This window comes from Bifidobacterium choerinum (assembly GCF_002761235.1).
Classification (GTDB): Bacteria; Actinomycetota; Actinomycetes; order Actinomycetales; family Bifidobacteriaceae; genus Bifidobacterium; species Bifidobacterium choerinum.
Genome location: NZ_CP018044.1, coordinates 1037776 through 1095446, shown reverse-complemented (window position 1 = coordinate 1095446; position 57671 = coordinate 1037776). Strand labels below are relative to the sequence as shown.

Here is a 57671-nt window from a genome sequence, read left to right as displayed (position 1 = left end):
CGCGCCGAACGTGATCTCCAATGTGCCGATGATCGCGTGGAGCACGCCGCCGTATCCGCCGGCCGCCGTCGGACTGCCGCCGATGACGCCGGTCATGTTGTGGGTGAGGAATCCCAGGTCGAGACGTCGTACGCCATGCGCGATCGTCGTCCACAGCAGCGAGACGAGCGGGATCAGCGCGACGGCGAAGGTCGCCGTGAACAATGCGCGCATCAGACGGTCCTTGCGTCGGCGCGCCTTGGCCGTCGAGCGCGACTGGCGGAAACTGTCGAGGTCGAGGTCGGCGAAGAGCCGTTGCGTGTCCACTCGGGGGTTGCAGTCGAGCGTCGTCATGAGGTGGCCTTTCCGGTGAGTCTGCGGGCGGCGTAGTTGACGGCGAAGGTGATCGCGAACAGCACGAGGCCGGTCGCGATGAGCACCGAGACGCCCAGTCCGTTCGCCTCCGGGTACTGTGCGGCGATGTTCGCGGCGATCGTCTGGCTTTGCGAGGCCTGCAGCAGATGGAATGAATATTTGAGTCCCGGCGACAGGATCATCAGCACGGCCATCGTCTCGCCGAGCGCACGGCCCAGGCCGAGCATCGACGCCGAGATGATGCCGGACCTGCCGAAGGGCAGCACGGCGAGCCTGATCGTCTCCCACTGCGTCGCGCCGAGCGCGAGCGCGGCCTCCTCGGTGAGCCGCGGCGTCTGTTGGAAGACGTCGCGCGTCATCGACGTGATGATCGGCAGGATCATCACGGCCAGGACGAGCGCGACGGTCGCGACGGTGCGTGACGGATTCGCGGCGGGGCCTGCGAACAGCGGGATCCAGCCGAGGTGTTCGGCGACCCAGTCCCAGAACGGGTAGATCGCCGGCACAAGCACGAGGCCGCCCCACAGGCCGTAGACGACCGACGGGATTGCGGCGAGTAGGTCGACGACCGTGTTGAGCACGCCGACGATCCGGCGCGGCGCGTATCGGGCGATGAAGACGGCGATGCCGATCGAGACGAAGAACGCCAGCAGCAGCGCGAGCGCGGCGACGAGCACCGACCCGAACAGCAGCGGCGGCACATACCGCCAGAACGAGTCGAATCGGCCGCCGGTGAATCCGGAGACGACGGCGTCGACGGCGGCGCGAGGGCCGCCGATCGCCGGCCATGCGCGCAGCAGCAGGAAGACGGCGACGGCGGCGAGCACGGCGAGGATCAGCAGGCCGCTGCCATAGGCGAGGGCCGCGAAGACGCGGTCCGCCGTCCGTCCGTCGGCCTTTGCAGCGGCGACGTTCCTCTCCGCCTTGGCCGCGGCGACGCCGTCGGCCGGCGATCTTCGGGCGTCGGCGTCGGGCATGGGTGTCGTATGCGTCGTCGTCATCAATCGGCCTTGATCTGTCCGATCGAGTCGGCGATGCGCCCGGTCAGCGCCTCCGGCAGCGGCGCGACGCCCGCCGCGGACTGCGCGGCCTGCTGTCCTTCCCCGCTGGTGACGTAGCCGAGCCATGCCTTCGCGAACTTCGCGTCCTGCGGATCCTTGTAGGCCGGGCAGGCGATGTCATAGGAGACAAGCACGATCGGGTAGGCGCCGGCCACCTTCGTCGTGTGGTTGATCGTGACGACGATGCGGTGGTCGCCGGTGACGGATTCGTCGACCGGCGAGTCGGCGATGACCTTCGAGCCCGCTTCGGCCGAGATCGGCGTGTAGGCGTCGCCGACCTTGACGGCGACGGTGCCGAGGTCGCCGACCTGCGAGAAGTCGGCGTAGCCGATCGTGCCGTTCGCCTGACCGATCGTCGAGACGACGCCGGAGGTGCCTTTGGCGCCCTGGCCGACCTCGTTCGGCCAGTTCTCGGACAATTCGTAGTCCCACTGCTGCGGCGCGGCGTCCTTGAGATAGCTGACGAAGTTGAGCGTCGTGCCGGATTTGTCGGAGCGGTGCACGACGGTGATCGCGAGGTCGGGCAGCTCGAGGTCGGGGTTCTGCGCGGCGATCCGCTCGTCGTTCCAGCGGGTGATCCTGCCGGCGAACACGTCGGCGATCGTCGCCGCGTCCATGTTGACGTGCTTGCCGGCGTCGGAGACGCCCTTGAGGTTGAAGGCGACGGCGATCGGCGAGATGTACACCGGCACGTCGAAGGCGGTGCCCGAGGCGCAGACGCCCTTCGACTGCGCCACCTCGTCGTCGCTCAACGGCTTGTCGGAGCCGGCCCAAGCGGTCGAACCGCTGAGGAACGCGCTGACGCCGGCGCCGGAGCCGGAGGGGTTGTAGGCGACGGTCGCGTTCGGCGCGACGGCGCGGAACCCTTCGATCCACGCCTCGACGGCGGTCTGCTGCGAGGACGCGCCGGCGCCGGCGTATTCGCCGTTCAACGATGCGACTCCGGCCGGCGATGTACCTTCGGCCATCGCCGTCGACGGACCCGATGCCGTGTTGTCGCCGCAGGCGGCGAGCGATGCCAGCAGCGCGACGCCGCAGACGGCGGCCATGGCACGCAATGACGTGTGATTGTTCATGATGATGTTCACTGTTCCTTCTGCAATGATCATGCGTTGAGGCACGCATTGAATCGTGATTTCCCAGCACGTTCCGGGGCGATGCCCCGGATGATTCCGCGCTGTGCTTCCAGCTTAAAACGGCTTGGTGAAGCCGCTGGACGGTTTCAGTGAACACCGGGTGAACAGTCGACCAACATTGCGTGGGCGGCGCGGACCGTCATGTCGCGCCGCACATTCATAACAGCAATAATCGGCCGATAAAAAACGGTGCCCTTCCCGCACGATTACGGGAAGGGCACCGGCGCAATGGATGCCGCGGCGGTCCAATCAGCCGAAACGGCCGGAGACGTAGCGTTCCGCCTCCTCGTTCTGCGGGTTGTTGAACATCGTCGACGTGTCGGCGAAGTACTCGAGATGCCCCGGCTGGCCGACGGCCTTGAGGTTGAAGAACGCCGTGTAGTCCGCCACGCGCGCCGCCTGCTGCATGTTGTGCGTGACGATGACGATCGTGTAGTCGCTCTTGAGCTCCTCGATGAGGTCCTCGACGGCGAGCGTCGAGATCGGGTCGAGCGCCGAGCACGGCTCGTCCATCAACAGCACCTGCGGATGCACGGCGACGGCGCGCGCGATGCACAGACGCTGCTGCTGACCGCCCGACAGGCCGATGCCGGGGTTGTCGAGGCGGTCCTTGACCTCGTTCCACAGATTCGCGCCGCGCAACGCCCACTCCACCAGATCGTCGGCGTCCGTCTTCGAGATCTTGCGGTTGTTGAGCGAAACACCGGCGAGCACGTTCTGCCGGATCGACATCGTCGGGAACGGGTTCGGCCGCTGGAACACCATGCCCACATCGCGACGCACGGCGACCGGGTCGACGTCCTTCGCATAGAGGTTCTTGCCTTCGAGCAGCACCTCGCCGGTCACATGCGCGCCCGGCGTGATCTCGTGCATGCGGTCGAGCGAACGCAGCACCGTCGACTTGCCGCAGCCCGACGGCCCGATGAACGCCGTGACCTTGTTCGCCGCGATGTGCAGGTTGACGTCCTCGACGGCGAGGAAGCTGCCGTAGTAGATGTTGAGATGGTTGACGTCGATTTGCTGTCCCATGCGTTCCTTCCTTAGCTGTACGTACGTTGCCGAGCGCGCCCGCGGCGCGCGCCGGGTCATTTCTTCTTCGGAGCGAAGACCTTCGCGACGATCCTACCGATGAGATTGAGGATGAGCACGACGATGATGAGCACAAGCGCCGCCGACCACGCGCGCTCCATCGGGATGCCGGTGACGCAGCCGCTGCCGGCGTCGGCCGGACAGTTCGCATGGTACTTCGAGTACTCCTGGTAGACGTACACCGGCAGCGTCGTCATCTCGCCCGAGAATAGGTTCGCGTTCGTCGAGACGATGTAGCCGGCCGTCATCAGCAGCGGCGCCGTCTCACCGATGACGCGCGCGATCGCGAGGATCGACCCCGATACGATGCCGGAGAGCGCCGTGCGCAGTACGACCTTCGTGATCGTGCGCTGCTTCGTGACGCCGAGCGCGAGCGACGCCTCGCGCAGGTCGTTCGGCACGATCTTGAGCATCTCCTCGGTCGTCTTGACGACGGTCGGGATCATCAGCAGCGACAATGCGACCGAGCCTTCGAAGCCGCTGAGCGTGCCGGGTCCGACGAGGATCGCGAACATCGAATAGGCGAACAGGCCGGCGACGATCGACGGGATGCCGCTCATGACGTCGACGAGCAGATGGATCGTGCGCGCGAGCTTCGAACCGCCGGCGTATTCGATCAGATAGACGGCGCACATGATGCCGATCGGAATCGAGATGACCATCGCGCCGAGCGTGATCTCCAACGTGCCGATGATCGCGTGCAGGATGCCGCCGTAGCCGCCCGACGGCGTCGGGTTGCCGCCGATGACGTTCGTCATGTTGTGCGACAGGAAGTCCCAGTTGAGGCGGCGCGCGCCGTGCGCGAGCGTCGTCCACAGCACCGAGATCAGCGGGATCAATGCGACGACGAAGGCGAGGATGATGAGCACGCGCATCGCGATGTCCTTGCGCTTGCGCGCCGCCGTGTACGAACGGGTCGGGCTGAACTTGTCGAAATCGATGGCCGGCGCCTGGTCGGCCTTCGGCGAGGACTGCGGTTGGTCCATCACTTGCTCGCTTTCTCGGTGATGCGGCGCGCCAGCAGGTTCACGAGGAACGTGATGACGAACAGCACGAGGCCGGTGCCGATGAGCACCGAGACGCCGATGCTGTCCGCCTCCGGATACTGTGCGGCGATGTTCGCGGCGATCGTCTGGTTCTGCGACGCCTGCAGCAGGCGGAACGAGTACTTGAGTCCGGGCGACAGGATCATCAGCACGGCCATCGTCTCGCCGAGCGCGCGGCCCAGGCCGAGCATCGACGCCGAGATGATGCCCGAACGCGCGAAGGGCAGCACCGACAGCCTGATCATCTCCCATTTCGTCGCGCCGAGGCCGAACGCGGCCTCCTCGAGCAGCTTCGGCGTCTGCAGGAAGATGTCGCGCGTGATCGACGTGATGATCGGCAGGATCATGATTGCGAGCACGAGCGCGACGGTCGCGACGGTGCGCGGCGGGTTCGCGGCGGGGCCTGCGAACAGCGGGATCCAGCCCAGATGCTCGGCGACCCAGTTCCAGAACGGGTAGATCGCCGGCACGAGCACGAGGCCGCCCCACAGGCCGTAGATGACCGACGGGATCGCGGCGAGAATGTCGACGATGTAGCTGAGCACGGCGGCGAGGCGCTTGGGCGCGTAATGCGAGATGAACAGCGCGATGCCGATCGAGACGAAGAACGCGATGACGAGCGCGAGCGCGGCGACGAGCACGGTGCCGAACAGCAGCGGGCCGACGTAGCTCCAGAAGTTCGTCGCCTTGCCGCCGGTGAAGTTCGCGATGATCGCGTTGTTCGCCTGCTGGTTGCCGCCGATGAGCGGCCATGCGCGGAACAGCAGGAACAGCGCGACGGCGGCGAGGACGACGAGGATCAGGATGCCGCAGGCGTAGGCGACGCCGCGGAAGACGCGGTCGGCCTTCTCGCCGCTGACCGGCTTCGTCAGCGACGAGGCGGAGGTTGAGGAGGGTTTCGATGCCGATGTCATGGGACTCATTTCACTTCCATCGCGTCCACGGAGGCGCGCACGTATGCGGCGATGTTGTCGGGCAGCGGCGCCGAGCCGGTCGCCTTCATCGCCTGGTCCTGGCCCTTCGCGCTCGTGACGTAGCCGAGCCACGACTTCGCGAAGCGAGCCGTGTTCTCGTCGCGGTAGGCGGGGCAGGCGATGTCATAGGAGACGAGCACGATCGGGTACGCCCCTTCGGCGCTCGTCGTGTGGTTGATGTCGAGGACGACGCGGTGCTCGCCGGCGGCGGATTCGTCGAGCGCCGAGTCGGCGACGGCCTTCGAGGCCGCCTCTGCCGAGATCTCGGTGTAGCTGTCGCCGACCTTGATCGCGACGGTGCCCATGCCGCCGGCCTGCGAGAAGTCGGCGTAGCCGATCGTGCCGTTCGCCTGGTCGATCGTCGAGATGACGCCCGACGTGCCCTTGGCGCCCTGGCCGACGTCGTTCGGCCAGTTCTCGGAAAGCTCGTACTTCCAGTCCTTCGGCGCGGCCGCCTTGACGTATTCGAGGAAGTTGAGCGTCGTGCCGGACTTGTCGGAGCGGTGCACGACGGTGATCGGCAGGTCGGGCAGCTCGAGGTCCGGGTTCTGCCGGGCAAGCGCGGCGTCGTTCCAGCGCGTGATCTTCCCGTCGAAGATCCTTGCGACCGTCGCCGCATCCATGTTGATGTGCTTGCCGACGTCGGAGACGCCGTGCAGGTTGAAGACGATCGCCAGCGGCGAGATGTACACCGGCACGTCGAAGGCCGTCTGCCCGGCGCACACCTGCTTCGACTCCTCGATCTGGCGGTCGTCGAGCGGCTTGTCGGAGCCGGCCCAGACGGTCGCGCCGGTCAGGAAGGTGACGACGCCCGCGCCGGAGCCGGACGGGTTGTAGGAGATCTTCGCGTCCGGATTCGTCTTCTGGTAGCCGGCGATCCACGCCTCGACGGCGGTCTGCTGCGAGGACGCGCCGGCGCCGGCGAAGCTGCCCGAGATCGATGCGGCGTTCGTCGACGGACGATGTCCCGGATCGACGTTGTCGCCGCACGCCGCGCCTGCGACGACGACGATGATGCCGCACAACGCCGCGAGCGCGCGCCGGGCAAGATTGCTACGCATGTGGTGTCCTTTGGTCACGATGCCATTCTATCCAACCAATCCAGTGTAGGTGACGGCGCCGATGCGCCGGCGCCGGAAAAGTGAATTTAGCGTGAACGATCATGCGCCGATGCGGTAGCCGACGCCGCGCACCGTCGTCAGCAGCGTCGGATGCGCCGGGTCGTCCTCGATCTTCGCGCGGATGCGTTTGACATGCACGTCGAGCGTCTTCGTGTCGCCGACGTAGTCGCTGCCCCAGACGCGCGCGATGAGCTGATGGCGCGTGAGCACATGCCCCTTGTTGCGCAGCAGGTATTCGAGGACCTCGAACTCCTTGAGCGGGAACGCCGTCAGCTCGCCGTGCACATGCACCTCGTGCGCGGCGACCGACATCTCGACCGGGCCGCAGCTGAGCGTGCGGACGGCGTCGGCGCGCGCGCCCTCGTCCTGGCCTTCGAGGCTGCGGCGCAGCACCGCGTGGATGCGCGCGAGCAGCTCGCGGAACGAATACGGCTTCGTCACATAGTCGTCGGCGCCGATCTCGAGTCCGACGATGACGTCGTTCTCGGTCGACTTCGCCGTCACCATGATGATCGGCACGCGGCGCAGCTCGCGCATGCGCCGGCACAGCGTCATCCCGGAGACGCCGGGCAGCATCAGGTCGAGCAGCACGAGGTCGAACTCCATCTCCTCGTAGATCGACCACGCCTCCTCGCCGGTCGCCGCGCCGTAGGCCTCATAGCCTTCGCGCGTGAGCTGGTAGAGCAGCGGGTCGAGATACGACGGCTCGTCCTCGACGATCAGTATGCGGGTCATCGCCCGTCCTCCTTCCTGTTGCCGGTCGAAACGTCCGCATCGACGCCAGCGGTGGCCGGCGATGCGAGCGGCAGCGTCACCGTGAACGTCGACCCCTCCCCCGGTCGCGACCACAGATCGATATGCCCATGATTGGCCCGCACATGGTGGTTCGCGATCGACAGGCCGAGGCCGGTGCCGCCGGTCAGCCGCGAACGCGCCGGGTCGACGCGGTAGAAGCGTTCGAAGATGCGCCCCTGCAGCGGCTGCGGGATGCCGACGCCGTGGTCGACGACGCGGATGCGCGCCTCGTCGCCGGCGCGCGCGAGCTCGACGGCGACGACGGCGCCCTCGGGCGAATAGTTGATCGCGTTCTCGACGATGTTCTTGAGCGCGATATGCACGCCGACGGCGTCGACCTCGACCGGCAGCGGCATGCCGTCGGCGTCGTCGCGCAGCTGCACGTCGGCGTGGCGCGCCGCCGCCGTGACCTCGGTGTCGGCGATTGCGTGCGCGACGAGGTCATGCACGTCGACGACCCGCACCGTCCGCTCGCCGCCGGCGCCCATGCGTCCCAGTTCGATGAGGCGGCGCACAAGCCCGTCGAGCCGCTTCGCCTCGACGCCGATGCGCACGGCGAAATGGCGGATCATGTCGACGTCGTCTCCGGCATCGTCAATCGTCTCGGCGAGCAGCATGATCGCGCCGACCGGCGTCTTGAGCTCATGGGAGACGTTCGTCACGAAGTCGCGGCGTACACGGTCGACGCTGCGCCGGTAGTCGGTGTCGGCGCACACGAGCGCGATCCGCCCCGGCGCGAGCGGCTGCGCATGCGCGGCGACATGCGCGCGCCGCCCGTCGCGGTCGAGCGTCAGCTCGCGGTCGATGGGACGCTGCGACGCCTCATGCACAAGCGCGCGCACGGCGTCGTCGGCGAGCATGCCGTCGTGGACGAGGCCGTGTTCGCGCGCCTCTTCGTTCGCGACGAGCACGGTGCCGGCGGCATCGACGATGACGACGGCCTCCTCGAGCATCGCGAGCATGCGGCGCTCGGCGTCGACGGCGGCGACGTCGGCGAGGCCGCCGAACAGCGCGCGCGTCCGCGGAGCGCGGTCGCGTGCATGCGCCGCGCCCGCACGGTAGGCGACGACGGCCACGGCGGCGATGACGAGCACGGCGGCGACGGCGAGCGTCGCCGCGAGCGACGGCGTCGTCATCTCACATCCTGCACAGGATCTCGACGGCGAGCTTCGCGGCCGTGTCCGCGTAGGCGCTCACGTCGAAGGTCCTGAAGTCCTCGTAGTCGGTGTCGGCATTGTCGCTCATCGCGCGGATGACGAGCGCGGGCACATCGTTGCGGGCGGCGACATGCGCGACGGCGGCGCCCTCCATCTCGACGGCGTCGGCGTGCGTCTCGCGGATGACGCGTTCGACCTGTTCGGGCGAGTCGACGAAGTAGTTGCCGGAGGCGATGACGCCGTTGACGTGGTGGATGCCCATGTCGTCGAGCGCAGACTCGGCGAGCGCGATGAGCCTGGGGTCGGAGTGGAACTCCTCGGTCTGCGGCTTCCACTGGCCGACGAGGCGCATGTCGGTGTCGAGGTAGCGCAGCGTCTCACCGAGGACGATGTCGTTGATGTGCAGGTCGGGGTTGAGGTTGCCGGCGATGCCGGAGAACAGCACGGCGTCGGGCTGCGCGACGTCGATGAGGCACTGCGTCGTCGCGGCCGCGTTGACGAGTCCCATGCCGCCGACGGTCACCGAGACGGCGAGTTCGCGTCCGTCGTGCGTCGGCAATGTGCCGTGCGTGATCGTCAGGCTCGCGCGTCGCTCCTCGGTGACGTCGTTGAGCGACGCGGCGATGTGCGCGGCCTCCTCCTCGAGCGCGCTGATGATGGCGACGGTGCTGAAGCTGGCCATGGCTGTCCTTCCGGTTGTTCGATTGATGTTGGCGCGCGCGTTCAGCGCCAGCGGCGGGCGCTGACGGCGTCGGCGAGTTCGTGCAGCAGACGGTCGGTCTCGGGCCAGCCGATGCAGCGGTCGGTGATCGACTGTCCGTAGACGAGTTGGTCGAGCGGCGCCTCCGGCTGGTTGCCGCCGACGAGGAAGCTTTCCATCATGACGCCGGTGATGCCCTGCTCGCCGTCGGCGATGCGCGCGGCGATGTCGCGTACGACGGCGGCCTGACGCACCTCGTCCTTGCCGGAGTTGCCGTGCGAGCAGTCGATGATCAGACCGTGCGCGGCGGCCGTGTCGGCGCCCATCAACGAGCGGATCATCGCCATCGCGTCGGCCACCGACGCGGCGTCGTAGTTCGGGCCGTGGCTCGAGCCGCGCAGCACGACGTGACAGTCGGGGTTGCCGAGCGTCTCGACGGCGCAGGCGCGCCCCATATGGTCGATGCCGAAGAAGGTGTGCTGCCCGGCGGCCGTGATGCAGCTGTTCATCGCCGCCTTGACCGAGCCGTCGGTCGCGTTCTTGAAGCCGATCGGCATGCTCAGGCCGCTCGCGAGCTGGCGGTGGACCTGGCTTTCGGTGTTGCGCGCGCCGATCGCGCCCCAGCTGATCGCGTCGGCGATGTACTGCGGGCTTGTCGGTTCGAGGAATTCGGTCGCGGCGGCGAGGCCGGCGCCGAGCACGTCGAGCAGCGTTTTGCGGGCGAGCAGCAGGCCCTTCTGGATGTTGTGGCTGCCATCGATGTCCGGATCGTTGATCAGGCCCTTCCAGCCGACGGTGCTGCGCGGCTTCTCGAAGTAGACGCGCATGACGATGAGCAGCTCACCCTCGAGCTCCTGCTTGACCTCATGGAGCCGGCGCGCATAGTCGAGCGCGGCCTTCGGATCGTGCACCGAGCACGGGCCGACGATGACGAGCAGACGGTCGTCCTGACCATACAGGCAGGCGCGAATCTCGTCGCGCGAATAGGCGACGATGTCCTGCGCGGCCGTGCCGAGCGGCAGCGCGGACAGCACCTGCGCCGGCGTCGGCAGCGGATCGAGTTCCATGACGCGGCGGTTGATGATGCGGTCGATGCCGACGGCGTCCTCCCAATGCGGCAGGTCGGGGATCGCCGTGAGCGGATTGCCGCCGGCGGCCATGACGGCGTGCACCTCGTCGAGCTTGGCCGACGTGTAGGTCATCGGCTCGCCGTTCTCGATCGCACGGCGATGGTCCTCGGAGAACGTATGCCTGGGCGTGTCGCCGTGGCGCGGATCCTGATCACTGATGGCCATGATGCTCCTTCTTGTTCCGGCCTCAGCTTAGCAAGGGGCGCCGCACGACGCGACCATCCGTATCGTCCCCGCGCATCACTGCGGGCAGACGGCGCGCATCAGCATCTGCTCGTAGGCCTGCGTGCCCAGTTCGTTCGGATGCGTGCCGTCGTCGTACAGGTATTCGGGATGCGCGCCGGAGAGCGCCGACCAGTCGATGACGCCGACGTTCGGATGCGCCTTCGCGGCGTCGACGAACAGCTGGTTCGTCTGGTCGATCCACGCGACGGGCGCCCGCGTCGTCAGGAAGTACAGCGGCCTTCCGTTCGCCAGACGGATGACCTCGTCGACGCTCTCCTGCGTCGGCGGACCGTTCGTGCCGAGCGCGAAGACGATGAGCTGCGGATCCTCGCTCGTCAGGTACTGGCGCAGCAGGTCGACGCCGGTGCCGAACTGGCGGCTGACCTTGCCGTCGACGTGCGCGTTCGGGAAATACTGCATGAGCGCCGGCGCGACGCCTTCGGTCACCGAATCGCCGACGACGAGCATGCGCACGTCGCAGGTCCCGGCGGCCATGTCGCAGTGCCAGCGCGACGGGTCGAGGTTGTCGGGGGCCTTGAGTGCCTCGACCTTCGGCTTCGGCGGCGCGGGTTTCGAGGTCGGTGTCGCCGGAGCGGCCGGCGTCGACGCGGTCGGCGACGGTTTCGGTCGGCGTTGCGCGTCGAGCTCCTTCCTCGCCTGCTCGGCCGTCATGCCGAGCTCGGGGCGCAGCGCGACGGCGCGTTCGTGCGTGAGCTGACGCCACGGCAGCGGCAGCAGCAGGATGACGATGATGACGACGCCGGTCACCGCGCCGATGAAGGCGCCCGGACGCTGCGTGCGCTCCGGGTTGTCACGCCGGCGGCGCGTCCACGGCAGCCACGGTGCGCCGCGCAGCGCCTCGACGCACTGGTAGAAGACCTCGCCGACGGCGAGGATGACGAGGAACTGCCCGACCACGAGCCACCACGGCGTATGCGCGCGCGTCGCCGGATTCATGACGAGCAGCAGCGGATAGTGCACGAGGTACAGCGAGAACGAGCGTGAGCTCAGATAGGCGAGCGCCTTGACGCCCATCGCATGGCCGAAGACGCCGGGCAGCATGCCCGCCCACAGCATCGTCGCCGTCAGCAGCGCGTAGAGCAGGAAGCCGCCGCGGTACAGCCACGAGGCCGAGGCGTCGACGACGAACATCGAGACGACGAGCACGGCCAGGCACAGGAACACGCCGCCGGCGACGATGCGCCGCATGGTGACCGGCAGCACGTACGAGCCGATATGCAGGTCGCGGCGCCAGCCGTCCCACGGCACGAGCGTCGGCATGTCGTCGCCGTCGGCGCGGTGCACGAGGACGGCGAGCAGCGCGCCGACGAGCAGCTCGGCGGCGCGCGTGTCGAGGCCGTAGTACATGCGCGACGTGTCATGCCCCGGCATGTACAGCATCGCCATTTCTATGCTCGACGCGGCGATGAGCGCGGCGATCGCGCATGCTCGCGCCCATCTGCGGCGCATGAGGCGCACGATGAGCGCGAGCAGCAGCGGCCACAGCAGATAGAACTGCATGATCAGGCTCGTGTACCACAGATGCGTCAGCGGCGACGGCAGACCGGCGGCGTCGAAATACGAAACGTGGCGGAAGATGTACGACCAGTTGCTGTAGAACAGCGCGCTCGGCACGGCGTCGGCGCGCAGCTTGAGCAGCAGCGACGGCGCCCACAGATAGACGACGACGGCCGCGAACGCGATTGTCGTGAGCACCGGCGGCCAGACGCGGCGCGCGCGGCGCACGACGAACTTCGGATACGAGCAGCGTCCCGACTCGAGCAGCCCGAGCAGGCCGCGCGTGATCAGGAAACCGGACAGCACGAGGAAGACGGTGACGCCGAGGAAGCCGCCGACGGCGAGCGACGGGCGCGCATGGTAGAGCAGCACGCCGCCGATCGCGAGCGCGCGCAGACCGTCGATGACGCGGATGTGACCGCGCGGCGCCGATTCGCGGCGCGCGATGGGACGCGGTGGTGTCGACTCGGCAGGTGCGGCAGGCGTGGGGGCGCCGTCACGCAGCTGCGACGCATTGCTGCTGGCGATGATGCGTTGCATCGTGCGATGCGCCCGCTCAGTTGCCGCGCCGTGCGGCGACGGCGTCGGCGAGTTCACGCAGCACCTGCTCGGTGCGGCCCCACGGCACGCAGGCGTCGGTCACCGACTGGCCGTAGACGAGCTGGTCGAGTGGCGCCGGCTTCTGGTGGCCGCCCTTGAGGAAGCTTTCCATCATGATGCCGAGGATGCCGCGTTCGCCGGCGGCGATGCGCGACGCGATGTCCTCGACGACGCGCGCCTCGACGACCTCGTCCTTGCCGCAGTTGCCATGCGCGGCGTCGATGACGAGGCCGTGGTCGCTCGGGCCGCTCGCCTTCGACGCCCTGAGCGCCGCGAGCGCGTCGGCCACGGAGACCGGGTCGTAGTTCGGGCCGCTGCTCGAACCGCGCAGCACGAGATGGCAGTCGGGGTTGCCCTTCGTCTCGGCGGAGATGACCTGGCCGTCGAGGTTGACGGACAGGAAGTGGTGTTCGAAGGCGGCCGTGTAGCACGAGTCGGCGGCCGGCTTGATCGAGCCGTCGGTCGCGTTCTTGAAGCCGATCGGCATGCTCATGCCGCTCGCCAGTTCGCGGTGCACCTGGCTTTCGGTGTTGCGCGCGCCGATCGCGCCCCAGCTGACGAGGTCGCACAGATACTGCGGCGTGATCGGGTCGAGCCATTCGGTCGCCGCCGGCAGGCCGAGCGACAGGACGTCGGTGAGCACCTTGCGCGCGAGCCACATGCCCTTGCGGATGTCGAAGCGGCCGTTGAGGTCGGGGTCGTTGATCAGGCCCTTCCAGCCGATCGTCGTGCGCGGCTTCTCGAAGTAGACGCGCATGACGATCATCAGGCGGTCCTTGAGCTCCTCGTTGAGCACGGCGAGCCTCGTCGCATACTCGTGCGCGGCCTTCGGATCGTGGATCGAGCAGGGGCCGACGATCGCGAGGACACGGTCGTCGCGCCCGTGCAGGATGTCGCGGATCTGACGGCGCGAGGACAGGACGAGCTCGCTCATCGCGTCGGTGAGCGGCAGCTCCTTGATGAAGTAGCGCGGGGCCGGAATCGGGTCGAGCTGACGGATGTTGACGTCGACGGTCTCGGGGACCACGGCGCGCGCGTCGAGCACATTGTCCTGCGAACTGTCCGGACCACGAAGGGCTGCCATCGTTCGTTCCTCTTCCTCTCATCGATCCTTGTGCATGTTCTCGAACGTTCCCGAGCGGGAAATCGGATACCCATACTAGGACACATCCCCTGACGTATCGCCGGCATGTATCGCAAAGCGGCGCGCAGGCCGTAAAGCCTGCGCGCCGCATGACAGGAATCAGCGGGAATCGTCCGGCGTGCCGTTCGCGCCGAGCGGACGCGGACGTGCCGGACGCGTCTTACGCGAGCGCACCCATCGGGTCCCATGCCGGCAGCATCGTCGCCGGCTCGTCGAGCGCCTTGAGGTACTCGTCGGGCAGCATCGCCTTCGGCACGGCCACCTCGAAGACGTACTGGTCGAACCAGTCGTCGCCCATCGTGAAGTAGCCCTTGTCGGCGATCTTCGTGCCCCACGAGTTCTCGACGCGCCAGCGGCGGGTCGTCTTGCCGTCGTCCTCGACGTCGACGCCGACGAAGGCCATCGCGTGGTTCATCGCCGAGTCGCCGAAGCGCACGCGCTGCTCCTTTGTCATGTCGAAGTCGACACGGTACACCTTGTCGTACTCGAATAGGTCGGTCGCCCATGCGCCGTCGGTGCGGTCCATCATCGGATGGCAGTCGGCGCCGAACCACACCGGGATGCCCTGCTCGACGAGGATGTCGCGCACGCAGTCCTTCATGAACCGCACCGGCACGTTGAGGTATTCGGTCGGGTCGCCGCCGGCCACATTGCCCAGATGCTCGATGCCGATCTTCCGGCCCTTCGCGTGCTCATGGCGCGGGTCGTCGACGAGGCAGACGTAGCTTTCGAGGTCGGCGGAGCCGACGTACTTGTTCCAGAACTCCTGCGGCGTGACCTCGCCGTCGCGGTGGAAGACGCCGTCAGCGTCGGTCCACTCCCAGTGGAAGCGCTTCGGCGGCTCGCCCAGATGAATCGTGAGCATGCGGTGGCCGGCCTCGACGGTGCGGCGCACGATGTCGTCGATCCGGCTCGGATCGTCGACCATATGCGCGACGGCCGTGTGCAGCAGGCGGCGCAGCTGCGTGTTCATCTCGCCGGTGTTCTTCGACGACTCGGTCTCCGGATACAGGTCCTTCGGCACGGCGCCGTACTTCTTGTAGACGTTGAGCGCCATCGTCCACTGGCCGCCGTCGCCCATGACGTCGGCGAGCATGTGCTGGAACAGGCGCGAGTCGACCGGCTCGCCGCCGCGGATCAGGTCGGCCATGTCGCCCATGAAGTAGTTGATGCGCTCGAGCTTGTCGTAGTACATCGCGTAGTTCTGCGAGAACTCGAACTCCTTGAGGTTCATGTTCTTCTTCGCGACGAAGCGCGCCACGTTGAGCGAGCTGAACAGCCAGCAGCGGCCGGAACGGTCCTGATGGGTCGCCTCGCCGTTGTCGACGACCGTCGAGAAGCGGCGCTGCAGCAGGCGCGCGCGGTCGTAGTTGCGCGCGACCTTGTCGATGCCGGCGCTCGTGACGGCGTTCATCGCCATGCGGTTGACGGGGTCGGAGTCGAAGTCGGCGGTCAGCTGGTTGAGTTCGTCGGCGGACAATGGGGTGATTACGGTCAAGGTCTCTCCTTGCTCCTTTGTTGTTCTGTTGTTCTCTGATTGTTGGTTGGTCGGCACGTGGTACGTCCGGTGGTATGTGAACGCTCGGAACGCGTGTGGGCACGGCCGTTCCGGGCGGTCGCGGGATGCGGCGTCAGTCGGTCAGCTGCGTGGCGTCGGGGTCGTTGTCGCTCGCGTCGAAGGCCGTCGTCGGCGCATCGTCGGCGTCGTCGGCCGTGTCGGTCTCGGTCACGTCGATGACCTCGGTCGCGCTCTCCTCGGCGTGCGGCGCGGCGGCATCGGCGGCGTCGTCATGCTCGGGCATCGTCGGCGCCGGCGGCACGGCCGGCGCGTGCTGCGCGTGGTCGTCGATGAGCACCGTCGAATCGGCGTCGTCGACGTCGGTGTCGGCGTCGGCGTCGTTGTCGGATTCGACGAAGGCGTTGACGACGGACATGTTGTCGGTCGAATGCGCGTTGTCGACGCCGAGGCCGAAGCCGGCGAAGGCGTTCGCGAACATCGAACGCAGCTCGGAGACGCGCTGCGTGATGTCGGCCTCGCGGCGCTGCAGGTCGCCGATGCGCTTCGTCAGGCCGTCGAGTTCGGACTGCGCGGCGCGGCGGCGCTGCTCGATCTGGTTGCTCGCCTCCTCGCTCGCCTTGCGCACGATCTTCGCGGACTCCTCATCCGCCTCCTTGCGCTTGTGCGCGGCATAGGCGTCGGCCTCCTCGCGGATCTGCTTCGCCTCGGCGATCTGCGTCTCGGCCTCCTCCTTCGCCTGCTGGCGGCGCTCCTCGAGGCTCTTGAGCAGCTCGGCGACCTTCTTCGTCGCCTCGTCCTGCTGCGCGGCGATGTCGGCGCGGATCTGCTCGACCTCGGCGTTGACCTGGCTCATCGTCTTCGTGCGGTTGACCTCGGCCGTGTCGGTGATCTCCTGCGCGTGCGACTTCGCGGAGTCGGTGATCTCGCCGGCCTTGCGCTGCGCCTCGGTCATCAGCTTCGACACCTGCTCGCGCACGTCGGCGAGCTTCTTGTTCGCGTCAGCGAGCGCCGTCTCGATCTGGTCGTTCGTCTCGCTCTTGAGGCGCGCGATCTCCTCGTTCGCGCTGCGGCGCTGGTCGCTGATCTGCTGCGTCGCCTGCGCGCGCAGCTCGGCGAGTTCGCGCTCCTGCGACGCCTTCTCGGCCTCGAGGCGCTTGACGTGCTCCTCGCGCGAGTTCGTCAGCTCGAGGTCGAGAGTCTGACGCTGCTCGCTGACGGTCTTCGCCGTCTGCGCCTTGAGCTGGCTCGCCTCCTGCTGCGCGTTCGTGATGATCGTCGTCGCCTCGTTCTGCGCGTTCTTGAGCATCGTGTCCGCCTTGGCCTGGGCGTCGTCGACGAGATGCTGCGCATCGAGCTTCGCGTTGTTGATCAATGTCTGCGACTGCGACTGCGCTTCGACGCGCGCGCTCGCTGCATCCTTCTTCGCGCGTTCGAGCAGCTCGGTGCTCGTCTGTTCGGCGGAGGCGAGCATCTGCTGCGCGTTCGCGCCGAGCGATGCGAAGGAGTTGTCCGAGGTGGCCTTGCGGTTCTTCTCCTCCTGCAGCTGCGCCTGCAGCTGCAGCACGGTGTCGTCCCCGGCCTTCACCTGTTCGCGCAGACGGTCGATCGTCGTCTGCGCCGCAATCATCGCCTCATCCACACGTTCTTTGTCGTAGCCACGCAGCACGACCGGGAATCGCTCAACCATTAGTCATTCCTTTCGCGAAAGGGTGTTCGCAGGACCTTCACGTGCGTCCGCGACGCACATCTACAGCTTGCACTCTAGTCTATGCATATCGCCGGCCGCTGTCGCAACACGCGGAAACTCACATTGAGCGCAAAACACGCCCCGCGGCGTCTTCGCCGCGGACCGGCGCGCAGCCGTCTACAGCAGGATGTCCTCGCTCGTCGGCTGCAGATAGTAGCGCGCGCAGGCGCGCACGACGTCCTTGCCGGCCTGGATCTGCTGGCGCAGCGACAGGCCGTGCTGCGGATGCGGCTGCTCGTTGACGAGCGGCAGGTTGACGAAGCCGCCCATCGTGTCGCCGCGCTGCGCCGCCCACTCCTGCAGATGATAGAACAGCGCGTTGCAGACGAAGGTGCCGGCGTCCGAGCTCAGCGTCGCCGGGATGTCGTCCTTCGCGAAGGCGTTGAGGATCGCACGCAGCGGCAGTCCGGTCCAGTAGGCCGCCGGGCCGTGTTCGTTGATGTAACGGTGGCCGGGGATGACGTTCTCGGCGTCGGGACGCGTCGTGTCCTTGAGGTTGATCGCGCATCGTTCGAGCAGGATGCCGCGCGCCGCCCGCTTGAGGCCGGTCGCGATGACGATATTCGGCTGCACCTGCTCGAGCGTGTCGTGCAGCTTCGCCCAGCCGTTGCGGAAGCTGACCGGCACATGCACGGCGTGCACATCGATCGCGACATCGTGCAGCGGGTCCTCGATGTTGTTCCGGTCGACGTCGACGCCTTCGTTCGCGAGCGCGTCCGGCACGACAAGCGACGGGTTCACGCTGACGCCCTCATAGGGGTCGAATCCAGAAATCACGACGGTAAGTTGCTCCATGCCTCCCCAGTGTAGACGCGCGACGCCACCGTGGCGGGAATCGGCGGCGGCGCGCGTGCAATATAATCGTCATACCGACGCATCAGCGGGCATGGGCGCGGATGGCGTGCGCACGCAGGCCGCGCGATGTTCTCCGAGCGCCGAATGCGCGACGGCGCATCAATGACGGATGGGACGGAACGCCCGCACGACGTACGCGGCACCGGCGGGGCTCCACGACGGAGGCGGACACGATGACGAACTCAATACCCCAGCAGTATCTCCATTTCCTCTATCTGATCATCGGCGTCATCGTCGCGGCCGCATTGGTGGCGCTGCTCATCAAGCTGGTGCAGCTGCTCGTGCAGGAGGTCCGGCGCGACCGTTTCTTCAAGGAATACGGCGTGGCCGTGCCGAAATCCATACGGATGCGCAAGGCGAAGCATCCGCATGCGACGGGATCGTTCGCTCTGGGATATCCGGCATGGGCGGCGGCCAAACGTGACGGCACCCGCGACCGCCGTTCCAACAACACGGCCGTCATCCATCGTCTGAGCGTCATATTCGTCGGCCGATGGAAGATGCTGGGCAGCGACCCCTTCGCCGCCTACGCCTTCGTGCAGCAGCTGCGCGCCGCCGGGATACCGGTCGACTACTGCGCGGAGGAGCGGGCCAAGCGGGACGCCGTCCTCGGGCAGCTGCGCGCGCGGCGCACCGCCACGAGCATCGACGCCATCATCCAGAGCTTCAGCGGCAATCCGACGGATTTCGAAGGCTTCTGCGCCGACCTGCTGCGTCAGTTCGGATGGCAGGCGCAGGTGACGCCGCCGAGCCGGGACGGCGGCTTCGACCTCAGGCTCCACGGCCCGACCGGGACGAGCTACATCGCCGAATGCAAATGCTACAGCCGCAATCACCATATCGGCCGCCCGATGCTGCAGAAGCTGCAGGGCGCCAACATGACGGAACACGCGCAGGGTCTGCTCTTCATCACGACGAGCCGGTTCACGTCCGACGCGCTCGAGTACGCGCGACAGGTCGGCATGCAGCTCATCGACGGCGCGCAGCTCGTGCGCCTCTGCCAGGAGGCGGCGCAGTCGCAGGGCGATGTGCAGCCGCCCGAATCGGCCTTCGCCCTCACCCGGGCGGACCTCATGCAGCACATCCCCGCCGACATGCGCGGACAGGCTTGGTGATGCCCCTGAACGGCGCCGCGTCCACACCGGCGTCGGCGTCCTCCACCGCCCCCGTCCCGCAGCGTTCGTCTGAACTGGTTCCGGCGTGGATACCGGCGGGAACGCCGGAAAATGCTCCTCCTCAGCCCAGATGCATCCGGATGAACCCCGGAGACACACAGACCGGCAAGGGCGCGCCCATGCAAACGCGGCGCACGGGGCCGTAACCCCGTGCATCGCGTTTCGTGTTGCGCCGACGGCGCGGACGGTTCAGCTCAGCGCCTGACGGAACATCGCATGCACCTGCTGCTTGGCGGCGGCCTTCGTGATCTCGCCGGCGATGAGCGTCGCGAACGGCATGTCGTCGCGCGTCGTGACCTTCATGTTGAGCGGCGAGCCGCCGACGATCGCCACCGGCGTATCGGGCAGGTAGTCGACGACGACGCGCGTGTCGTCGGTCGGACGGAAGTCGGGGTCGTCGGACGCGAGCTCGTAGGCCTCGTGGATCGTCGCGAAGCGGAAGGCCTGCGGCGTCTGCGCACGGTACGAATGGCGCCGTTCGGGCACCGACTTGACGACCTGACGGTCGCCGAGGTCCTCGGTGAGCAACACCGTGTCCGTCGACGGGCATGCGACGGTGGCCGCGTCGAACTCCTCGAGCGCGTCGATGCAGCCGTCGATCTGCGCCTGCGTGACGAAGGGCCGCACCGAGTCGTGGATGAGGATCTTCGCGCCGCCGGGCACGCCGGCGGCCGACAGCGTCTCGAGCGCCGCGGCCGTGCTGTCCGCGCGTTCGGCGCCGCCGTCGATGACGGCACGCACCTTCGTGTCGCCGCAGTCGGCGATGAGCTGTTCGATCGCGGCACGCACCTGCGCGTTGACGACGACGACGATGTCGCTGACGCGCGCGTTACGCTCGAAGGCGTCGATGCTCCAGCCGACGATCGGTTTGCCTCCGACCGTGACGAGCTGCTTGGAGTTGTCCGGGTCGAAGCGCAGCCCCGAGCCAGCGGCGAGCACGACGGCGACGACCGGCACGTCCTTATGTTCCTGCGTCCGCGCGTCGGCGGCCGTGGTCATGTCCTGTTGTTCCATGATTGGTCCTTTGCGAAAAATCCAACGGTGGTCCGGCCGCGTCTCACTGACGCACGATGAGCGCGAGCATGCGACCCTCGCGGCTCTTGTGCGCGAGCTGCGCGCGGCGGTGCGAGAACCACAGCGGGTTCTCGAGCGTGCACATGCTGTGGCGGATGCCCTTGATGCGTTCGTCGAGTTCGGGGTCGCCCTCGTTGTCCTCGCGGCACAGCTGCTGCAGTTCCGCGTCCTGCGACAGGTACTGCGTGGCCGCGTTGACGCGCGGCTGCGACGAGAAGATGTGCTTCGGGGAGACGCCGGCCTCTTCGAGCGACTGCAGCGCCGCCTTGTTGATGTCGATGCCGGGGCCGCCGAAGCGCGTGAGCGTGAAAGTGCCGGGGAAGCGCGCGTCGAAGGCGTCGGCGATCTCGTCGCCGACCTCGTAGCAGTCGCCGCAGATCGCGGGTCCGAGCGTCGCGAGGATGTGCGCGGGGTCGGCGCCCTTGTGCTTCATCATCTCGACCGTCTCGGCGACGACGCCGGCCATCAGGCCCTTGCGTCCGCAGTGCGCGGCGGCGATGACTCCGGCGACCGGGTCGGCGAGCAGCACCGGCAGGCAGTCGGCGGCGAATACGCCGAGCGCGATGCCGGTCTTCGTCGTCACCTGCGCGTCGCCTTCGATGATCTGCACGGCGCCGTCGACCGATTCGACATCGTCGACGCCGTCGCTCGGCCGCTGCATGGCGATCGCGCCGTCCTCCTCGCGCACGGCGGTGCGCTGCGTGCCGGAGGCGTCGAAACCGAAGGTCGCGTTCTCGGTGAACACGTCGTCAGTGTCGATCGCCTTCGCCGAATGCACCTGATTGATGATCGACAGTTTCGCGTGCAGTTCGTTCGCGAGCGCGTCGCGGTTCGCGCGCACATGCGCCGGATCGTCGCCGGACTTGCCGCCGAGGTTGAAGTGCGCCCATTCGTCGGTGCTCACGCCGCCGAGCCGCGTCGTGTAGACGACGTTGATGCCGGGGGCGAGCACGATCGGGATCGTCACCGGGATCGGGTTGCCTTCGTCGTCGGTCGGTTCGATCGCCGAGCTGTCGAGGATCGCGTCGTCGTACTGTTTGCCGTCGGCGTCCTTGGCGTCGTGTTCGCGTGCCGCCTTGTCCTGCTCCTCCATCGTCTTCTTGCCGTGCGCCTGCACCGCCTGCAGCAGATCATCGAGGTTGATCTGCTGCAGATGGTGCTGGCGTTCTGCGTGCTGTGCGTCGTGCTGTGCGCTCGTCTCTTCGGGCTGCGCGTCGTGTGCTGTTGCTTCACTCATACCGCTCACTTTAGCGCCTGCCGCACGCCGGTGGCCGCCGTCCTATGCTCACGCAATAACGGATGCGGTCATTCCGCTTTGAGCGTCGGCTTCTTCGTGCGTGAACGCAGCGCCGCGTTGACCGGCACTTCGACGTCGAGCGGCAGCGAGAACACGTGCGCCGGATTGTTGACCATCGGCACGTCGTCGCCGTCGGCGTCGCGGATGCCGTGGTCGGGCACGATGTATTCGAGCGGCGCGCGTCCCGGCAGCAGGAACTCGACGAGCTGTCCCGGCTCGATCTTGTTGCGGCTCATGATCGTCACGCGGCCTCCTTCGTCGGGGCTCCAGCCGAGCGTCTCGCCGACGACGAGCCATTCGCGGAAGTACGCGCTGCGGTCGGTGTTCTGCGTCACCTTCTGCTCCGGGTAGTAGAAGCCGGTGCTGTAGTCGCGGTGCGCGACCTTGTACGGCTCCTCCATCAGCCAGTCGGGCAGTTCGACGTGCGGCGCCGGACGCACGGCGGCGTGCCGCCATCCGTCGGCTGTCTCCTCGGCGTACGCGCGCTGGCGGTCGAGGCCGCTGCGGCGCGCCGCGCGGTTCGAGATCTCGGCGTCGGCGGCTGCGTCGGTCGTGGCGGCGGCCGTCTCCTCGCCTTCGTCGTTCGCGCTGTCCCAGTTCGGCATGCCGCAGAACGCGGCGTCGGCGTTCGCCATGATCGAGTCGGCGCCGGCCGCGTCGTCCGCCGTCTCCCCCGCGCGCACGACGCGGTCGCGGAACGGCTTGAGCTCGTTGCCGTCCTCGTCCTCGAAGCCGCGCTGCACCATGTATGCGTTGACGGCGGTCTTGTACGCGTTCGTCATCGCGGCCACGTAGTACGCCGACTTCGAACGCCCCTCGATCTTGAGCGACGTGGCGCCCGAGTCGATCAGATCGTCGATGTGCGCCATCATGTTCATGTCCTGCGAGTTGAACAGATAGGTGCCCTGCGCGGTCTCCTCGACCGGGAACACCTGCCCGGGGCGTTTCTCCTCGACGAGCGAGTACTTCCAGCGGCACGGCTGCGCGCATTCGCCGTGGTTGCCGTCGCGGCCGGTGAGGTAGTTCGAGATAAGGCAGCGTCCGGAGAAGGCCATGCACATCGATCCGTGGACGAAGGTCTCGATGTCGAGGTCGTCGGGGATGTTCGCGCGGATGTCGCGCACGGCCTGCAGATCCATCTCGCGCGCGAGCACGACGCGGCGCGCGCCGAGCTCGTACAATGCGTTCGCGGCGAGGTAGTTCGTGACGCCGGCCTGCGTCGACACATGCAGTTCGAGTTCCGGCGCGATCCTGCGCGCGAGCATCATGACGCCGATGTCGGTGACGATGAGCGCGTCGACGCCGGTCGTCTTCAGGTCGTTGATGTACGCCTCGATCGCCGTGATCTCGTTGTTCCTCGGCAGGATGTTGAGCGTGACGTAGACGCGCGCGCCGCGCTCATGCGCGTAGCGTGCGCCCTCGGCGAAGTCCTCGATGCTCAGGTTGCGCGGCGCCGAGCGCATGCCGAAGGCCTTGCCGCCGCAGTACACGGCGTCGGCGCCGTAGTCGACGGCCGTCTTCAGTCCGCGCAGATTGCCTGCCGGCGCGAGCACCTCTGGTTTCACACGACGTTTCATGCCCGATTCCTCCTGTCGTCGTCACGCCGGACGTTGCTCCGCCATCCGCGCGACCCCGTTTTTGCCGCACCCCAGTCTAGCCGCAACGCCGCCCCGTACCGTGCCCGCCCGATTCCTTCCACATTCCTTCCACGCCCCGGTTCCTCTTCCCCATTCCTTCTCCCTTCCATCCCAGATTTCCTCCCGCATAGCGTCCCGGTCCGTCGATCAGCCCGACGGCCCCACCCGCAAAACGGGCCATTTCCGTCCCGACCCGTCAACCAGCCCGATGAACCCGACCGCTCCGTCCCGATCCATCGATCAGCCCGATGAGCCCATCCGCAAAACGGGCCATTTCCGTCCCGACCCGTCAACCAACCCGATGAACCCGACCGCTCCGTCCCGATCCATCGATCAGCCCGACGGCCCCACCCGCAAAACGGACCGATTGTGGGACGAACCGTCGAGCCAGTCGATAAAACCGACTGCAATCAGCACCGCGACCGGACCCCGGCCACCTCCTGCGACCAAGCCCCAGCCGTCCACCGGCCCAGCATGTGCGGGGCCGGCCCCGCACATGGCTGAACCATGCGGCGGGACCAGCCCAGACGCAGCTTCCGGAGCGAATCCCGGAGGCAAATCTCCCTCGACAGCCGTCAGCCGAGCGTCGCGAGCTCCTCCGGCGTCAGTTCAAGGTCGCCGGCCTTGAGCGAATCGAGGATCGTCGCCGGACGGTGCGCACCCGGAATGACGAACACGTGGTCGCCCTTGGCGAGCTCCCATGCGAGCACGATCTGCTGGTAGCTGACGCCGCGCCGTTCGGCGATCGCGCGGAACGGATCGAACTTCGATTCGTCCTTCGGTTTGCGGAAGCCGCCGAGCGGACTCCAGCACACGAAGCTGATGCCGATCCTGGCCGCATGCTCGAGCGTGTCCGCCGTCTCGGTGTAGATCGGCGAATACTGGTTCTGCACGGCGATCAGCTTATCGCCGAGGATCTCCTGCGCGATGTCCATCTGTTCGATCGACGCGTTCGACACGCCCGCCTCGCGCGCCACGCCCTCGTCGACGAGCTGCTTGATCGCCTCGATCGACTCGCCGTACGGGATGCTCGGATCCGGCCGGTGGAAGTACAGCAGGTCGATCGTGTCCACGCCGAGCGCGAGCGCGCTTTCCTTCGCGCGTCGTATCAGGTTCTCCGGCGACCCGTCGACGTCCCAGGTCGGCTTGCCGTCGGTGAAGTTGCGGTAGTGCCCGACCTTCGTCGCGATGAGCACCTCGTCCTTCGGACCGTCCCAGCTGGCCATCGCCTCACGCACGAGCTTCTCGCCGGTCTGCTCCTCGCCGCCCGAGCAGTAGTACGCCCACGCCGTGTCGATCTGGCGGCAGCCGGCGTCGAGCGCCGCATGGATCGTCTCGACGCCCATGTTCGGCCCCAGATTGTTCTCAATGGTCAGCGGCATTTCGCCAAGACCGATCGCCGTCGTGTCGAACGGCCCCATGTTCCTGTGCAGTACCATCGCTGCTCCTTCGCGGTTGTTGACGATTCGGCGCGGCGCCCCGTGCGGCGCGCCCCGTCACCATCATAGAAATCGCCCGGTAATTCCCGGCGCCGCAAGCGCGGCGCACATGGGGCCAGGCACGCCACGCAACGGCCCCGAGCGTCGCACCGCACGCCGCACGACCGCGCGCCGCACAGCCCCCGCGCGGGGCTCAGCGTCCGCCGCCCCAGCCCACGCCCGGACGGCTGTTCCAACCGCCCGATCCGCCGCTGAACGCGCCGGACGCCGCCGAGAGCACCTGCGCGACGTCGCCGAAGCCGACCGCGAACCATGCGCCGAGATCGACGAAATCCCCGACCATCGGCACGCCGTCGCGCAATCCGCCGCCATGCGCGTGTCCGCGGCGGAACGAACGGTCCATCCAGTAGACGAGCGAGTAGTCGTCGCCGCCGGCGGACGCCCATGCGGGGTCGGTCAGCTGCGCCATCGCCTTGTCGGCGATGCCGAACGCGGTCGCGTACACCATGTAGCGTCCCCACAGTTTCACGTCAAGCACACCGCGGTCGGCGAAATGGCTGAAGTCCTCGAGATATCTGCCGAGGCCGCGCACCTGCGCCGCGAGCCGCATGCCTCGCTCGTCGACGTCGTACTGCGTCTGCCTCATCAGCTGCACGCCGGCGACGACGGCGGCCACGACGACGATGACGATCGGCAGTAGCGCGCCTCCGGCCCTCCACAGCCATATCAGCGCCGCGAGGAACGCGCAGGCGTAGGAGAGGATGGCAGACGCGCGCACCCATCGCCCGCTTCGGGAACACGCCGAGCTCGCCCATCTCGGCGATGCAGCGTTCGTGGAACGAGCGCGACAGCTCGCGCGCGTCGTCGCCGTCGCCGAGACACTGCGCGCACTGCCGCGTGTCGAAGACGACCGATCCTAGCCGCTGGCCGGTCGCGCGCAGCATGTCGCGCGCCGCGCGTTCCGACATGCACAGCTGCCGTTGGCACGACGCCATGTCGAAGGCGCGCGGCAGCAGCACGATCGTGCTCGTCGTATCGTCGTCGCCCGCGCCGCGCGCCGAGGCCATCCGCGCGAGCGTCGTCGCGTCGGTCCTGAGCAGGTCGATGCCGCGGTACCGCTCCACCGGCCCCGGATACATGCGCGCGAATCCCTTCGTCACGAGCGACAGCATCGTCGCGCCCAGCTGGCGGCCGCCGAGCCGCTTGTCGGCGGTCACGCCGTTGGCGATGTCGTAGACGAGCGCCGCCGCGCCCGGACTGATCGGCGGCAGGCCGCGCCAGTACGGCATGATCGCCTCGAGCCGTCCGCGCAGCTGACGCTGTCCGAGCACGAGACGCATGCCGATCGCGGCGATGACGGCGGCGATGAGCAGCAGCAGGCCGCTGACGACGAGCAGTCCGCGCGCCGACGACTGCTGCTCGTACCGCCATCGCGCCTCGCGTTGCCGTTCCTCGTCGTTGAGCTGCCGTCCGCTCACCGTGTCCGTCCACGCCGGCCGTGCCACGCCGCCCTCCGGCAGCATCGCCGTCAGCTGGACGTATGATCGCGCGCGCACGTCGTCGATGCCGAACGTGAACATGCCGTCGCGGTACGCCGTCGTCGACGTGCCGTCGTAGTGCACCCACATCGTCGAGTTCGCCTCGTCGGCGGCCTGCGGGAAGCGCACCGTCGCCGAGAACCTGCGGATCGGCGACTCATTCGTCTCGTCGACCGGCTGCCAGTTGAAGACGTCGTTGCCCGGGCAGGCGGTGACCATGCCGGCGAGCGTCATCGTTACCTCGAAGCGCATGCTCTTCGCCGTCTTCGTCGGCGGGATGTTCCAGCCGATCTCGACGTTCTTCACGATCGACTGCGATGAGCCAGCGCGGATGCCGTTGGTGTGCGGATCGTATGGGCGCAGCATGTCGCCCTGCGTCGCGATGTACCACTGCCGCGCGTGCCGGATGTCCCAGCCGCCGTCATCGTACAGGCTCGCGTCCACCGGGTCGCCCTGCCGGTACGTCTCGCCGGTGCTCAGATTGCGCACCTGTTCGACGGCGACGTTCGTCACGCCGGATGCGGACAGCGGAATCGTGCGGTGCAACTGCTTCCATGACTTTGACGAGTCGCGTCTGCCCAGCCGGTAGTCGAGCGTCATCGTCACGCGCGTGTTGCCGTTGTCGAGCACCTCGATGTCGTAGGACGTCTCGTTGTACGACAGCGGCGCGAACGGCTGCCCGCGCACGGCGACGGCGAGCACGAGCAGCACGCCAGGCGCCGCGAGCAGCACGCTCGCCAGCACGATGTTCTTCGTCCGTTTGGTCATCCGTGTCCCCCGCCATGTCGACTATGCCGTTGCGCCGTCGTGTCGCCTGCGCCGGCCGCCGCATATGCGCCGCCGAACCGTCAACGGCCGCCGAAGGAGCCGCCGCCGGAACCGCCCGACGAGCCGCCGAACCCGCCGCCGGAGAACGAGCCGCCGGAACCGCCCGACGACGAGGACGACGGCGCCGCCGCCGAGATCGTCGACTGCACCGACGCCATGCCCGAACTCAGCTGTGTGCCGAAGTCGACGAAGCCGCCGGAGAACGCGCCGAAGCTGCCGCCGGCGAGCGCCGAACCGAGCGACGCGCCGACGATCGTGCTCGGCCTGGCCGACCAGAACAGCACGCCGGAGGCGGCTGCGTTGTCGTCGAGCCATGCGGCGTCGTTGACCTGCGGATAGGCGGCGGCGAGCTGCTGCAGCACCTTACGCGACACGCCGAGCGCGGCCGCGTACACGAGATACCGGCCCCACAGCATCACATCGAGCACCTCACGGTCGGAGAACTCGCTGAAGTCCTCGAGGTAGCGGTCGAAGCCGACGAGTTCGCCGATCGTGCGCTGCCCGGATTCGGTGATGCGGAAGTCCTTGTTCGCGATGCATGCGAACAAGCCGCAGAAGACGGCGGGCAGGCTCAGACAGCAGGTGAGCAGCACGTTGCCGTCGGACGCCATGAAGTAGATGCCGGCGAGCACGCCGACGAGGATGTCGAAGATGCCGAGCGTGACGGCGGCCGGCGACGCGTGCTGCGTCGCGCCGAGCGCGGCGCATTCGTCATCGCAGGCGTCGGTGAACAGCTCGACCGACAGATGACCGTCCTCCCACTGGCGGAACGCCTTGTTCATCTGTTTGATGTCGAACACCGGCGTGTGCAGCCGTTCGTACGCCTCGCGCAGGATGCTCAACAGCCGCTGCTCCGAGCGGCACAGTTCAGGCGCCGCGCCGCCGCCGTCGACGACCGTCGTGCCGAACACGCGCGGCAGCAGCACGATCGTGCTCGTCTTGCCGAGCTTCTTCGGATTCGTCTCGCCCGACGCGATCAGCCGCGCGACGTCGGCGGAGGTGACGCGGCTCAGGTCGATGCCGGCGTAGCGTTTCGCCTCCCCCGGATACACGGCGATGTACTTCTTGTCGATCAGCGACATCATCGTCGCCGCCATCTCGCGCGACGTGCGCGTCGCGGCCGGCGCGCGGCCGATCTTCGTCCACAGCACGGCGGCCGCGCCCGGCGTCATCGCCGGCACATCGCGCCAGTAGTCGATGTCGCTTGTCAGACGTGCGGCGCGCCGCGAGCGCAGCGCCGCGCGGATGCCGAAGAAGCTCAGCAGCACGACGGTGATCGCGACGGCGATCCAGATGCACAGCCGGATGACGGCGCGGCGGTGCTGCTGGTCGTGCCATGCGCGCTCCTGACGCGTCTCGTCGTCGATCGTCCACTGCTTCGCGTCGCCGTCGACGTGGCGTTCGACGCCGGCGACGTGCGCGTTCGTCATCATCGCGACGAGGTCGAGGTGCTGCCTGGAGCGCACGTTGTAGGCGGTGAATTCGAGGCCGCCGGGGACGCGCTTCGTGAGCGAGTTGCCCGCGTAGTGCAGCCATGCCCACGAATCGCGTTCACCGGTGCCCTTCGGGAAGGTCACCGTGCCGCGTACGACGCCGATCGGCACCATGTTCTCCGGGCCGAAGGGCTCCCATTGGAACTTCGTGACGTCGTTGTACTCGGTCGCGACGCCCTCCCACGTCATCGCGATCTCGAAGCGCATGCTTTTCGCCGCGTTCGTCGCCGGGATGTTCCAGCCGATTTCGATGTCCTTGTCGCGCGGCCGTTCGGGGCTTTCGTCGGCGTCGGCGTCGCTGTCGGCGTCCGTCGTCTTCGAGGCCATCGTGGCCTGCTCGTCAAGCCCCATCTGCGCGCGCGTGCGCGATTCGAGGCCGTCCACGGCAGGATCGTAGGCCTTGGGCGACGACGCGCCGGAGGTTACGTCGGCGATGTACCAGTGCCTCGCATATTCCCGGTTCCATGCGCTCGTCGACAGGTATTTCGGGTTCTTCGGTTCGGTCTGCGCGTACTCCTCGCCGGTGTCGAGGTTCTTCACGCTGACGTCGGTGATGTTCGTCAGCTGCGACGCCTTGAGCGTGTAGGTCTGGTACAGCTGCTTCCACGGGATCACGTCGTCGTCCGAGTCCTCGCGTTCGTGCAGTCGCACGTCGACGATCTGCCTGATGCGCAGGTCGCCGTCGTCGAGCACCTGCACGTCGTAGTCGAGCGAGTTGTATTCGAGGTCGGACGAATCCGACTCCTTCGCGATCAGGAATCCGATGCCGAACACGAGCGCGCAGATGACGACGGTCCAGATCACCGAGCTCAGCATCGAAAGCCATACACGTTTCTTCATGATTCTCCCTGCACGTGAGTTTTCCTCCGATTCCTTCGATTATCCCGGCCGTCGCGCCTCGCCCGCTCGCTTTTCTCAAAATCGGCTCCGTCGCCGGCATGATGGCCGTCGACCCGTCGCGCCGTCAGGCCTTTGCCAGGTCGCGCCGGTGGCCCGTAAGAAGCTCCCGACACGGCGTCCCCCACCGTATCCGCGCTGAGGAGGAGCATTTTCTTCGCCCACCCCGGGTATCCGCGCCGGAAATCGCATGCTGCCGGACCGAATACCGGTGCCTATCCGAGAAAATGCTCCTCCTCAGCGCAGATACCCTCGCACGCCGTGCGATTTTGCCCCTTTGGCCTCCCGCCGCGTCCCTCCCGGCTCGATGTCCGCGCCCCATTCTCCTCTCATGTGCGCCATACGGATCCGAAAACGACGGGGCGGTGGCGGCGCGCATCGTGCACGCTGCCACCGCCCCGAAGATGCGGACCGGATTGTCCTGTCAGTACTGCGGATAGCCGCCCGTCTGCGAGCCGTCCGCGGTCGGATACTGCGGATATCCGTTGTTCGCCGGCGGCTGTTGCACCGGCTGGGTCGGCATCGTCGGCTGCGGCTGCGCCGGCATGCCCGGCTGCGTCGGCTGGGTCGGCGCCGGCGAAGGCATCGGCATGCCCGGCTGCGCCGTCGGCGGCTGCTGCGGCTGCGCGAAGTTCACCTGCGGCACCTGGCGGTCGGCGTCGTCGACGTTGAAGTACGCGGCTTCGACGAAGTGGCACATGCCGGCGACGATGTTCGACGGGATCGTCTGGATCTTGTTGTTGTACTTGAGCACGACGTCGTTGTAGAACTGGCGTCCGTAGGCGATTTGCTCCTCGATCTGCGCGAGCTGCCGCTGCAGATCCATGAAGTTGACGTTCGCCTTGAGGTCGGGGTAGGCCTCGACGACGGCGCGGAGGTTGAACATCGCGCGCGACAGCTGGTTCTCGGCGTTGATGCGGGTCGCGAGCGACGCGTTCGGCTGGCTCGCGGCGCTCACGGCGTTGGCGCGCGCCTGCGTGACCTGCGTGAGCACGGCGTTCTCGTGCCCGGCGTATCCCTTGACCGTTTCGACGATGTTCGGGATGAGGTCGGCGCGTTTCTTGAGCAGCACGTCGACCTGCGCCCAGCCGTTCGTCACGCGGTTGCGCAGCTGCACGAGCGAGTTGTAGGTCGTGACGAACCAGACCACGAGCACGAGGATGACCGCCAGGATGACGATCAACGCGATGATGGGGCCGTTCATAAGCGGTTCTCCTTGATTGGCTGAGGGTGTGACGGCTTCATGCATCGCCGTCCGCCGTCCCGGTATTGTCCCGATTATCGCACGGTCAGCCAACAATGCCGGCCCGCATCCCAGATCCGTGGGCACGCCCGCACGTCCGGGGCGTCCCACCCGACGCGCCCGGCGGGCGTATCCCGTCCGCCGACGGCGCGGCGGCGCGCCCGTCGGCGGCATGTCCTGTGAACAACGTCACAGCCTCTGCCGTCGCCGTCGTCCGCACGTCGCCGACGCGACCCATACGGACGTCTGCCGACATGCGGATACTGTGGCCTTCCTCACATCCGCAACCACTACATCTAGTGTTTAACAACCACCAGAAACACCATGTATCGTTGTTCGGGCAGCGGCGCCACGCCCGCCGGCGACGGCCCCGCATATGCCGCCCGACCGGGATGCATGGCGCAGCGCGCCGCACCGAACCGCCAACCGCATACGACCGTCCGGAACCACGCCGGCCACGGCCGCCGGACGAAAGGAGCACCGATGTCCACCACGATCTACACGAAGCCGGGATGCCCGCAATGCACGGCGACCCGCCGCGCCTTCGACCGCCTCGGCCTCGACTACCGCACCGTCGACATCACGCGCGACCCGGCCGCGGCGCAGACGCTGCGCGACGCCGGGTTCCTGCAGGCGCCGGTCGTCATCACCGACGCCGGCTCCTGGGCCGGCTACCGTCCCGACCGCATCCGCCGCCTCCTCCGGCAGGGCGACGCGTCATGACCGGCACCATCGTCTACTTCTCGTCGGCGTCGCGCAACACCGAACGCTTCGTCGAACGCTGCGACTTCCCATCGCGCGGCATCGACGTGCGGCGCATCCCGCTCGCGCCGGCGGACGGCGCGCTGCACGTCGACGCCCCGTACATCCTGATTGTGCCGACCTACGGCGGCGGCGACGCGCGCAAGGCCGTGCCGCCCCAGGTGAAGCGCTTCCTCAACGACCCCGCGAACCGTTCGTGGATCCGCGGCGTCATCGCCTCGGGCAACACGAACTTCGGCGAGGCGTATGCGGCCGCCGGCCCGATCATCGCCGACAAATGCCATGTCCCGCTGATGTACCGCTTCGAACTGATGGGCACGGCGCGCGACGTCGCGACGGTGACCGACGGCGTGACGCGCTTCTTCGGCGCCCTGCCGCACTGACCCGTCCGCGCTCCATAACCCCGACCATTGCAGACCAACCGTTTCCAGGACCACCGATGACCCAGACCACACAGACCGCACAGCCCACCCACTCCCCCATCGTCGATCCGGGCGCCGACCCCCATGCGCTCAACGCGATGCTCAACCTCTACGACGAGGACGGCCGTATCCAGTTCGACAAGGACCACGAGGCCGTCGACGCCTTCCTCGACGGCCATGTACGCCCGCGCATGCGCCACTTCGCGAGCACCGCCGCACGCCTTGACTATCTGATCGCCCACGATTACTACGACCCGGCCGTCTTCGCCGCCTACACGCCGGCCTTCCTCGACGAGATCCACATGCGCGCCGCGAACGCCGGCCACCGTTTCGAGACCTTCCTCGGCGCGTTCAAGTTCTACCGTTCGTATGCGCTGAAGAGCTTCGACGGCGAGGAGTACCTCGAGGACTTCCCGCAACGCGCCGCCGCCGTCGCGCTCGCGCTCGCCGACGGTGACGAGGACGCCGCGCGCGACGTCCTCGACGAGATCGTCTCCGGCCGCTTCCAGCCGGCGACGCCGACCTTCCTCAACCTCGGTAAGGCGCAGCGCGGCGAGCCGGTCAGCTGCTTCCTCGTACGCATCGAGGACAACATGGAATCGATCTCGCGCGGCATCAACGCGGCGCTGCAGCTGAGCAAACGCGGCGGAGGCGTCGCGCTGCTGCTGAGCAACCTGCGCGAGGCGGGCGCGCCGATCAAGCACATCGAACATCAGTCGAGCGGCGTCGTGCCGGTCATGAAGCTGCTCGAGGACTCGTTCAGCTACGCGAACCAGCTCGGCGCCAGGCAGGGCGCCGGCGCCGTCTATCTGCACGCCCACCATCCGGACATCATGCGTTTCCTCGACACGAAACGCGAGAACGCCGACGAGAAGATCCGCATCAAGTCGCTCGCGCTCGGCGTCGTCATCCCGGACATCACCTTCGAACTGGCGAAACGGCGAGAGCCGATGGCGCTGTTCAGCCCCTACGACGTGGAACGCGAATACGGCGTGCCGTTCGCCGACCTCGGCATCAGCGCGCACTACGACGAACTGCTCGCGAATCCGAGGATCCGGCGCACCGAGATCGACGCGCGCGGGTTCTTCACGACGCTCGCGCAGATCCAGTTCGAATCCGGCTACCCGTACATCCTGTTCGAGGACACGGCGAACCGCGCGAACCCGATCGCCGGCCATATCACGATGAGCAACCTGTGCTCGGAGATCCTGCAGGTGCAGGAGCCGAGCACCTACCGCGAGGACCTCGCCTACGACCACGTCGGGCGCGACGTCAGCTGCAACCTCGGCTCGCTCAACATCGCGCGCGCGATGGACGCGGGGCTCGCGCGTCCAGTGCGCACGGCGATCCGCGCGCTCACCGCCGTCGCCGAACACACGCGCATCGACGCGGTGCCGTCGATCCGCCGCGCGAACGACGAAGGCCACGCGATCGGACTGGGGCAGATGAACCTGCACGGCTTCCTTGCGCGCGAAGGCATCCGCTACGGCTCGCCGGAGGCGCTCGACTTCACGAACCTGTACTTCATGACGGTCGCCTACCACGCCTACACGGCCTCACACGAGCTCGCCGTCGAACACGGCCGCGCATTCGCCGGCTTCGAGGATTCCGCCTATGCGAAGCCGGCCGGCGCCGGCAACCATTTCGACAAGTATCTCGACGGATCGGTCGACATCGCGCCGCGCACCGAACGTGTGGCCGAGCTGTTCGCCGGCTGCGGCGTGGAGGTTCCGACCGCCGACGACTGGCGCGCGCTGCAGCGCGCGATCATGCGCGACGGCATCTACAACCAGTATCTGCAGGCGGTGCCGCCGACCGGCTCGATCTCGTACATCAACCACGCCACGAGCTCGATCCACCCGATCGCCGCAAAGATCGAGATACGCAAGGAGGGCAAGACCGGCCGCATGTACTACCCGGCCCCGTACATGACGAACGACAACCTCGAACTGTACGCCGACGCCTACGAGATCGGCTGGAAGGCAATCGTCGACACCTATGCCGAGGCGACGCGGCACATCGACCAGGGACTCTCGCTGACGCTGTTCTTCCCGGACACGGCGACGACGCGAGAGCTCAACCAGGCGCAGATCTACGCGTGGCGCAAAGGCATCAAGACGCTCTACTACATCCGCATCCGCCAGCGTGCGCTCGAAGGCACCGCCGTCGACGGCTGCGTCAGCTGCACGTTGTGAGCGCACGCCACAACCGGCCGATCCGTCCGATGCGACCGACCCAACCAATCCGACCAATCCAACCAATCCGACCAATCCGACCAATCCGACCAATCCGACCAACACCAACCGAACCATCCGATTCCGAAGGAGCATCCATGGCACCGCACACCGCACTCATCGACCGCGTCACCGCAATCAACTGGAACCGTCTCGAGGACGACAAGGACCTCGAAGTCTGGGACCGTCTCACCGGCAACTTCTGGCTGCCGGAGAAGGTGCCGGTCTCGAACGACATCCCCGATTGGCGCACGATGAGCGATGCCGAACGCACGCTGACGATGCGCGTGTTCACCGGACTCACGTTGCTCGACACGATCCAGGGCACCGTCGGCGCCGTCAGCCTGATCCCGGACGCGCTCACGCCGCACGAGGAGGCCGTGTACACGAACATCGCGTTCATGGAAAGCGTGCATGCGAAAAGCTATTCGTCGATCTTCTCGACGCTGTGCTCGACGGCGCAGATCGACGAGGCCTTCTCATGGAGCGAACGCAACCCGCATCTGCAGCGCAAGGCGCAAATCGTGCTCGACTATTACGAGGGCGACGACCCGCTCAAGCGCAAGGTCGCCTCGACGCTGCTCGAATCGTTCCTGTTCTATTCGGGCTTCTATCTGCCGATGTACTTCTCGGCGCACGCGAAGCTGACGAACACGGCCGACGTGATCCGTCTGATCATCCGCGACGAGGCCGTGCACGGCTACTACATCGGCTACAAGTACCAGCGGGGCCTCGAACTGGCCGACGACGCGAAGCGCGCCGAAATGGAACGCTACACCTACGATCTGCTCGACGAGCTCTACGAGAACGAGGTCGCGTACACGCATTCGCTGTACGACGAGGTCGGTCTGGCGGACGACGTCGAGAAGTTCCTGCACTACAACGCGAACAAGGCGCTGATGAACCTCGGCTACCCGGCGCTGTTCCCCGCCGAGATCTGCGACGTGAACCCGGCGATCCTCGCCGCGCTCGCACCCGACGCCGACGAGAACCACGATTTCTTCTCCGGCTCCGGCAGCTCCTATGTGATGGGCAAGGCCGAGCAGACCGACGACGACGATTGGGATTTCTGATTCCGGGCCGCCGCGGGCAACGGCAACGATGAGGGCCCCGCCGTCCATCAGGACGGCGGGGCCCTCATCGTTCAGCGGCCGGACTCGGCCGGCGCCCATCGATCAGTCCTCGAAGGGATCGAAATCGCGACGCACACGGCGGCGCGGACGCTCGTGACGCTCCTCGCGTCCCGCACGGTACTCGTCGTAGTTCTCGTCGGCGGCGTAGCGCGGGTTGTGGTCGTCGGAACGGCGGCGGCGCGGACGATCATCGCGGTCGCGATCGTCGTCATGGCGGCGAGAACGGCGCGGACGGTCGTCATAGTCGCGGTCACGGTCGTCGGAACGGCGGCGGCGCGGACGGTCGTCATAGTCATCGTCGTCATAGTCGCGGCGGCGCGGACGGTCGTCATAGTCACGGTCGGCACGGCGGTCGTCGCGGTCATCGCGGCGGCGGCGCGGACGATCGTCACGATCGTCGTCGTCACGGCGGCGCGGACGGCGCGGACGGTCGTCGCGGTCGTCGCGGCGGCGGTCGTCGCGGCGGGCGGCGCCGGCGTTGCTCTCCTGGTTCTCATACCCCGGGATCGCGAGCGAGATCTTGCCGCGGTCGTCGACGCCCTGGACGACGACCTCGACGGTGTCGCCCTCCTTGAGCACATCCTCGACCGAGTCGATGCGCTCGCCGTCGGCGAGGTTGCGGATCTGCGAGATGTGCAGCAGGCCGTCAGTGCCCGGCGTCAGGTTGACGAAGGCGCCGAAGCTCGTCGTCTTGACGACCTTGCCGTTGTAGGTCTCGCCGGCCTGGGGCACGTGCGGGTTGGCGATCTGGTCGATGATCTCCTTCGCCTTCTGCGCGGCCTCGCCGCCTTCGGAGGCGATGTAGACGGTGCCGTCGTCCTCGATCGTGATCTCGGCGCCGGTGTCCTCCTGAATCTGGTTGATCATCTTGCCCTTCGGGCCGATGACCTCGCCGATCTTGTCGACCGGGACCGTCGTCGTGATGATGCGCGGCGCGAACGGGCTCATCTCGGCCGGGCCGTCGATGCACTCGTTGATGACCTCGAGGATCGTCGTGCGCGCCTCGTGCGCCTGCTTGAGCGCGCCGGCGAGCACGTCGGCCGGAATGCCGTCGAGCTTCGTGTCGAGCTGCAGCGCGGTGATGAAGTCGGCGGTGCCGGCGACCTTGAAGTCCATGTCGCCGAAGGCGTCCTCGGCGCCGAGGATGTCGGTGAGCGTCTTGTAGACGTGCTGACCGTCCACGTCACCGGAGACGAGGCCCATTGCGATGCCCGCGACCGGGGCCTTGAGCGGGACGCCTGCGTCAAGCAGCGACAGCGTGCTCGCACACACCGAACCCATCGACGTCGAACCGTTCGAACCGATGGCCTCGGAGACCTGACGGATCGCGTAGGGGAACTCCTCTCGGCTCGGCAGCACCGGCACGATCGCCTTCTCGGCGAGCGCGCCGTGGCCGATCTCGCGGCGCTTCGGCGAACCGACGCGACCGGTTTCGCCGGTCGAATACGGCGGCATCTCGTAGTTGTGCATGTAGCGCTTCGTCTGCGGGCCGCTCAGCGCGTCGATCTGCTGCTCCATCTTGAGCATGTTGAGCGTCGTGACGCCGAGGATCTGCGTCTCGCCACGCTGGAACAGCGCCGAGCCGTGCACGCGCGGCACAATGCCCACTTCGGCGGACAGCGTGCGGATGTCGCGCAGGCCACGGCCGTCGATGCGGTAGTCCTGCGTGAGGATGCGGCGGCGCACGATCTGGCGCTGCAGCTCCTTGAACGCGTTGCCGAGTTCCTTTTCCTTCTCGGCGTCGTCCATGTCGGTGAACTCAAGCGCGAGCGTGTCGCGGACCTTCTGCTTGATCTCGGAGATACGCTCCTGACGCGGCAGCTTCTCGGCGATCGACAGGGCCTCGTCGAGGTCGGCGTGCGCGATCTCGTCGATGCGGTTGTAGAGCTCCTCGGTGTACTCCGGGAAGAGCGGGAAGTCGCGCGTCTCCTTCGCGGCGATCTTCTTGAGCTCGTTCTGCGCATCGCACAGGACCTTGATGAACGGCTTGGCGGCCTCGAGGCCACCGGCGACGACCTCCTCGTCCGGCTTCGTCTGGCCCTCGTCGTAGATGAGGTTCCATGCGTTCTTGCCGGCACCCGCCTCGATCATCGCGATCGCGACGTCGCCGTTGTCGACGACACGGCCGGCGACGACGATCTCGAAGACGGCGCGCTCGCGTTCGCTCCAGCGCGGGAACGCGACCCACTGGCCGTCGATGAGCGCGAGGCGCACGCCGCCGACCGGGCCTTCGAACGGCAGGCCGGAGATCAGCGTCGACGCCGATGCGGCGTTGAGCGCGATCATGTCATACGAATCCTCCGGGTTCACCGCGAGGATCGTCTCGACGACCTGCACCTCGTTGCGCAGCGTGTGCGGGAACAACGGGCGCAGCGGGCGGTCGATGATGCGGCACGCCAGGATCGCCTCGGAGCTCGGGCGGCCTTCGCGACGGAAGAACGAGCCCGGGATCTTGCCCGCGGCATACATCTTCTCCTCAACGTCAACGGTGAGCGGGAAGAAGTCGTAGTTCTCCTTCGGGCTGCTGCCCGCGGTGGTGGTGGACAGGACCATCGAATCGTCGTCCAGATACGCGGCGACGGCGCCGTCCGCCTGCTGGGCGAGACGGCCGGTTTCGAAGCGCACCGTGCGCTTGCCATACGAACCGTTGTCGATGACGGCTTCTACCGCCTTGATTTCGGGACCCTCCATAGGGTTCCTCCTTTTTCTTTTCTGTTGTTACTACTGTTCTGCAAACATCCTCGTCGGGCCATCGATGGCTTCCGATGACCGTGATTGATTATGTTGTCCGCGGGTGTTTCGTCCCACGCGCCCCGCGATTCATCAGCCTGACGAATCCCCCGGGCCTCTTTGGGATCCGGACCTCTCCTGGTCCGGTCTCCGCCAGTGTCTCATTGTAATACCGCCGGCCTGTGCTCATCCCTCTATGCCACCGGCTATATCGTCGCGCGCCTGCATCGGCTCCCGTCACGCGCGCCATACAAAAAACCCGAGCCGGTCTTGGACCGGACTCGGGCGGACGCTTGGATTATCGGCGCAGACCCAGACGCTCGATGAGCGAGCGGTAGCGGTTGATGTCCACGTTCTTGAGATAGTCAAGCAGACGACGACGGTCACCGACCATCAGCAGCAGACCACGACGGGAGTGGTGATCGTGCTTGTGCTCCTTGAGGTGCTCGGTCAGATCGGCGATGCGCTTGGTGAGCAGTGCGATCTGGACCTCCGGAGAGCCGGTGTCACCTTCATGGGTAGCGTACTTAGCGATGATGTCCTGCTTTTCTTCAGCCGTCAGTGCCACGGCATCCTCCTTGTAGACTGCGCGGTGCTGCCGGCCCGATGCCGGTGCGCTCTCTATCCGCGGGCGAAACACGCCAATCGGCAACTATACAGGCTCCCCGCGACGGCGTGTCGTCCCCGTGTCCGAGCACCCGCGCGCCGTATGTGCCCCACACAGCGCACGCATACGCAATACGAGTCGCACACTGCTCCGTCAGCGTCCCATACCGCGCACGCATACGCGCCCCGAGTCGCCGCGCCCCATCCCAGCGTTCCGAACAGCGTACGCATACGCACCACAAGTCGCCCGCGTCCACGATGCGACCCTTTTGTTCGCCCAACGTGGAAGCGAACCGACTCATCAACGGCGGCGCAACAACGGCGCCCCACAATGTTCGGCGAACGACAGCGCAACAGGCGCGGACAGACGCGGACACAGGGAGGAAGCAGATATGGGCACGGTCACGAAGGTCGGCATCATCGGCATGGGACATGTGGGCGCGCACGTCGCGAACAGCCTCGTGCTGCAGGGCATCGCCGACGAGCTGTATATGACGGAGCAATGCTCCGGCGACGAGGACCGCAGCGCCAAACTCGCCGCGGAGGTCCAGGACCTCGGCGACTCGCTCGCGTTCTGCCCGCACAACGTCGCCCTCTTCAACTGCGGCGACGACTATGCGCGGCTCGCCGACTGCGACGTCATCGTCAACGCGGCCGGCAAGGTCAGCCTCGCGAGCAAGGATCGCGACGGCGAACTGTTCTACACGACCGACACGGCGAAGAAGTTCATCAAGCCGATCGCCGACGCCGGATTCGACGGTGTGTGGGTGACGATCGCCAATCCGTGCGACGTCGTCGCCACCGAGATCTGGAAACTCTCCGGCATCGACCCGCGCCACGTCATCGGCACCGGCACCGCACTCGACTCAAGCCGTCTCAAATACGCGCTGTCGCGCGCGACCGGCTATGACCAGCATTCGATCTGCGCCTACATGCTCGGCGAGCACGGCAGCAGCATGTTCGCGGCGTGGAGCGCCGTGAACTTCGGCGGCAAACCGCTCGCCCAGCTCAGACGGGAACAGCCGGAACGCTTCGGCTTCGACGAGCGCGAAATCGAAGAGGAGGCACGGCACGGCGGCTACGTGACCTACGCCGGCAAGCAATGCACCGAGTTCGCCGTCGCCGACGCCGCATGCCGCCTCGTGCGCGCCGTCGTCTCAAACGAGCATTACATCACGCCGTGCTCGACGCTGATGACCGGCGACTACGGCGAGGAGGGATTCTTCACGTCACTGCCGTGCGTCGTCGGCGCCGACGGCGTCGAGGAGGTCATGCACTTCGATCTGTCGGACGCCGAGCTCGCCGAGTTCCACGCGAGCTGCGCGCACGTCAAGGAGAACCTCGAGCGCATCGGCCTGCGCTGAACTGAGCGTTCACGCAGTCGCACGTGCGAAAAAACGGCCGTCTCCGCCATGTGCGGCGGGGACGGCCGTTTGTTGCTTATGCGGATGACTGATTGCGGTCAGACGATCGTCAGCATGCCGCCGAACAGCACGATGAGCAGTGCGACCACTTCGAAGACGAACCACAGCAGCAGCGACGTCCACACATGCGTGAGCACGTTGAGCGGCGAATCCTTCCTGATGATGACGAGCAGCCCCACCCAGACGACGGCGAAGACGGCGAGCGCAAGCGACGCGGCGATGATGCCGAGGTTCGCGGCGTTCGCGATGCGCGCGGAGTCGCCGTACATGACGTAGGTCGAATGCCAGAAATCGAACCTGAGCAGCGACACGCCCGAAATGAACTGTTCGGCGCACAGGAAGACGAGGAAAGACGTGAACCACGGGATCTTGCGTCGGTCGACGATCATCATCGCGAGTGAGACGAACGCGAATACGGTGACCGCCCAGGCCACAAGCGCGATGCCGCGCGGGTCGACGTTCGCGAAACGGTGCACGATCTGCGCCGTGTGCCGCACCGCGAGCGAACGGCCGGCCCAATACGGGAACACGAGCGCGGCGAGTGCGAGGATGCAGCCGAATGCCCAGCGCACCGGATGCGAGCGGCTGCGTTCGATGTCGGCGAGTGACACGTCCGATTCGGGGATCGTGGCCTCGGGGTGCTTCGAGACGAGGTTCTCCTCCATCTCCTGACCGCTTTCCGGCTCGGTGGGTGTCGGGCGCGGCTCGGCCTCGAGCTTCGCGACCTCACGTTCGTCGGCGTCCGCCATCGGTGACCTCCCTTACGATGCCCGCGCCCGAAACGCGCGCCGTCCTGTTATGCGTATGCTGCGTATGCGTGACGCGTGTTGCGCACCCGACGCGGATCCGCACGTGTGACGCGTGTTACGCATATACGCCTGCCAGCTTCAGCATACGAACCGCGCCCTACCGTCCCAGGCTGAACCGTCGACCACGGCGACCAGTCGACGCGCAACGTCCCATTCCGTCGACCACGCCGACGAACCGACCCGCTCACCGGCCTCTTTCCGTCCCACTTCGTCAGCCACATCGACGAACCAACCCGCTGAGCGGTCTCGTCAGAGGTCGCGGTGTAGCATCCGCGGTATGCAGACGTTGTATCACACGCTCGCCGCCCTGCACATCGACACCGACGAGGTCGAGCATGATCCGGTGACGACGGTCGAGGCCGCACAGTTCGTCAAAACGCTCATCGATGGCGTCGGCGTCAAGAACCTGTTGTTGCGCAACTCGCGCGACGACTACTATCTCGCCATGCTCGACGAGAGCAAACGCGCCGATCTCAAGGAGCTCGCACGCATCCTGCGCAGCGGGCGACTGAGTTTCGCAAACGCCGAACAACTGCATGACACGCTTGGACTCGAACCTGGCAGCGTCACGCCGCTCGCCGTCATCAACGACGCCGACCACGCGGTGACCGTCCTCATCGACCGCACGCTCATCGGCAAGCGTCTGCTCGTGCACCCGCTGACGAATACGAAGACGATGGCGATCAACTATGACGATCTGATCCGTTTCCTCGACGCCACCAACCACCCGCCAACCCTGTTCTGACCCATTCCGTCGCCCCCATCGACGAACCGACCCGCAAGCAGGCCTGTTTCCGATACAACCGGTCGACCACGGCGACGAACCGCCCCGCTAACAGGCTCCATTCCGTCCCGAACCGTTGACCTCATCGACGAACCAACCCGCAACGGAATCGCTACGGGCAGTCAGCCTCCCCTGTACCGCTCTTGTACCTTCTCACCCCCGCCAACGATATGCGAAAGGCCGCGGATTCGTTGGAATCCACGGCCTTTCTGATGGAGCGGATGACGGGAATCGAACCCGCGTAATCAGTTTGGAAGACTGAGGCTCTACCATTGAGCTACATCCGCGTGCCGTCTGGAACAGCGTTCCGGACAACGTGTGCCATTATACACAACGCCGTGCCAACCGCAAATCCGCAGCCGCACAACCCACACAGACCAGCCCGCGCGACCTCCCTACTGCGCGCAGAGCATGACGACGGCCGAAGCGATCCCGCCGTCGTGAGAGATCGACACGAACCAATGCAGATCCGGCTCCGGCTCGGCGTCGCTGAACACGTGTGCACCGACCGATTTGCGCAGTCGGCTTTCCACATCGCCGCCAAGCACGATGCGCGGGCAGCCGTCGGCCTCGCTGAGCACCTCGATGGCCGCCCACGGCGTATCGTCGAGCGTGTAGGGGCTCGTCGCCGTCCCGAGCGCCTCGCACCACGCCTTGATGACCGATTCCTTGGCCGCCCACCGCCCGGCGAGGTGCACGGCCTGCCCGTCGTGCTTCTGCTCGGCGCGCAGCCGTGCCTGCCGCAGCTCGCGCGCCGAGAACAGCGCGCGCATATGCGACCCGGGCGCCTCAAGCTGTTCCTCGAACGCGCGCACGTCCACCACATCATGTCCGACACCGAGCATCGTCATCGCCGCAACCTCCCTACGCCAACGTTTGCCGTCATCCCCACGATAGCCGCCGCACCCGCGTCCTCCCCACGGCGCAACGCAATCGACACGCGCACCCTCCGCAAAAACGCGCGCAGGGCGCGCCGAACGCCGTATGCCTTACGCATACGCCATCCCACGCGCCCCACACAACGCCCGCACAAATCTCAGCGAGCGCACGCCGCGAAGAACCCGTCCGCGCCGAGTCGCGCATCCGGATCGAGCAGCATCGCCTTCTCGACCTCATGCGCGTCGTAGCCGTGGCCGTCCTCGTGGAAACGACGGTTGTCGATCGGCTCGTAGAGTGCCGCGCGCCCCATCATGCCTTCCTCGAGCCTGCGCCGTCCGGCCGCGAGCCGCTCGTTCGCACGTGCACGCCATGCATCAAGCGCGTCGGCGCCATGCGTATGCTCGACGGCCGCCTCGAAGGCGCCCGGATGCACGATCGCCGCGAATCCGGAGACGTGACCGAAGCCGAGCGATGTCGCGAGCGCCGCCTTCACCGTCCGCCGCGTACCGATTGCGAGCGGCCGGCGCAGCCACACCATGTAGTCGTCGCGCGCGAGCTTCGGGTCGACGCATTCGAGCGCCGCGTTCGCCGGCACGACGCCGGAGCGGAACAGCTGCGTGATGCCGTTGATCTGGAACACGCACGCGCCGCCCTTCGCATGTCCGGTGAGCGATTTCTGCGAGATCACGAACAGCGGGTTGCCTTCTTCGCGTCCGATCGCGTGGGCGAGCGTGTTGTGCAGTTCCGACTCGTTCGGGTCGTTCGCGTTCGTCGACGTGTCGTGTTTCGAGACCACGGCGATGTCGTCCGGCGTGACGCCGAGCGTCGCGAGGTCGCGCACGAGCTTCGACGAGCGGCCGCCGAGCCCTGCGGCGAGTGCGCCGAGGCCGGGCGCCGGGATCGACGTGTGTGCGCCGTCGGCGTAGGAGTGCACGAAGCCGATGACGCCGGCGACCGGAAGGCCGAGGCGCAGCGCGATGTCGCCGCGAGTGAGCAGCACGGTGCCGCCGCCCTGCGATTCGACGAAGCCTCCGCGGCGGCGGTCATTCGCGCGTGAGAAGAACCGCGCTTCGATGCCCTTGTCGTACATCTCCTGCGAGTTCGCGGTCGCGTTCATGTTGCCGAATCCGATAACCGATTCGACGCCGATGTCGTCGATGGCGCCAGTGACGACGAAGTCGGCTTTGCCGAGCGCGATCTTGTCGGCGCCTTCTTCGAGCGAGACGGCGGCCGTCGCGCATGCGGACACCGGCTGCACCATGTTGCCGTAGCCGCCGATGTAGCTTTGCATGACGTGCGCGGCGACGACGTTCGGCAGCGCCTCCTGCAGGATGTCGGTCGGGATTTCGTGGCCGAGGAAGCGGTCGAGGTACAGCTTGCGCATCGAGGCCATGCCGCCGAAGCCGGTTCCCTGCGTGCTCGCGACCATCGACGGATGCACGGCCGTGAGGATCTCGGTCGGCGTGAAGCCGGCGGACAGGTACGCGTCGACGGTCGTCACGATGTTCCACAGTGCGATCGGGTCGACGTCGCCGACCATCGAGGCGGGGATGCCCCACTTCGTCGGGTCGAAGCCGTCGGGGAACTGGCCGCCGACGGTGCGTGTCATCGTCGCGCGCCGCGGCACGCGGATCATCGATCCGGCGTGGCGCGTCACGATCCATTCGCCGCTGTCGTCGTCGGGCATGATTGACGTGTGCTCGGCGTCCATTGCGATGTATTCGTCGGCGATCGCGCGCGTCGGCACGCTGAAGCTCACGTCGTGGTCGAGGTAGACCTCGGCCTCCTCCTCGTCGGTGCCGTCGCGGTAGTCGGAGCCCATGCCGGGCGCGAACGGGCGCACGCCGGATTTGGCGACGACCTCGTCGTGGTAGCGTTCGGCGATGTCCGATTCCGGCACGAGGTTGCCGTCGACGTCGTACCAGCCGGGCTTGGGCGAGTCCGCCCAGCTGAGCAGTCCCATGTTCCACGCGAGTTCGAGCACGGCGCCGGCGGAGAGGTCGACGTCGCCGTCCGCGTGGATGCCGAGTTCGGCTTCGGCGCGCGTGCGTCCCGACCCCCACGGGCCGAGTTCGCCGATCGAGACGATGACGATTTCATCCTCCGGCCGTGCGCTCACCCGTTCCCATTCGGCGAGGTTGACCGCCGCCTGCTTCGGCACGTGCGGGCTCGGCAGTGCCTTGACCTGCATGGCGTCGGCGTCGGCGTCCGCCTCCGCCTCGTCGAGCGCGGCGTCGGCGAGCGCTTCGGCGCGCAATGCGCGGATGTCGATCGGCTCGGCGCCGAGGCCGCCGGTCAGGTCGACGTCGAGCGGCGCGACGGCCGCCCGCTCACGCGCCTCGTCCGTCGTCAGCTTGAGCAGTTCGGCGGCGATCTGTTCGGTGGAGTACGTCGTCAGGCCGTGGCGTTCGACGACGGCGACGAGCGGGTCGTTGCCTCCCATGAGCCCGGTGCCGCGCACCCAGCCGATCTTCGGATGCGCGAAGGTGACGCGGTCCGACCATGCGTGTTCGCTGCGGGCGCGGTTGATGATCGCGTCGAACGCGCTCTTGACTTCGCCGTATGCGCCGTCGCCGCCGAAGACGCCGCGGTTCGGTGAGCCTGGCAGCACGACGTGCAGTTTGTGGCGCACGTCCGTGTCGGCGCCGAGAGCCGCGAATCCGCCGATCGCGCGTTCGACGCCCCACAGCATCAGGCGCGCCTGCGATTCGAAGAGCGCGCCGGAGTCGGCGAGCGAACCGTGCACCGGCGGCGCCGCGAACGGGAAGAACAGGTCCGGCTCATAGGCCGGCTTGAGCACCGTCGTCGTCGCACCGTTCGTCTTCTTCTGCACATGGCCGACCCAGTCGACGAGCGCGTCGACGTCGCGGTACGACGACAGGTTCGCCGGCATGAGCCACAGTTTCGCGTCGCCGCGCGCATGCTCGCGGTAGCTGCGCTGTGCCCATGTCTTGACGGACGGCTTGAAGCTGTGCGACGTCGCGATGACGGTCGCGCCGCCTTCGAGCAGTCCGGCGACGATCTGCGCGGCGATCGAGTTCGGCGCGACGCCGGTGACGACGGCCACCTGACCGTCGTGGTCGAGTTCGGCCGTGGCCTTGTCGGCGGCCGCCTGCTCGGCGATCGCTGCGTAGCGTGCGGCGAGCGCGGCGTCGTCGGCGTGCGCCATGTACCATGCGGCCTGCTTGGCGACGGCGTCGCCGGCCGCCGTGAAGTCGCCGGCGATCGCGTCGGCGTCGCCGTTGTAGTAGGCGCGGGCGAGGTCCTCGCGCGCCGACGCCCAACGGTCGTCGAAGAGGATCGCCTGGCGCGCATCGAAGCGCGGCGCGACCTGCGTCGGCCAGTCGGAGCCGAGTTCGGCCTCGACGGCGGCGACGACGGCCGTGTTCTCGGCGTCGTCGCCGGGCTGCGGCGCCGGCGTGTCGACGCCGAGCTGGCCGAGCACGAACCTGGCCGTCGCGGCGAGGACGCCGCCGGAGCCGGTGACCGACGCCGCGTAGGCGTCCAATGCGGCCGAGTCGACGACGCCGCCCGAGGCGGCGGACGCGCTCGGCATCGCGACCTGCACGCCGTGCGCGGCGGCGACGGCCTGCACGGCCGCGTCGATCATCGCGTTCGCGGCGTTCATGTTCGCCGCCGACGTCGCGGCGAGCGTCGCGAGGTCGCCGCCGCGCGCGGAGGCGCCGTCGCGCGCGCCGAGCACGAGTTCGGCGACGACGTGACTCGCCCAGCCTTCGCCGAGTCCCCACGTCTCGCGCACGCGCTTGTCGATCTGCGGCAGCTTGATGCCGGCCGCGCCGAAGAGCGCGCGCACGCGGTCGCGCACGATGTCGGCGAGCACGGGACCGAAGGCCTTGTAGTTCGGCGCGACCTTGTCGACGAGCGCGCTCAGGTCTCGGATCGATGCCTCGGCGGCGCCGTCGACGCTTGCGACGCCGAGTTCGGCGCTGATGTCCATCAGCAGCTGGTTGCGGCGTGACGAGACGCCGTTCGTCAACGTGTCGGTCGTGTCGTCGTCGCCGATCTGCTCGGGTCGGATCTTCGCGGCGTACGCGAGCAGCATCGTGATGCCGTCATGTGCGCGGAACGCAAGGTCCGGCACATCGGCTCCGGAGACGCCCGTGGCCGGAACGGCGGCGATCGGAGCGGCTGCCGGCGCGGCGGCCGGCGTTGCGGCGTCGTCCGTCGTCTCGGCGGCGTCCGTCGTCTCGATATCGATGTCGTCGACGAGCGGGTCGGAGTCGGTCATGTAGACTCGGCCTTCGTCGCGGCCGACGTTGTACACAGCGACCTGACGGCGCGCGAACTGCGGCAGCCGGAGCGTCTTGGCGGCGAGGTTCGCGAGCGTCGGCGCGTTGCCGAGGCCGACTTCGACGTATTCCTCGACGCCGAGTCCGCCCTGTTCGCGCGCGCCGAACAGCAGCGCCTGCGTTTCGATCCAGCGCACCGGCGACGCGAACTGCCACGACAGCAGCTCGGTGAGCAGCAGTCGGCCGAGTTTCTGGTCGTCGGCGGCGTAGGAGTCCCAGACGGCGTCGTCGGCGAGCGCGGCGGCGATGCGTTCGCTCGGCACGACGTCGAGGATCCGCTGCGCGAACTCCTTCGTCATCGCGAACGGCGCGGCGACGAGGTTCGGGATGTACAGTCCCTCGAGCGCGCCGCGGTAGTCGATTTCGGCCGGCAGCAGCGCATCGAGCTTGTCGCGGAACTCGGGGACGCCCTTGCGCAGCAGCGATGAATGGAACGGCACGTCGATGCCCGGCACGAGCATGAACGCCGGCTTGCCGCCGAATTCCGCCACGCGGCGTGCGGCGTCGGCGGCGAGCGCCTTGAGTCCGGCGATCGTGCCGGCGACCGCGTACTGCTGGCCGGCGAGATTGTAATTGACGATTTCGAGGAACTCGCCGCTCGCCTGCGCGACCGACTCCACATATTCGCGCACGTGCGCGTCGTCGACGCCGAACTGATTCGGACGCAGCGCGCCCATGCGGTAGTTCGATCGGCCCTGCGCGTCGCGGTCGATGAGATGATGCATCGTCGAGCCGCGGTGGAAGACGAGTTCGAGCACTGTCTCCAGCGGGATGACATGCGCGAAGGAGCTCAGCGCGTTGTATTCGCCGAGCGAATGGCCGGCGAAGTACGACGGGCGGATGTCGGCGCCTGCCTCCTGCATACGCGCCGTCTGCGCAAACGCGACGGTCGCGAGCGCGACCTGCGTGAACTGCGTGAGGTTGAGCAGACCTTCCGGATGGCGGTAGACGACGCCGTTCGCCGTCAGCTCCTTCGGGTTGTCGCGCACGACGGCGAGGATCGAGAACCCGAGCCGTTCGCGCGTGAGACGGTCGGCGCGTTCCCACACGTCGCGCGCCGCCGGCGACTTCATACGTTCGTCGAGCACCATCCCCTGGCTCTGGATGCCCTGGCCGGGGTAGACGAAGGCGGTGATCGGCGCGCGCGTGACCGCAGTCGCGCGGCTGACGAGCTGCCCACCGATGCGGCACGTCACCTCAAGCGCGAGGCCGGCGTGCGCGACACGTCCGACGCGTTCGACGCTGATCTCCACGTCGTCGTCGAGCTGCACCATGCCGTACATGTTGTAGGTCCAGCCGGCGATTTCGTAGTGCGCGCCGCGTTCGTCGAGCGACTGCACGGCGTGCTGCGCCGTCGCCGACAGCCACATGCCGTGCACGAGCGGCTGCGACAGTCCGCTGATCGCGGCGCCGCGGCGCGACGTGTGGATCGGGTTGAAATCGCCCGATGTGCGCGCGAACGCCGTCATCTCGTGCGGCGCGCGGACGGTGACGCGGCGCAGCAGACGGCGCGGCGTCGCGACGACGTGGGCGTCGAGTCCGCCGTCGTCGGCGGCCGGCGCCGGCAGTTCGTCGCTGTAGGCGCGGCCGCGGATCGCGAATCGTTCGCTCTCTTCGGCGAGCACGGTGCCGTCGGCGGCTGTGTGGCGCACATGGATCGTCACGACGCGTCCCGACGCCGATTCGAAGTACGGCTCTGCCCAGCTCGTGAGCGTCACCTGTTCTCCGACGTGCGCCAGCAGCGTCTCCTCATCGACGCCCAGCGCGATCAGATGGTCGAGATGGACGGCGTTGAGCAGGCCTTCGATGACCGGGTATCCGTCGACGCTGACCGAGCCGAGCGCCGCATAGATCGCCGGCCATGCGGGGCCGACGAGCGCATCGGGCGCGATCGGCGCGGGCACGAGGTCGACCGGCAGCGCCCCGCCGGTGGCCGCCTCATGGTCGGCACCGAGATTCGCCGACAGCGTGTATGCGGCATGCGCGACACCGAAGGGTGCGGCCGTCTCATCCACGCCGTCCGTCGCGGCGTCGGCGGCTTCGATCGACGGCATCGTCGTCAGTTCGTCGCCGGTGATCGCCATGTTGCCGATGCCGGCCGTCGCGGCGAGCATGCGGTAGACGTGTTCGGGCAGGCGCTCGCGGTCGACGACCGGGATCATGCCGGTTGCGTCGAGCTGCACGTTGAGCGGGATGACGATGTCGCGCACCGCGTGCTTGTCGACTCCGCCGTCCGGTTCGTCGTCCCAGAACGTGTCGAGATGGATGTCGAGGTCGAACTGTTCGACGCCGGCCTGCTCGTCGCGGCCGAGATGAATCAATTCGTAGGTCTTGTCGCCGCGCGCGGTGCCGTAGGCCGGGTTGGCGCTCTGGTGGCCGACCCACGAGAGGTTCGGACTGCGGCGGATGAAGTCCTCAGCATCGGTGGCGCCGGCGAGCAGCGCGAAGCGCTCGGCGGCGGCCGCGTCGACATCCGCGGCACCCGTTTCGCCTGCCACGCGCGCCGTCATCGCGTCGTTGAAGCGGCCGAGGATGTCGGCGACCGGCTCGTCGACCGTCGTGATGCCGGCCACCGAGATCGGGCCGGGGATGATGCGCACCGAATCGGCCGGGTAGCGCGGGTCCTCGGACTGCCACAGCTGGTCCTGTCCCCACCAGCGCAGCAGGTCGTGGTCGATCGCCGGCACGAAGGGCATCGGCTTGGGGTATTCGCGCACGAGTTCGGTGAACCACGCCTCGTCGGTCGGCGTCACCGTGAGTTCCTGCATCGCCGGATATGCTTCGACGAGCGCGGCGAGCGCGGCGAAGGGGTCGGCTTCGACGTCGGCGCGGGACGTGAACATCGGCGTGAACGCGCCCTGTTCGAGGTCGATGACGCGCGCCTCGATGCGCTGCAGCAGATGCAGGTAGCGGTCGGCGTAGGTGCCGTCGGCCCACGGGAACGCGAGTTCGGCGAATCGGCGAGCCCAATCCTCGTAGCTCATCGTCTCAAGGTCGCCGAAGTACGGCTTCGCGGTCTGGTCGAGTGCTTCGATGATCTCCTCGCGGCGCGACTCGAGCTCCTCGGGGTGTTTCATGATGTGCACGAGCAGGCGGCCGCAGCGCGCGGAGGCGTTCTCGAGTTCGTAGATGTCGGCATGCAGATGGCTCAGGCCGCTCGTCACGCCGCCGACGGCCTTGCCGCTCGGTACCCACTGTTCGCCGAGCGGCGCGAACACGTCGTCCGCATCGGCGTCGGCCGCCGTGATGCCCGGCGTCTTGACGAGCAGTCGCTTGACCTCGGGCGAGGTGTGCGCCTCCTTCGCCGTCATGACGGCGGTGCCGACGAGCACGCCGTCGACGGGCATCGCCGGACGGCCGTAGCGCGTCGCCCATGCGCCGGTGATGTAGTCGGCGCCGCGTTCCGGCGTGCCGATGCCGCCGCCGACGACGAGCACGAGGTTGTCCTGACCGCGCACCTGCGCGTAGGTGGCGAGCAGCAGGTCGTCGAGCGATTCCCAGCTGTGGTGGCCGCCCGCAGAGCCGCCTTCGACCTGCACGATGATCTTCGCCGGCACGACGGCCTTCGCGATGCGCACAACCTGGCGGATCTGCTCGACGGTGCCCGGCTTGAAGCATACGTAGGGGAAGCCGTCGGCGTTGAGCGACGCGACCAACGCGACCGCCTCGTCGAGTTCGGGGATGCCGGCGGAGACGACGACGCCGTCGATCGGCGCGCCGGACGCGCGCTTCTTCGGCACGATGCGCGACGAGCCGAACTGCAGGTTCCACAGATAGCGATCCATGAACATCGCGTTGAATTCGACGGTACGTCCCTCGTCGAGCCGTTCGCCGAGTTCGGCCATATGACGGTCGAAGACCTCGGCCGTCACCTGGCCGCCGCCGGCGAGCTCCGCCCAGTATCCGGCGTTCGCGGCCGCGGCGACGATCTCGGGGTCGACGGTCGTCGGCGTCATGCCGGCGAGCAGCACCGGCGGCTTGCCGGTCAGTCGCGTGAACGCCGTCTCGATACGCTCACCCTGTGGCGTGCGCACGAGCCGCGGCGCGTACTTCGTCCAGTCCTGCAGGCGCGCCGGGTCGTCGACGGCCGTCGCGAGCGCCGCGCGCGAGGCGACGTCCGACGCTTCGACGACGCCGACGCCGGTGCCTTCAGCGACGGCCGCGCACAGCTTGCCGAGCGTCATACCCGGCCCGAGGTCGATCGTCCACAATGTGCGCGGATCGTGTTCCTTGAGCAGTTCGCCGATCTGCATGTTCCAGTCGACCTGATTGACGAGCACCTCCTCGGCGAGCGTGCGCGCGCGTGCCTCGTCGATGCCGCATACGGCCGCCCATGTGACGGTCGTCTCGACGGCCTGCGCCATCAGCGGCGAATGGAACGGCAGCGTCACCTCGAGGTATTCGAGCACCGGGTCAAAGACGTCGCCGCCGCGCACCTTGTCGGCGCGCAGCCGCGCCTGACGGCGGTGTTCGCGCGCCGCCTCGTCGGCGAATGCGGCGAGGTCCTGCGGGTGGCCGGAGAGGACGACGTGGTTCGCCGAGTTGATGACGGCGACGCTGATCGGGCCGAGCGCGTCGGCGACGCGTGCGATCAACGCGTCCGCCTGCGCCGGCAGGATTCCCTTGACCGACAGCATCGGCGTCGCCTCGCCGAACTTGCGCACGATGCGTCGTGCGCGTGCCTCGCGCGTGCCGGCGGCGCCGATCAACGCGGCGATCGCGAGGATCTCGTCGATGCGCGGGCGCGCCGCCTCGATCGAGCCGGCGTCGGCGATCGCCTGCGCCATGTGCACGGCGAGGATGCCCTGCGAGTGGCCGAGCAATGCGACCGGGCGCGCATCGGCGAGCGAGTAGCCGAGCTGGTCGAGGTCGAGCAGCGCGCCGAGCTGGGCGAGCGCGATGCCTTCGATGCTCGCCGTCGCGTCCGCGGCCGCGCCGAGCGTCGCCGGATTCGCGTCAAAGGCGAACAGGTCGACGTCATGTCCACTTGTCGCGAGCAGCTGCGCGGCGACCGGCGCGAGCAGGTCGTGCGCGCGGCGTGCGGCGTCGCGCAGCGTCGCGGCGGTCGTCGGCTCGTCCATCAGTTCGGCGAGCGCCATCGTCCATGGCGTGGACTGCCCGGCGAACATCAGGGCGTGGGCTTCGTTCTGGAGTCGTTCGAGGAATGATGTGGATGCGGTGCTCATCGGTGTCGTGGATGCTTTCTCTTCGTTGGTCTTCGGTTGGTCTGTTGGTCTTCAGTTGGTCTTCGGTTGGCCGGGTCTTCGATCGGCTGGCTCGTCGGCAGTCGGCTGATTCGTCGGACGGGGCAGGACGGATTCGCCCCGCGCCCGCCGTCACAGCGGCTGGTTGCCGTGGTGCCTGTCGGTGCGGCGCGTGCGGCGTTTGCCGCGCAGCAGCCGCAGTCCGTCGATCAGCGTGTCGCGCGTCTGTTCGGGGTCGATCATCGCGTCGATCTGTCCGGTCTCCATCGACAGGTTCGCGTTGACGGTCGTACATTCGTATTCGGCCGCGTACTTCGCGCGCACGGCGTCGACGTCGGCTCCGGCGTCCTTCGCCTTCTGCAGGTCCTTGCGATGGATGATGTTGACGGCGCCGGTCGCGCCGAGCACGGCGATCTGCGCCGCGGGCCACGCATAGTTGAGGTCGGCGCCGATCGACTTCGAGCCCATGACGATGTATGCGCCACCGTAGGCCTTGCGCAGCACGATCGTGACGAGCGGCACCCGCGCGTTCGCGTACGCGTAGATGACCTTCGCGCCGCGGCGGATGATGCCGGCGCGCTCCTGCTCGGCGCCCGGCTTGTATCCGGGCGTGTCGACGAGCGTGACGACCGGCAGGTTGAAGGCGTCGCACAGTCGCACGAAGCGTGCGACCTTTTCCGACGAGTCGACATCGAGGCCGCCGGCGTTGACGTTCGGCTGGTTCGCGACGATGCCGACCGGATGGCCGTCGATGCAGGCGAAGCCGACGACTGCGGACGGCGCGAACAGTTCGTGCACCTGCACGAACTCGCCGTAGTCGACGACGCAGCGGATGACGTCGAGCACATCGTAGGGCTGGCGGTCGTTGTCGGGCACGATCGAGGCCAGCCGGCGCGCGACCTCGCGGTCGGCGCGCGTCGCCATGTACATGTAGGTCGGCGGCTGCTCGTCCGCATTCGACGGCAGATAGGCGAGCACGGTGCGCGCGTAGTCGATCGCATCCGCCTCGTCGGCGCCCAGATAGTGCGCGACGCCGGACGTCGTGCTGTGCACGGCGCCGCCGCCGAGGTCGTCCATGCTGATCGATTCGCCGGTCGCCGCCTTGATGACGTCCGGCCCGGTGACGAACATGTTCGAATTCTCACGCGTCATGACGATCAGGTCGGTCAGCGCCGGGCAGTAGACGGCACCTCCCGCGCACGGCCCGAGGATCAGCGAGATCTGCGGGACGGCGCCGCTCGCGTCGCAGGTCTTGCGGAAGATGCGCCCGTACTGCGTCAGCGCGGCGACGCCCTCCTGGATGCGCGCGCCGCCCGAATCGATCAATGCGACGATCGGGATGCGCAACGTGAGTGCCTGATCCATCAGCCGACAGATCTTGCGTCCTTCAGCAACACCAAGTGTGCCGCCGCGCACCGAGAAATCCTGCGCATAGACGGCGACACGGCGCCCGTAGACTTCGCCGAATCCGGTGATGACGGCCGCTCCGGCGCGTCCTGCGTTGATATCGCCGCCGCTGAATCGTCCGATTTCCTCGAAGGTGCCGGTATCGAGCAGCAGATCGAGCCGTTCGCGCGCCGTCAGCTTACCTTTGACGTGCTGACGGTCGCGCGCGTGCGCCTCGGCGTCGCGCGCCAGCTGTGCCGCCTTGAGCACAGACGGCCGGATCGGCTGACGTTCGCCGCCCATCGCGTCGCCCTCCGTTGCTGCGCGCGGCGTATCGACGGCCGCGGCGACGGCGTCGTCGAGCGTGCCGTCGGCGACGAGCGCCTGCAGCGCCGGTGATTCGGTGATGTCGCTCATGCCTGCTCCCCCTTGCCGGTGTTGGCAGCCGCGTTCTCGGCAGCTGTAGATTCCTCGTTGCGATGCGCGCCTTCGACGTCGAGCGTCAGCAGCGTCTCGCCGCCGTCGACGGAGGACGCGGCGGTCGCGAAGATCTCGTTGACGACACCGTCGACCGGCGCATAGACGTAGTTCTCCATCTTCATCGACTCGAGCACGACGAGCAGGTCGCCCTTGGCCACCTGCTGCCCCGGCGCCACGGTGATGCGGGTGACAATCGCCTGCATCGGCGACGCGATGACGCCGGAGCGTTCGTCGTGCCGCTGCCGGCCGCGCTCGACGTGGTGCATGCCCTGGCCGCGCAGCGGCTGCGTCGGCCGTTCTGCCGCACGCGAGCGCGCGCCGCCGGTGAGCGTCGCGACGACGTCGCTCGGCACGGTGAGCACGACGCGCCGATGGTTCATCTCGATGACGATTTCCTCGCTCGGCGCGCATGCGTCGGCGTCCTGCGCGTCGGCGCTCAGCGACGCCGGCTGCCCGGCGCGCGTCGACGCCGGCTCGCGGTTGAGGTATTTGCGTTCGAGCCATTTCGTGCTCACGGCGAATCCGGCGCCGTGTTCGGCCGTGAATTCGTCGTCGGCGAAGACGGTGCGGTACAGCTCGACCGGGGTCGGCACTCCGGCGATCTCGATCTCGTCGAGTGCGCGGCGCACGCGTGCGACGGCCGCCGCACGGTCCTGCGCGGTGACGATGAGCTTGCCCATCATCGAATCGAATTTCGGCGAGATCGTGTCGCCTTCGAGGACGCCGGAGTCGACGCGCACGCCCGGGCCGCTCGGCCAACGCACCGTCTCGAGCGTGCCTGCGGACGGCGTCAGGTTCGACTTCGGATCCTCACTCGTGATGCGCAGTTCGAAACTGTGGCCGCGCGGCGACGGCGCGGGCGTGAGCCTGCCGCCGGCGGCGATCGTCAGCTGTTCGCGCACGAGGTCGACGCCGCTGACCTCCTCGCTGACCGTATGTTCGACCTGCAGGCGTGGATTGACTTCGAGGAAGTACGCCTTGTCGGCAGGCGTCACGATGAACTCGCAGGTGCCGAGGCCCACATAGCCGACCGCTTCGAACAGCCGGCGCGAATAGCGTTCGAGCTGCGCGAGGACGTCGTCGGACAGGAACGGCGCCGGCGCCTCCTCGATGAGTTTCTGGTTGCGCCGCTGCACCGAGCAGTCGCGCGTCGAATAGACGGTGAAATCGCCGTGCATGTCGCGGCCGCACTGGGTTTCGACGTGCCGACCGTTGTCGATGAATCGTTCGACGAAGTAGTCGGCGAGGTCGCCGCCTTGTGCGGCGTTGTGGTTGAGGTAGAAGCCGCGCAGCTCGTCGTCGCTGCGCACGAGCGTGATGCCGCGGCCGCCGCCGCCGTCGGTGCGCTTGAGCATCAGCGGATAGCCGTGCGTGTGCGCGAAGTCGAGCAGCGGACGCATGCCGACGATGGCGTGCGAGATGCCCGGCACCGGCGGCACGTCGGCCTTTTCGGCGACGCGGCGTGCGCTGATCTTGTCGCCGAGCGCGTCGAGCGCATCTGGCGACGGGCCGATCCAGACGGCGCCTTCGGCAATCACTTTGCGTGCGAAGGAACTCACTTCGGACAGGAAGCCGTAGCCGGGGTGGACGGCGTTCGCGCCCGAACGGCGCAGGATCTCGACGAGCAGGTCCTCGTTGAGATAGGTGTCCGCATAGGTGTCGCCGGACAGCAGGAACGCCTCGTCGGCCATCCGCACATACTGGCAGTGGCGGTCCTGTTCGGCGTAGACGACGACGGTCGGGATGCCCATCTCCCGCGCCGTGCGCACGACGCGCAGCGCGATCTCGCCACGGTTCGCGACGAGCAGCTTCATCGGCGCGGTCGGCGGCGTCGAATCGGTCGACTGCGGCGTCGGCGCGGCGGTCGCGGAACATGCGGCGGACGAAGCCGCGGACGGCGGCATGGTCGGTGCGGCGTCCGCATCGGATGGCACGCCGACGGCGGTCGGCGGCACGTGCCGGGCGGACGCACGCGAAGTTGGATCTTGGTCAAACATGCGTTTCAGCATCCTCCGTTTCGCGGGTCGCCGACACTTGCGTTCCCACAAGAATCGCCATCGACTTTTGTGGACGTGAACAAACCACCCGCCGGTGCGCACTCAGTATCGTTGCCGGCGAACCCCATCATGGCGGCGTCCCGCTCGCCGCGGGCGCCACCAGCCGGTGTCGCCCGACGCGGCCTGCAAGCGGCAGCTCCCGCGGCAGCCGCCTGCAGCTACAGGCTCCGGCAGTCCGACGCGGCCTACGGGCGGCAGCTCCCACGGCAGCCGCCTGCCACGTGCGGCAAGACCGACTTACCGGCGGCGACACGCGCAATCCGCGAAAGGCAGCGTCCGTTACGGGCGGCGGCCCAACATGCTTTGCCGGCCATGACCGGCATCCGCCCAGCTCGGCTTATCGGCGGCAGCTGTCTGCCACGGGCAGCAGCCGGGAGTCGTTGCAATTGGTTGCCGCGACGAACGTGGCATGGTGCGCGGTGCACACAACCGAACACAGCACACGGACACAGCTCACAACAGCTCACAAAGGAACGACGATGAATCAGCAATCAAATCACGGCAGCAGTCTCAGCATCCGGACTTCGGAAGTCACGATACGGCGTGCCGTCGGCGGTGCGCTGCCGGTCATGCTCACGACGGGCGCGCTGTGCGCGGCGGCGGCGATCGGTCGCATCGCGATCCCCGGCACGCCGGTGCCGATCACGTTGCAGACGCTCGTGCTGATGATCGCGGCCGTGACGCTGCGCTGGCGGCAGGTCGCGGGCGCCGTCGCGCTGTATCTGGCGATGGGACTGTGCGGACTGCCGGTCTTCTCGGGCGGCATGTCAACGGCCGCGCTAGTCGGCCCGACCTGCGGGTTCCTCTACGCGTTCCTGCCGGCCGGCATCGTCACGTCGCTGCTCGCCGCGCTCGTCATGCGGTTCGCGTCGCGATGGGCGTCGCGCGGCGAGGCTGGTCTCGGCGGGGCGGCCGGTCGCGGCGGTCGCATCGGCGACATGTGTGTCCGCCGCGCCGACGACGCTGCCCGTTTCGGCATCGCGCATGTTGGCCGCGCCGGTCGCATCGGCCACGTCGGACGCATCGGCGATGCGCACAGCAGCGCGGCGTCCGCACTGCTGTCGATTGCGGTGTTCCTCGGCTATTTCCTCGCATGCGCAATCGGATGCGTGCTGCTGCAGGACGGCGTCGGAGTACTCGTGCAGGCCGCGACGACGCATATGCCGCTGAAGCCGCTCGCGATGGCGTCGGCGGCCTTCATCCCCGGCGATCTGGTGAAAGCGGCGCTCGCCGCATCGCTCGCGACGCCGGTCACGCTCGCGAAGCTGCAGTAGCAGCCGGTTGCGATCGCTTCGGACGCATCTCGCACCTGAAACGGTCGCAACCTCCCCAATCAGCGACCGCCACAGCCACACAAGTTCCCCGAAACGGTCGCAACCTCACCATCCAGCGACCGCCACGGCCACATTTCGCACCCGAAACGGTCGCAACCTCCCCGCTCAGCGACCGCCACGGCCGCAACCAACCTCCGAAACAATCGCGACGGCTGCTCCACAATCACCGCGACCTGACCGGCGTCCCAATCCGTCAGACACGTCGACGATTCAGGACGCAACCATCCCGCGTCACGTCCCAACCTGCCATCCGTGCCGGCGACTCCGGACGCAAGACGCCGCGAGTCGGTCGCGCGGACGCCTGCGCAGCCGTTCGCGCGACCGA

37 protein-coding genes, 1 tRNA gene and 2 pseudogenes (1 of these 40 running past the window's edge) are annotated in these 57671 nt (G+C 67.6%); 8 read left to right on the top strand and 32 right to left on the bottom strand.

The window, feature by feature from the left end; genetic code table 11:
- From pstA (BcFMB_RS04190) to BcFMB_RS04115, 16 genes are all read right to left on the bottom strand, one after another.
- A protein-coding gene (gene pstA / locus BcFMB_RS04190; protein ID WP_099721138.1) for a phosphate ABC transporter permease PstA crosses the window boundary here: on the bottom strand, positions 1-333 show its 5' end (the start). The gene continues 669 nt to the left of window position 1, outside the view; the window shows 333 of its 1002 coding nt (coding positions 1-333); the start codon lies at positions 331-333; the stop codon falls past the left edge of the window.
- The gene (pstC, locus tag BcFMB_RS04185) at positions 330-1355 is read right to left on the bottom strand and encodes a phosphate ABC transporter permease subunit PstC (RefSeq protein ID WP_232513881.1); all 1026 of its coding nucleotides are present in this window, start codon (positions 1353-1355) and stop codon (positions 330-332) included. Before pstC (BcFMB_RS04185) ends, pstA (BcFMB_RS04190) begins: the two co-directional genes overlap by 4 nt.
- Positions 1355-2491 carry a phosphate ABC transporter substrate-binding protein PstS gene (gene pstS, locus BcFMB_RS04180; RefSeq protein ID WP_099721721.1) on the bottom strand — a complete coding sequence of 379 codons (1137 nt, stop codon included), beginning with the start codon at positions 2489-2491 and terminating at the stop codon, positions 1355-1357. The genes pstC (BcFMB_RS04185) and pstS overlap by 1 nt, the downstream gene beginning before the upstream one ends.
- 309 nt (positions 2492-2800) lie before the next feature.
- Positions 2801-3580 (bottom strand): phosphate ABC transporter ATP-binding protein PstB, encoded by a 780-nt coding sequence (pstB, locus tag BcFMB_RS04175; protein ID WP_099721137.1) that lies wholly within the window; start codon positions 3578-3580, stop codon positions 2801-2803.
- Between the two features lie 56 nt (positions 3581-3636).
- Positions 3637-4626 carry a phosphate ABC transporter permease PstA gene (gene pstA, locus BcFMB_RS04170; protein ID WP_099721136.1) on the bottom strand — a complete coding sequence of 330 codons (990 nt, stop codon included), beginning with the start codon at positions 4624-4626 and terminating at the stop codon, positions 3637-3639.
- On the bottom strand, positions 4626-5600 hold the full coding sequence (gene pstC / locus BcFMB_RS04165; protein ID WP_099721135.1) for a phosphate ABC transporter permease subunit PstC: 975 nt from the start codon (positions 5598-5600) through the stop codon (positions 4626-4628). Before pstC (BcFMB_RS04165) ends, pstA (BcFMB_RS04170) begins: the two co-directional genes overlap by 1 nt.
- Before the next feature lie 5 nt (positions 5601-5605).
- Complete coding sequence (locus BcFMB_RS04160; RefSeq protein WP_099721134.1) at positions 5606-6721, bottom strand: phosphate ABC transporter substrate-binding protein PstS; 1116 nt, start codon at positions 6719-6721, stop codon at positions 5606-5608.
- A gap of 99 nt (positions 6722-6820) precedes the next feature.
- Positions 6821-7516 (bottom strand): response regulator transcription factor, encoded by a 696-nt coding sequence (locus BcFMB_RS04155; protein WP_099721133.1) that lies wholly within the window; start codon positions 7514-7516, stop codon positions 6821-6823.
- Positions 7513-8712, bottom strand: coding sequence for a sensor histidine kinase (locus BcFMB_RS04150; protein WP_099721132.1), 1200 nt, complete (start codon positions 8710-8712; stop codon positions 7513-7515). Before BcFMB_RS04150 ends, BcFMB_RS04155 begins: the two co-directional genes overlap by 4 nt.
- A 1-nt stretch (position 8713) precedes the next feature.
- Positions 8714-9415, bottom strand: a complete 702-nt coding sequence (mtnN, locus tag BcFMB_RS04145; protein ID WP_024541010.1) for a 5'-methylthioadenosine/S-adenosylhomocysteine nucleosidase — start codon at positions 9413-9415, stop codon at positions 8714-8716.
- A gap of 41 nt (positions 9416-9456) precedes the next feature.
- The gene (locus tag BcFMB_RS04140) at positions 9457-10635 is read right to left on the bottom strand and encodes a 3-deoxy-7-phosphoheptulonate synthase (RefSeq protein ID WP_051354885.1); all 1179 of its coding nucleotides are present in this window, start codon (positions 10633-10635) and stop codon (positions 9457-9459) included.
- 168 nt (positions 10636-10803) lie between these two features.
- Positions 10804-12846, bottom strand: coding sequence for an acyltransferase family protein (locus BcFMB_RS04135; RefSeq protein WP_157775086.1), 2043 nt, complete (start codon positions 12844-12846; stop codon positions 10804-10806).
- Positions 12847-12862: 16 nt separating this feature from the next.
- Positions 12863-13990: a 3-deoxy-7-phosphoheptulonate synthase gene (locus tag BcFMB_RS04130; RefSeq protein WP_099721130.1), complete on the bottom strand. Its 1128-nt coding sequence runs from the start codon at positions 13988-13990 to the stop codon at positions 12863-12865.
- Between the two features lie 220 nt (positions 13991-14210).
- Positions 14211-15548, bottom strand: a complete 1338-nt coding sequence (locus BcFMB_RS04125; protein WP_099721129.1) for a C1 family peptidase — start codon at positions 15546-15548, stop codon at positions 14211-14213.
- 133 nt (positions 15549-15681) lie between these two features.
- A complete protein-coding gene (locus BcFMB_RS04120) occupies positions 15682-17256 on the bottom strand; it encodes a cell division protein (protein WP_232513880.1) in 1575 nt (524 codons plus the stop codon).
- A 177-nt stretch (positions 17257-17433) separates the two neighbouring features.
- Positions 17434-18111 carry a pyroglutamyl-peptidase I gene (locus tag BcFMB_RS04115; protein ID WP_099721128.1) on the bottom strand — a complete coding sequence of 226 codons (678 nt, stop codon included), beginning with the start codon at positions 18109-18111 and terminating at the stop codon, positions 17434-17436.
- A gap of 233 nt (positions 18112-18344) precedes the next feature.
- Here BcFMB_RS04115 and BcFMB_RS04110 point away from each other — a divergent pair, with 233 nt between their 5' ends.
- Positions 18345-19286: a restriction endonuclease gene (locus BcFMB_RS04110; RefSeq protein ID WP_157775083.1), complete on the top strand. Its 942-nt coding sequence runs from the start codon at positions 18345-18347 to the stop codon at positions 19284-19286.
- Positions 19287-19535: 249 nt separating this feature from the next.
- Here BcFMB_RS04110 and BcFMB_RS04105 read toward each other — a convergent pair whose 3' ends face one another.
- The 8 genes and pseudogenes from BcFMB_RS04105 to BcFMB_RS04075 form a co-directional block, all read right to left on the bottom strand.
- Positions 19536-20360 carry an IspD/TarI family cytidylyltransferase gene (locus tag BcFMB_RS04105; protein WP_198405441.1) on the bottom strand — a complete coding sequence of 275 codons (825 nt, stop codon included), beginning with the start codon at positions 20358-20360 and terminating at the stop codon, positions 19536-19538.
- A gap of 43 nt (positions 20361-20403) precedes the next feature.
- On the bottom strand, positions 20404-21657 hold the full coding sequence (locus BcFMB_RS04100) for a purine nucleoside phosphorylase YfiH/LACC1 family protein (protein ID WP_418215005.1): 1254 nt from the start codon (positions 21655-21657) through the stop codon (positions 20404-20406).
- Positions 21658-21725: 68 nt separating this feature from the next.
- Entirely contained in the window at positions 21726-23294 is a 1569-nt protein-coding gene (locus BcFMB_RS04095) for a peptidase U32 family protein (protein ID WP_099721126.1), read from the bottom strand.
- Between the two features lie 635 nt (positions 23295-23929).
- Positions 23930-24793, bottom strand: coding sequence for an aldo/keto reductase (locus BcFMB_RS04090; RefSeq protein ID WP_024541021.1), 864 nt, complete (start codon positions 24791-24793; stop codon positions 23930-23932).
- 193 nt (positions 24794-24986) lie between these two features.
- Entirely contained in the window at positions 24987-25571 is a 585-nt protein-coding gene (locus BcFMB_RS09510) for a DUF2207 family protein (RefSeq protein ID WP_157775079.1), read from the bottom strand.
- Between the two features lie 757 nt (positions 25572-26328).
- A pseudogene (locus BcFMB_RS09985) lies at positions 26329-27099 on the bottom strand (DUF2207 domain-containing protein); the annotation flags it as partial.
- An 80-nt stretch (positions 27100-27179) separates the two neighbouring features.
- Entirely contained in the window at positions 27180-29492 is a 2313-nt protein-coding gene (locus tag BcFMB_RS04080) for a DUF2207 domain-containing protein (protein WP_099721124.1), read from the bottom strand.
- A 685-nt stretch (positions 29493-30177) separates the two neighbouring features.
- A pseudogene (locus BcFMB_RS04075) lies at positions 30178-30753 on the bottom strand (LemA family protein); the annotation flags it as partial.
- A 522-nt stretch (positions 30754-31275) separates the two neighbouring features.
- Between BcFMB_RS04075 and BcFMB_RS04070 the strand changes: the two are divergent.
- The 4 genes from BcFMB_RS04070 (at position 31276) to nrdF (ending at position 35283) form a co-directional block, all read left to right on the top strand.
- The gene (locus BcFMB_RS04070) at positions 31276-31515 is read left to right on the top strand and encodes a glutaredoxin domain-containing protein (RefSeq protein ID WP_099721122.1); all 240 of its coding nucleotides are present in this window, start codon (positions 31276-31278) and stop codon (positions 31513-31515) included.
- On the top strand, positions 31512-31937 hold the full coding sequence (gene nrdI / locus BcFMB_RS04065) for a class Ib ribonucleoside-diphosphate reductase assembly flavoprotein NrdI (RefSeq protein ID WP_099721121.1): 426 nt from the start codon (positions 31512-31514) through the stop codon (positions 31935-31937). Before BcFMB_RS04070 ends, nrdI begins: the two co-directional genes overlap by 4 nt.
- 56 nt (positions 31938-31993) lie before the next feature.
- Entirely contained in the window at positions 31994-34171 is a 2178-nt protein-coding gene (nrdE, locus tag BcFMB_RS04060; protein ID WP_099721120.1) for a class 1b ribonucleoside-diphosphate reductase subunit alpha, read from the top strand.
- A gap of 137 nt (positions 34172-34308) precedes the next feature.
- Positions 34309-35283 carry a class 1b ribonucleoside-diphosphate reductase subunit beta gene (gene nrdF / locus BcFMB_RS04050; RefSeq protein WP_024541030.1) on the top strand — a complete coding sequence of 325 codons (975 nt, stop codon included), beginning with the start codon at positions 34309-34311 and terminating at the stop codon, positions 35281-35283.
- Between the two features lie 102 nt (positions 35284-35385).
- Here the strand turns inward: nrdF and BcFMB_RS04045 are convergent, their stop codons facing one another.
- Positions 35386-38034, bottom strand: a complete 2649-nt coding sequence (locus BcFMB_RS04045) for a polyribonucleotide nucleotidyltransferase (protein ID WP_099721119.1) — start codon at positions 38032-38034, stop codon at positions 35386-35388.
- Between the two features lie 337 nt (positions 38035-38371).
- On the bottom strand, positions 38372-38641 hold the full coding sequence (rpsO, locus tag BcFMB_RS04040) for a 30S ribosomal protein S15 (protein ID WP_024541032.1): 270 nt from the start codon (positions 38639-38641) through the stop codon (positions 38372-38374).
- A 430-nt stretch (positions 38642-39071) separates the two neighbouring features.
- On the opposite strand from rpsO, the gene BcFMB_RS04035 reads away from it, so the two are divergent.
- The gene (locus BcFMB_RS04035; protein WP_024541033.1) at positions 39072-40043 is read left to right on the top strand and encodes a lactate/malate family dehydrogenase; all 972 of its coding nucleotides are present in this window, start codon (positions 39072-39074) and stop codon (positions 40041-40043) included.
- Between the two features lie 98 nt (positions 40044-40141).
- Here BcFMB_RS04035 and BcFMB_RS04030 read toward each other — a convergent pair whose 3' ends face one another.
- Positions 40142-40852 carry a hypothetical protein gene (locus tag BcFMB_RS04030; RefSeq protein ID WP_024541034.1) on the bottom strand — a complete coding sequence of 237 codons (711 nt, stop codon included), beginning with the start codon at positions 40850-40852 and terminating at the stop codon, positions 40142-40144.
- 337 nt (positions 40853-41189) lie between these two features.
- On the opposite strand from BcFMB_RS04030, the gene BcFMB_RS04025 reads away from it, so the two are divergent.
- The gene (locus BcFMB_RS04025) at positions 41190-41657 is read left to right on the top strand and encodes a prolyl-tRNA synthetase associated domain-containing protein (protein ID WP_026645532.1); all 468 of its coding nucleotides are present in this window, start codon (positions 41190-41192) and stop codon (positions 41655-41657) included.
- 252 nt (positions 41658-41909) lie between these two features.
- Here BcFMB_RS04025 and BcFMB_RS04020 read toward each other — a convergent pair.
- The 5 genes from BcFMB_RS04020 to BcFMB_RS04000 all read right to left on the bottom strand — a co-directional run bounded on the left by BcFMB_RS04020 (position 41910) and on the right by BcFMB_RS04000 (position 55769).
- Positions 41910-41983, bottom strand: a tRNA-Gly gene (locus BcFMB_RS04020).
- Between the two features lie 108 nt (positions 41984-42091).
- A complete protein-coding gene (locus BcFMB_RS04015) occupies positions 42092-42541 on the bottom strand; it encodes a holo-ACP synthase (RefSeq protein ID WP_024541036.1) in 450 nt (149 codons plus the stop codon).
- A 191-nt stretch (positions 42542-42732) separates the two neighbouring features.
- Positions 42733-52071 (bottom strand): type I polyketide synthase, encoded by a 9339-nt coding sequence (locus BcFMB_RS04010; protein WP_099721118.1) that lies wholly within the window; start codon positions 52069-52071, stop codon positions 42733-42735.
- 150 nt (positions 52072-52221) lie between these two features.
- Entirely contained in the window at positions 52222-53892 is a 1671-nt protein-coding gene (locus tag BcFMB_RS04005; protein WP_099721117.1) for an acyl-CoA carboxylase subunit beta, read from the bottom strand.
- The gene (locus tag BcFMB_RS04000) at positions 53889-55769 is read right to left on the bottom strand and encodes an ATP-binding protein (RefSeq protein WP_099721718.1); all 1881 of its coding nucleotides are present in this window, start codon (positions 55767-55769) and stop codon (positions 53889-53891) included. Before BcFMB_RS04000 ends, BcFMB_RS04005 begins: the two co-directional genes overlap by 4 nt.
- 722 nt (positions 55770-56491) lie before the next feature.
- On the opposite strand from BcFMB_RS04000, the gene BcFMB_RS03995 reads away from it, so the two are divergent.
- The gene (locus BcFMB_RS03995; protein WP_099721116.1) at positions 56492-57286 is read left to right on the top strand and encodes a biotin transporter BioY; all 795 of its coding nucleotides are present in this window, start codon (positions 56492-56494) and stop codon (positions 57284-57286) included.
- Positions 57287-57671: the final 385 nt, after the last annotated feature.

Excerpts from the sequence above, each read along its gene's own strand:
- pstC (WP_232513881.1), bottom strand. The coding sequence starts at position 1,355 with ATGACGACGACGCATACGACACCCATGCCCGACGCCGACGCCCGAAGA.
- pstS (WP_099721721.1), bottom strand. The coding sequence starts at position 2,491 with ATGAACAATCACACGTCATTGCGTGCCATGGCCGCCGTCTGCGGCGTC.
- pstB (WP_099721137.1), bottom strand. The coding sequence starts at position 3,580 with ATGGGACAGCAAATCGACGTCAACCATCTCAACATCTACTACGGCAGC.
- pstA (WP_099721136.1), bottom strand. The coding sequence starts at position 4,626 with ATGGACCAACCGCAGTCCTCGCCGAAGGCCGACCAGGCGCCGGCCATC.
- pstC (WP_099721135.1), bottom strand. The coding sequence starts at position 5,600 with ATGACATCGGCATCGAAACCCTCCTCAACCTCCGCCTCGTCGCTGACG.
- BcFMB_RS04160 (WP_099721134.1), bottom strand. The coding sequence starts at position 6,721 with ATGCGTAGCAATCTTGCCCGGCGCGCGCTCGCGGCGTTGTGCGGCATC.
- BcFMB_RS04155 (WP_099721133.1), bottom strand. The coding sequence starts at position 7,516 with ATGACCCGCATACTGATCGTCGAGGACGAGCCGTCGTATCTCGACCCG.
- BcFMB_RS04150 (WP_099721132.1), bottom strand. The coding sequence starts at position 8,712 with ATGACGACGCCGTCGCTCGCGGCGACGCTCGCCGTCGCCGCCGTGCTC.
- mtnN (WP_024541010.1), bottom strand. The coding sequence starts at position 9,415 with ATGGCCAGCTTCAGCACCGTCGCCATCATCAGCGCGCTCGAGGAGGAG.
- BcFMB_RS04140 (WP_051354885.1), bottom strand. The coding sequence starts at position 10,635 with ATGACCTACACGTCGGCCAAGCTCGACGAGGTGCACGCCGTCATGGCC.
- BcFMB_RS04135 (WP_157775086.1), bottom strand. The coding sequence starts at position 12,846 with ATGCAACGCATCATCGCCAGCAGCAATGCGTCGCAGCTGCGTGACGGC.
- BcFMB_RS04130 (WP_099721130.1), bottom strand. The coding sequence starts at position 13,990 with ATGGCAGCCCTTCGTGGTCCGGACAGTTCGCAGGACAATGTGCTCGAC.
- BcFMB_RS04120 (WP_232513880.1), bottom strand. The coding sequence starts at position 17,256 with ATGGTTGAGCGATTCCCGGTCGTGCTGCGTGGCTACGACAAAGAACGT.
- BcFMB_RS04115 (WP_099721128.1), bottom strand. The coding sequence starts at position 18,111 with ATGGAGCAACTTACCGTCGTGATTTCTGGATTCGACCCCTATGAGGGC.
- BcFMB_RS04110 (WP_157775083.1), top strand. The coding sequence starts at position 18,345 with ATGACGAACTCAATACCCCAGCAGTATCTCCATTTCCTCTATCTGATC.
- BcFMB_RS04105 (WP_198405441.1), bottom strand. The coding sequence starts at position 20,360 with ATGGAACAACAGGACATGACCACGGCCGCCGACGCGCGGACGCAGGAA.
- BcFMB_RS04100 (WP_418215005.1), bottom strand. The coding sequence starts at position 21,657 with ATGAGTGAAGCAACAGCACACGACGCGCAGCCCGAAGAGACGAGCGCA.
- BcFMB_RS04095 (WP_099721126.1), bottom strand. The coding sequence starts at position 23,294 with ATGAAACGTCGTGTGAAACCAGAGGTGCTCGCGCCGGCAGGCAATCTG.
- BcFMB_RS04090 (WP_024541021.1), bottom strand. The coding sequence starts at position 24,793 with ATGGTACTGCACAGGAACATGGGGCCGTTCGACACGACGGCGATCGGT.
- BcFMB_RS04080 (WP_099721124.1), bottom strand. The coding sequence starts at position 29,492 with ATGAAGAAACGTGTATGGCTTTCGATGCTGAGCTCGGTGATCTGGACC.
- BcFMB_RS04070 (WP_099721122.1), top strand. The coding sequence starts at position 31,276 with ATGTCCACCACGATCTACACGAAGCCGGGATGCCCGCAATGCACGGCG.
- nrdI (WP_099721121.1), top strand. The coding sequence starts at position 31,512 with ATGACCGGCACCATCGTCTACTTCTCGTCGGCGTCGCGCAACACCGAA.
- nrdE (WP_099721120.1), top strand. The coding sequence starts at position 31,994 with ATGACCCAGACCACACAGACCGCACAGCCCACCCACTCCCCCATCGTC.
- nrdF (WP_024541030.1), top strand. The coding sequence starts at position 34,309 with ATGGCACCGCACACCGCACTCATCGACCGCGTCACCGCAATCAACTGG.
- BcFMB_RS04045 (WP_099721119.1), bottom strand. The coding sequence starts at position 38,034 with ATGGAGGGTCCCGAAATCAAGGCGGTAGAAGCCGTCATCGACAACGGT.
- BcFMB_RS04035 (WP_024541033.1), top strand. The coding sequence starts at position 39,072 with ATGGGCACGGTCACGAAGGTCGGCATCATCGGCATGGGACATGTGGGC.
- BcFMB_RS04030 (WP_024541034.1), bottom strand. The coding sequence starts at position 40,852 with ATGGCGGACGCCGACGAACGTGAGGTCGCGAAGCTCGAGGCCGAGCCG.
- BcFMB_RS04025 (WP_026645532.1), top strand. The coding sequence starts at position 41,190 with ATGCAGACGTTGTATCACACGCTCGCCGCCCTGCACATCGACACCGAC.
- BcFMB_RS04015 (WP_024541036.1), bottom strand. The coding sequence starts at position 42,541 with ATGCTCGGTGTCGGACATGATGTGGTGGACGTGCGCGCGTTCGAGGAA.
- BcFMB_RS04010 (WP_099721118.1), bottom strand. The coding sequence starts at position 52,071 with ATGAGCACCGCATCCACATCATTCCTCGAACGACTCCAGAACGAAGCC.
- BcFMB_RS04005 (WP_099721117.1), bottom strand. The coding sequence starts at position 53,892 with ATGAGCGACATCACCGAATCACCGGCGCTGCAGGCGCTCGTCGCCGAC.
- BcFMB_RS04000 (WP_099721718.1), bottom strand. The coding sequence starts at position 55,769 with ATGAAGCTGCTCGTCGCGAACCGTGGCGAGATCGCGCTGCGCGTCGTG.
- BcFMB_RS03995 (WP_099721116.1), top strand. The coding sequence starts at position 56,492 with ATGAATCAGCAATCAAATCACGGCAGCAGTCTCAGCATCCGGACTTCG.